Genomic DNA, 54,519 nt, shown 5'->3' on the forward strand with positions numbered 1-54,519 from the left:
TGCGAGAGCTCCGGCGGGACACCGACCCGGACCCGCCGCCGAGCAGCTGCGCGCCGACCTGGACCAAGCCCACGAGCACCGCCGGACCGGTCAGACGCTCAGCCTGGCCGCCGGCGCCCGACCTCGTACAGCACCAACAGGAAACGGCGCCCGAAACCACAAGAGGTGGCTCCGGGCGCCGCTTCGACTGCAGGCCCCGTGCTCACACGAGGAGGCTTGCGGTCGTCAAGCGGCCTGACCGAATCCGGCGGCGGTCAGCTCCTGTTCGCGCAGCAGTGTGAAGTCGACGTCGGGTTCCGGGTCGTACGCGTCGGGCCGGACGCCGAGTTCGCGGGTGCTGTACTCGCCGGACCGGTTGATGTGCTCGGTCAGGTACGGCGAGATGTGCGCCAGGTCTTCCGGGTCGGTCTCCCCTCCCTCCTCCAGCAGCTGCCGCACGATCTCCGCGACGTCCGGGGCATTGTGGAAGATCACCGCGTTCGTGAGCGGGGCGACGGCGGCGTACACCTGGGATCAGCGGTCCCCGGGCTCATCGAGGAGCCCGGCGTCATGGGCGAGCAGCGCGATCTGCACCCGGTTGTTGAGACCCAGTTTGGCCAGGATGCGGGAGACGTGGGTCTTGACGGTGGCCACGCTCATGTAGAGCTCGGCGGCGATGTCGGCGTTGGCCAGGCCCCGGCCGACCGCGACGGCGACCTCGCGTTCGCGGTCGTTGAGGTCCGCGACACGCTCACGTGCGCGCGTGCGCCGCGTGTCGGCGGCGGCACCGGCCGCGTGCGCCATCAACTGCCGCGTGACCGCGGGCGACAGCACGGGATCGCCGGCCGCGACCCGGCGCACCGCGGCGACGATCTCGGGGGGCGGGGTGTCCTTCAGGACGAAGCCGGCGGCGCCCGCACGGAGCGCGCGCAGCACCTGCTCGTCGGCGTGGAAGGTGGTGAGCACCACGACCTGCGGGGCCTCCTCGCGCCGGCGCAACGACTCGGTGGCGGTGAGACCGTCCACCACCGGCATGCGGATGTCCATGAGGACGACGTCCGGCCGGGTCCGGTCGACGAGCGCCTCGACCTCGCCGCCGTCGGCGGCCTCGCCGACGATCTCGATGTCGTCCGCGCCGCCCATCATGAAGGACAGCCCGGCCCGCACCAGCGGGTCGTCGTCGACGAGGAGCACTCTGATCGCAGTCATGGCGCGTACGTAACCACGGTCGCGCGGAGCGGGGAAACGCGGACCGGACGATTCCGGATCACCCCCACGGCAACCGTGCCCGCACCCCGAACCCTCCGTCGGACGTGGGCCCGTGCTCCAGGGTCCCGCCCGCCAGGACCGCCCGCTCGGCGAGGCCGATCAGCCCCTGACCGGCGCCGGGCACGTGCGGCACGTCCCCCTCCGGCGCGGGGTTGCGCACGGTCACGGTGAGGCCCTCCCCCGGGCCGCCGGCGACCGATACGGTGACCTCCGTGCCGGGGGCGTGCTTGCGGGCGTTGGTCAGGCCCTCCTGGACGATCCGGTAGGCGGTGCGGCCCACGGAGGCGGGGACCCCGGCCGGGTCGGCGACCCGCCGGTCCAGGACGACCTCCACACCGGCCTGCCGGGACTCGGCGACCAGGGTGCCGAGCGCCGCGAGCGTCGGCTGCGGCCGGCCCGCGTCGTCGGAGTCACCGGCCCGCAGCACGCCGATGATCTCCCGCAGGTCCTGCAGCGCCTCGTGCGCGCTCTCCCGGATGACGCCGGCCGCCCGCGCGACGTCCTCGCGCGGGGCGTCGGGCCGGAACTCCAGCGCGCCCGCGTGCACGCTCAGCAGCGTCAGCCGGTGCGCGAGCACGTCGTGCATCTCCCGCGCGATGGCCTCCCGCGCGAGCCGCTGCGCCTGCTCGGCCCGTAGCCGCGCCTCGGTCTCGGCCCGCCGCGCCCGGTCCCGCAGGCTCAGCACGAGCTGCCGCTTGGACCGTACGAACATGCCCCAGCCGACGATCGCGCCCACCAGCACCACGAGGAGGACCAGCGAGGCGAGGTACGGCAGGTCGGGATCGGGTCGCCACCAGAAGTACAGCGGGGTCAGGGCCACGTGGACGCCGCCCACCCACGCCACGTACCGGAAGGGGCGGTGCACGGCGAGCGCGAACAGGGCGATGAGCGCCGCGCCGCCGGAGGTCTCCGAGACGAAGCTGACCGGGACCGTCGCGACGGCCAGGGCGAACGGCCACCGCCTGCGCAGCCAGACGGCGGCGCAGGACAGCGCGCCGAGCACCTGGTCGGCGGTGACCAGCCCGGGAGGGAGGTCGTGGTTGTCGCTGAGCGCCTCGGCGCCCAGCAGGCTCACCCCGACGGCCAGCAGGAAGCAGGCGAAGTCGACGACCCAGTCCCGCACGGTGCGCCGGGGCCGCCGCCCGGAGCGGGCCGCGTCGGGGGCGAGTTCGTGGACGAGGGCGGACGGGAAGAACCACCGGCGCCCCGCGAACACCGGGGCGGTCTGCGCCGTCTTGTCACCAGTCACGGTCGACGAATCTATGCGGGGAACACCCCCGGCACGGCCCCGCGGGCGGATCTCCTACCGAAGTCGCGGCAGCGCGGACTTTCGGTGCTCCGGCCGGAGCGAAGCGCCGCCTTCCGTCGGGGAGGGACCGCCCCGCGGCCGATGCGGGCGGGGGCGGGGCGGGGCGAGGGTCGGCGGCATGAAGCAGTTGCTGAAGGTTCTGGGTTTCCTCGCCGTGGTGCAGGGGGTGGCCGGTCTGGTGACCCGGTTCACCGACTGGAACTGGGGACTGGTGCAGCGGATCGGATTCCTCGACGGCTACGAGATCTACGCGAGCATCGCCCTGCTGGTGCTGGGCGGCGCCCTGTTCGCCACCGCGGAGAGCCGGAAGCCCGGCTGAACCGCCGGCCGGGCGGCGGCGTCCACCGGCGCGGCCGCTGTCAGGCGTTCTCCGGGAACTCGTACGAGCCGTACTCGGGACGGCCGGAGAAGTCGTAGGTCTGGACGGACACGCCCGCGGCGGTGATCTCTCCGCCGGTGTGCCGGAAGGCGCTCGGCATCGAGCCCTCCGGGAACAGGCGGCGCCCGGCGCCGAGGACGACCGGGAACGTCAGCAGGTGCAGGGTGTCCACCAGGTCGAGCGCGAACAGGGACCGGGCGAGGGCTCCGCTGCCGTGCAGCTGGAGCTCGCCGTCGGTGTGCTCCTTGAGGGCGGTGACCTCCTCGGAGAGGTCCCCGCGGAGCACGGTGGTGCCGGCCCATCCGGGATCGGTGAGGGTGGCGGAGGCGACGTACTTCGGCAGCGCGTTCAGTTTGCCGGCGACCGGGTCGGCGGGGTCGGTCATCTTCGGCCAGTACGAGGCGAAGATGTCGTACGTACGACGGCCGAGGAGGAAGGCGCCCACGCGGGAGAAGACCCCGCTGACGAACCGGCCGAAGTCCTCGTCGCCGTAGGGGACGCTCCAGCCTCCCTGCTCGAAGCCGCCCCTGGTGTCCTCCTGGGGGCCGCCGGGGGCCTGGTGGACGCCGTCGAGGGTGACGAAGGCGGTCACTACGAGTTTGCCCATGACGGGTTCCTGCCTTCCGGTGCGGGGGGCGTGTCGTCATCAGCTCAGACCCCGGCGGGAGCCGCAACTCATCGACGGTGCGGCAGGTCGACGTCCGTTCGCCGCCAGCGTGCCGGGGGCGGGGGCGCTGGGATGGACGCATGACGACAGACACATCGGTGAAGAACCTCGAGAAGACCCTGCTCGGCAAGGTGGCGTTGGTGACCGGCGGCAGCCGCGGGATCGGCGCGGCGACGGCGCTGCGGCTGGCACGGGAGGGCGCGGACGTCGCGGTGACGTACGTGAACGGCCAGGAGGCGGCCGGGGACGTCGTACGGGCCGTGGAGGCGCTGGGGCGCCGCGCGGTGGCCCTGCGCGCGGACGCCGGCGACCCGCAGGAGGCGCCCGGGGCGGTGGACGCCGCCGCGCGGGAGCTGGGCCGGCTCGACGTCCTGGTGAACAACGCGGGGATCGGCGTGCTCGGGCCGGTGGAGACGCTGTCCCCCGCCGACGTCGACCGGGTGCTCGCGGTGAACGTGCGGGGCGTCTTCCTGACCTCCCGGGCGGCCGTCGCCCGTATGACGGACGGGGGCCGGATCATCACCGTCGGCACCTGCATGACCCAGCGCGTGCCCGGTCCCGGCGGCACGCTCTACACGATGAGCAAGTCGGCGCTGGTGGGTCTGACCAAGGCCCTGGCACGGGAGCTGGGCGGGCGCGGGATCACGGCGAACATCGTGCACCCGGGCCCGGTCGACACGGAGATGAACCCGGCGGACGGACCCCACGCGTCCGGCCAGGCGGCGATGACCGCACTGGGGCGCTTCGGCGCGGCGGAGGAGGTGGCCCACACGATCGCCCACCTGGCGGGGGCCGCGTACGTCACCGGTGCGGAGTTCTCGGTGGACGGCGGACACGCGGCCTGACTCCCGCCCGTGGGGCGGCGCGCCGGGCCAGTCTGTTCCGTAAAGTTCGTCTGTTCCGTAAAGTTCTCCGTCTCGGTGATCACGACGTCGTGACACCCGGGGCGCGGGGCACGCGGCGTGACATCCCCCGTGCGTCCCGCGCGGGGCGCACCGGCCGTCGACGGCGCCGGCGCGCCCCGCGCGCTCCCGGTGGGTCGGCCGCCCGGTTCCCGGTGGTGGGCCGCCAGGGCGGTCGCCCCGCACGGTCCGGGCCCGCGGACACCTCCGGACGATTCCATGAGGTGGAACTGAATTTCCACTCAGCAGAACGTGGCTGCGCGCCAGCGGAGGGGGGTCGACCGGCCGCCGGGTAGGCTTCTGCCCTTCCCGCCAGGCCTCGAAAGGAACGCGCCGTGCCGACGTCCAGCGCCAGCACCACCGGCTCCGCCCGGTCCGCCGCCAGTGGCGGTGTGCAGTCCCTCGAGCGCGCCTTCGACCTGCTCGAACGGATGGCGGACGCGGGCGGCGAGGTCGGTCTGAGCGAGCTGTCCGCGAGCAGTGGGCTGCCCCTGCCGACCATCCACCGCCTGATGCGCACGCTGGTCACCTGCGGCTACGTACGCCAGCAGTCCAACCGTCGCTACGCGCTGGGCCCGCGGCTGATCCGGCTCGGCGAGTCCGCCTCCCGGCTGCTGGGCTCCTGGGCGCGCCCGCACCTGGCCCGCCTGGTGGAGGAGACCGGCGAGACGGCGAACATGGCGCTGCTCGACGGGGACGAGGTCGTGTACGTGGCGCAGGTGCCGTCGAAGCACTCCGTGCGGATGTTCACCGAGGTCGGCCGGCGCGCCCTGCCGCACTCCACCGGCGTGGGCAAGGCCCTGCTGGCCGGCTTCCCGCCGGAGGAGGTACGGGCGCTGCTCGGCCGTACCGGCATGCCCGCCGCGACGGACAGGACCATCACCACGCCGGACGGCTTCCTCGCGGCCCTGGAGGACGTGCGGCGCCTCGGCTACGCGATGGACGACAACGAGCAGGAGATCGGCGTCCGCTGCCTCGCCGTACCGGTACCGGACTCCCCCACGGCGGCGGCGATCTCCATCTCGGGCCCGGCGGGGCGGGTCACGCAGACGGAGCGGATCGTACCGGTGCTCCAGCAGGTCGCGGCGGAGCTCTCCGAGGCGCTCACCACGCCGGGCGCCGCCCCCACCGCCTGAACGGGGCGCGCGTCAGACGCGTGGTGACGGGCCGAACAGGTCCACCGCCTCCCGCAGTTCGCGCACGCCCTGCCCCAGCGCGCTCACCGAGCCGATCGCACCCGCGACCAGCAGCAGGGAGCGGCGCAGCCGGGCAACCTCGGGGTCGTCGGCCGCGGCCAGGCCGGCCAGCGCGGCGAGTTCCTCCTCCGCGATGCTCCGTTCCCGGAAGTCCCCGGGGTGGGCTGCGAGTTGGCGGCGCAGCCGGGACACGGCGGAGCGCAGCCCCGCCACTCGTGGGTCCACCTGACTACCGGGCACACACCTCTGCTCCACGCTGTGCGACACGGTCCTCCCCTGGCACGTCGTCGTGCGCCTCCCCGGCCGGCCGCGGCGCCCCGCCGACCGGTCGCGCCAGTAAACGCCACCCCGGCCCCCTCGCGCCAGCCCGCTGCGTCATCGAATTGCTCCGCAGCGTGACGAAGCGGCTCCGGGCGCCCGTCCGGAGCCGTCCCGATACCCCGCGACGGGTTGCGGTATGCAGGAGGCATGACGGACAACGGAGACCGGACCGTGGGGTTGCTGCTGGCGGCGGGCGGCGGGCGGCGGCTCGGCGGGCGGCCCAAGGCGCTGCTCGGGCACCGGGGACGGCCGCTCGTGGAGCACGCGGCGGAGGCGCTGCGCGCGGGTGGCTGCGCGCGGGTGCACGTGGTGCTCGGCGCGCGGGCGGACGAGGTGCGCGCCCGCGCCCTCCTGCCGGACTGCGTCCTCGTCGACAACCCCGCGTGGGAGCAGGGCATGGGCGCCTCCCTGCGCGCCGGTCTCGCCTCGCTGTCCGGGACGGGCGCGCGGGCCGCGCTGGTCTCGCTGGTCGACCAGCCCGGGATCGGTCCGGAGGCGGTCGCCCGGGTGCTCGGCGCCGTCCGCTCCCCCGAGTCGCTCGCCGCGGCCGCCTACGACGGCGTGCGCGGCCACCCGGTGCTGCTCGGCGCCGCCCACTGGGCCCCGGTCGCCGCGGCCGCGACCGGCGACCGGGGCGCGCGCGCCTATCTGAGGGAGCACGCGGAAGTGCTCACGCTCGTCGAGTGCGGTGACGTGGCCGAGGCGTACGACATCGACACCGAGGCGGATCTGACGCACCTCGAATGAAGCGGGGTGCCGAGGGGCACCGGGCGCCGCCTCCACCGGTCCCGGGCCCCGGCGGCAGCAGAACAGTGAACCTCCGCCATGAGGAAACCACTGCCCCTCGACCGGAAGTGCCCGGCTTCCCTGCAGGTGCCGTCCTCGACAACGGCGAGCGGGTCGCCGCCGAGCCGGTCCGCGAGGCCGCGGCCGGGAAACCGGCGGCCGCCGCCGCGGAGGCCGACGAGGAGGCGTCCGCGAACGGCGACGGGCAGCAGGCGCACGACCTGCCGCTGGAGCTCTCCCCCGACGAGGGCTGCGCCGGCTTCCTCACCCTGTCGGCGTACGTGCGGATCGAGGGCTGCTCCCTACGTGTCCGAACCGCCCAGGTGCACCGACCAGTCCTGGGCCGCCGCCGGCCTGCCGTGCAGGTCGGGTACCCGCTTCAGCCAGTCGGGGCGTCCCCGCTGCGTCCTCGCCGCCCGCCGGGCGTTCTCCTCGGCGAGCTCGTCCGGGCCGGGGAAGTCGGTGGGCAGCCACGCCCCGGACGTCCGCACGCGCGCGTGCAGGTAGGTCACGTACGCCTCGCGGACCTCCTCGGGCGTGGCGAAGCGGGGGTCGCCGGCCAGCCAGTCGTCGGGGACCTCGGCGGTGACGGACCGCAGCAGCTCCTCGGTCACCTTCGGCGCGAGTTCGGCGTCGGCGGCACGCACGTCGGGTCCGTAGTGGCCGAGGGCGTGATGACGGAAGTCGTACGCCCTGCCCGGGTCCGAGCCCTCCCAGCGGTGGTGGAAGACGAGCGCGGCCCCGTGGTCGATGAGCCACAGCCTGGGCGGCGCGACCCCCCGTGTCGGCCACACCATCAGGTTGGAACTGTGGACGGTGCGGTCCACGTTCACGGTGAGGGCGTCGAGCCAGACGATCCGCCCGGCCTCCAGCGGGTCGACGGGGAAGACCTGGGCGACCTCGGGGGTGAAGTCCCGCGCGCCCGGCAGATAGTCCATGCCGAGATTGACTCCGGCGCTGGCGGCGTGCAGCTCCCGCACCTCCTGGTGCGGCTCGCCGTCCGCCACCGCCGGGTCGAAGTGCACCAGCACCAGCTCGGGGAACCGCAGCCCGAGGGCCCGGGCCAGCTCCCCCACGATCACCTCGGCGACCAGCGCCTTGCGCCCCTGGGCCGAGCCGGTGAACTTGACGACGTACGTGCCCAGGTCGTCGGCCTCGAAGACGCCGGGCACGGAGCCGCCCTGACGCAGCGGCGTGACGTAGCGGGTGGCGGTGACCTCGGTCAGCATGTCCCGAACCCTACCCGCGGCCTTCGGTCAGTCCGCGTGCTGCCGCAGGAGCACGAGTTCACGGTTCACCTCCCTGAGGAACCGCACGATCACCGTCAGCTCCTCGGGGGTGAAACGGCCGCGCGCCGCGTCGGTGCTGTGCGCCAGCGGCCGGAAGTACTCCCTGGCCAGGCCCCTGGCCTGCGCCGCGTACTCCAGGTGCACCACACGCCGGTCGCCGGACGCCCGGACGCGCCGGATGTGGCCCGCCCGCTCCAGGCGGTCCAGGCACGCGGTCACCGCTCCGGACGTGAGGTTGAGCTGTCTGCGCAGGCGGCCGGGTGTCATGGGCTCGTCCGGCGCGTCGGCGTCGGTGTCCGCGCCGGCGTCCAGGATCGCGATCAGGGCCTGCATGTCGGTGGGGTGCAGGCCCTGCGCGTGCGCGAACTCCTGGGCGATGCGGTTGAACTCGCCGTTCATCCGGCGAAGCTGGACGGCGAAGGACTGCAGCCCTGTCGGGTCGTCCGCCTGGGAAGGGGGCGAGGGGGTACCGGAACCGCTCATGTCGGCCAGTATAGAATCACTCGATGATTGAGATACTTAACCGTTGACTCATTCCTTCGGCTCCTGGGGATCCACATGAAGAACGCACCGAGCCGGGCCCGGTGGCTCGTCCCGCTCGCCCTGCTGATCGTCTGGCTGGGCGTCGGCGGGACGCTCGGGCCGTACGCGGGCAAGCTGGGCGAGGTGGCCACCAACGACCAGGCCGCCTTCCTCCCGCGGAGCGCCGAGTCCACCCGGGTGCTCGATGCCCAGAAGGCGTTCGACCGGTCCGAGACCATGCCGGCCGTCGTGGTCTGGACGACGGACGGCGGCCGGGTCACCGAGGCCCAGCAGGCCGCCGCCTCGGACGCGGTCGGCGCCCTCGCCGGCGGCGCCGGTGTCGTCGGCCGGCCCTCTCCGGCGCTGGTCTCCGAGGACCGGGAGGCCATGCAGGCCGTCGTACAGCTCGAGCCCGACCTGGGCGACGAACTGCCCGGGGTGCTGGAGGAGGTGCGCCGGGCGGCGGACGGCGTGTCCGGGACCACGGCGCGGATCGCCGGCCCGGCTGCGAGCCAGGCCGATCTGTCGGACGCGTTCGCGGGCATCGACGGACTGCTGCTGGGCGTGGCGCTCGGCGCCGTCCTGCTGATCCTGCTGCTGGTCTACCGGAGCGTCCTGCTGCCGTTCCTGATCATCCTCGGCTCCGTCTTCGCCCTGGGGCTCGCCTGTGCCGTCGTCTACGCGCTGGCGGACCGGGACGTGGTGCGGGTCGACGGCCAGGTGCAGGGCATCCTCTCGATCCTCGTGATCGGCGCTGCCACCGACTACGCCCTGCTCCTCTCGGCCCGTTTCCGCGAGGAGCTGGCCGAGCGCGACGACCGGTACGCGGCCGCGCTGACGGCCGTGCGCAGGTCCTTCGGCGCCATCACGGCGAGCGCCGCCACCGTGGCGCTCGCGCTGCTGGCCCTGCTCGCCAGCGACCTCACGAACAACCGCGCCCTGGGGCCGGTCGGCGCCATCGGCATCCTGTGCGCGGTGCTCTCCACCCTCACCTTCCTGCCGGCCGTGCTGGCCCTGCTGGGCCGGGCCGCGTACTGGCCCGCCCGGCCGAAGGCGTCGGACGCGTCCGTGGAGGGGCACGGCGTATGGCGCCGGGTCGCCGCGGTCGTGGACCGCCGGCCGCGCCGGGTGTGGCTGCTGACCGCGCTGGTCCTCGCCGTCCTCGCCGCCTTCTCCCCCTCCCTGTCCGCCAAGGGGGTGCCGCTCGACGAGATCTTCGTGAACGACGCGCCCTCGGTCACCGCCCAGAAAACGCTCGGCGAGCACTTCCCCGGCGGGTCCGGGAACCCGGCCGTCATCATCGCCGACGCCGACCGCGGCGCCGAGGTGACGGCCGCGGCGCGCGGGACCGAGGGCGTGGACTCGGCCGGTGCCGTCTCCGCCTCGGGGCGGCCGGGGGCCGGTGAGCCGCTGGTCGTCGACGGGCGCGTCCGCATCGACGCCACCCTCGAGGACGCGGCGGACAGCGACGCCGCGAAGGAGACCGTCGAGCGGCTGCGCGAGAACGTGCACGCGGTCTCCGGAGCCGACGCGCTGGTCGGCGGCTACACCGCCCAGCAGTACGACACCCAGCAGACCGCCGCCCACGACCGCGCCCTGATCGTCCCGGTCGTGCTCGTCATCATCCTGCTGATCCTCGTCCTGCTGCTGCGCTCCCTGCTCGTGCCCGTGCTGCTGGTCGCGACCGTCGCGCTCAACTTCCTGGCGACCCTCGGCGTCTCGACGCTCGTCTTCGAGCACCTGCTCGGTTTCAGCGGCACGGACGCGTCCGTCCCGCTGTACGGGTTCGTGTTCCTGGTGGCCCTCGGCGTCGACTACAACATCTTCCTGATGTCCCGGGTGCGGGAGGAGGCTCTCGTGCACGGCACCCGGCGGGGCGTGCTGCGCGGGCTGACCACGACCGGCGGGGTGATCACCTCGGCCGGTGTGGTGCTCGCTGCGACGTTCGCCGCGCTGATGGTCATCCCCCTGGCCTTCCTGGTGCAGATCGCCTTCATCGTGGCGTTCGGCGTGCTGCTCGACACGCTCGTGGTCCGCTCGCTGCTGGTCCCCGCGCTGGTGATCGACATCGGGCCCCGGGCGTGGTGGCCCGGGGCCCTGGCCCGCGACGGCGCGGGCCGTGCGCCGTCGCGGGCGGAGCGGAGCTGAGTCACCCGCCGGCCAGCGGATTGGGCAGCGGACGGTAGCGGGCGTCCGCGCCGTCCGCCGCGGTCCAGCGCAGCAGGAGGTTGGTCTTGGCCGGGAGGGTGGGGGCGGTGAGGAGGGCGGGGACCTCGGGGAGGTCGTGCCGGGCCAGCTCGCGGCGGAGAGCGGGCCAGGGGTCGAGGCCGGGGTGGTGGTCGGCGAGGGCGGCGGCGACCTCCATGAGGTGGTTGACGACCAGGCAGTAGACCAGGCGCTCCCAGCCCGCCTCCCGCGAGACCGCGGACAGCAGTTTCACACCCTCCGCGTCCCGGTACAGGGCCCGTACCGGGACGCCGTCGGGGTCCATGGCGACGAGCGTGTTCTGCAGGTGGGCCTCCAGGACGACGCCGTGCCCGCCGAAGGCCTCCAGGGCCGGGGGGACCACCCGCGACAGGTAGGCCTCCCACCAGGCCGCCGGCCGCGCGGTGGCGGCCAGCGGGTTGCCGTCGAAGCCCTCCACCAGGGCCGCGGCCAGGTACGGGGCCGCGCCGGGCGGGAGGTGACCGCGCAGGCCGTCGCGCACGACCACGGCCAGTTGTTCGTACGCGAAGTCGGCGGTGCGGTGCCCGCGGTCGCTCTGCCAGACCGCGTCCGACCCGGCGAGGGCGTCGCGCACGGCCGTGTCGGTCGCCCGGAGCTTCAGCAGGTCGTGGCGCCACAGCCGGCGGACGTCGTTGGTGATGCGCACGTCCAGGCTGAACTTCAGGAACAGGTCGCGCTCGGGCGCGTACACGGTGCGGACCGCCGCCGTGGGCCACACCGGGAAGGCGGTCGTGCCCAGCCGGACCAGGCGGCCGTCGGCGAAGGCGGGGGCGAGGTCCCGGGCCGCGAGGTCCAGCTGCCAGGGGTGTGCGGGCAGCAGGCGGTAGCCGGGCGGTGCGGTGCCCAGGCCGTCGAGGGCCGTGGTGTCGCCCTCCTCCACCACCGTGTCCTCGCGCAGTCCCAGCAGTGCCAGCGGGAAGCGGGCGTGCGCCTCGGGCGCGTACGGCAGCCAGGCCGGCGCCGGGCCGCCGCCCCGCGCCTTGGGGGCGGGGTGGTGGGTGTGGCCGGTGACGAGGGCCTGCTCGGAGCGCAGGTACGGGTCGTCGGGCGGCGTGGCCCGGGCGCGTGCGGCGAGCAGCGCGGCCACCGCCTCCCGGCTGTCGAGCATCTCGGCGGGCAGCTCGTGGTTGGGCGAACCGGTGTGCCGGCGCAGTTCCTCGGCGACGAGTTCCACCAGCTCCGTGTGGCCGAGACGGTGCCAGGCGCCCGCGACGTGGACCTCGGGGTCACGGGGACGCCTGGTGCCGCGCACCCGCAGCAGGCGGCCCGTGCCGGGCAGGCGGTACGTCGCGTGCGCCCCCGGTCCCGGTATGCACTGCGCCACTTCGCGCAGCAGGCAGTTCAGCAGCGGCACCGCCGCGTACGCGTCGGCGCGGCGGGCCGCGTCGTCCGCGGGCGGGGGGATGGGGTCCACGCGTTCCTCTGGTTCCTTACGGTCTGTCCAAACGGAGACGATCAGTATGTCTGTCGTCGTCCGCCTCCACGTCCCGTCCCGTGCGTCACCGAGGAGCCCGCCCGTGCACCGTCCCTCCACCGCCGAGGCCGAGATCGCCGACGAGCTGGCCGTCGTGCGGCCCGCTCTCGTGCCCCGGTACGCCGACGAACTGCCCGGCGCCCGCGCGGCCGTGCTGACCCGGCTGTGGCGCGGTCTCGCGCACGAGCCGCTGCCGTGGATCGTCCGCCGGGAAGCGGGCCGCGAGGGGCTCGTCCTGCGGCTGGCCGACGGCCGGCGGCTGTACGGCCCGCACGCGGATCCGTACGCGACCGGCGCGTACGTCACCGCCGTACGGCTGGACAAGGCGGCGTACGCCGATCCGGCGCGGCTGATGACGGAGCTGGCCGTACCTCACTCGGCGGCGTTCGCCGCCGAACTGGGGCCCAGCGCAGCGTCGTTGGCGTTGTCCCGGGCGGGTCGGCGAAACCACGCGGCGAAGTGGCCCGTCCAGGGCTGGCAGTGGGAGCAGCGAGTGGTCGCCGGGCATCCGTTCCACCCCAACTGCCGTTCCCGGCCGGGATTCTCGGTGGCCGAGCAGCTCGCCTACGGGCCCGAGCACGGGCCGGTCGTGGAGCTGGGGCTGGTGCCCGTGCCGGAGGCCGGGTGCGTGGTGTCGGGGATCTGGCCGCAGTGGCTGCGGGAGCCGGGGCGGCTGGTGGTCCCGGTGCATCCGTGGCAGGCCGCGCACGTGCTGAAGCGGACGGGCGGGGAGCGGCTCCCGGCGCATCCGCTGATGGCGCTGCGCACCCTCGCGCTGCCGGAGGGGCCGCACGTCAAGACGGCGCTGAGCGCCCGGCTGACGTCCTCGGTGCGGGACATCTCGCTCGGTTCGGTGGCCGCGTCTGCGGTGCTGTCGGACTTCGGGGAGGCGGTGGCGGCGCGCACGGGCGGGCTGCTGCACATCACCCGCACGCTGGGCGCGGTGGCGGCCGGATCCCCCGATCTGGCGGCGGTGCTGCGCGAGTCGCCGGAGGAGTACGCGGCGGCCGGGGAGCGCGTCGTCCCGGTGGCGGCGCTGGCGACCACGGAACTGCCCGGCTCCCCCGCCTGGTCGAGCCGGTTCGCACGGCTCGCGCTCACGGTCGGACTGCGGCTGCTGGAGCTGGGGGTGGCCCTGGAGGCGCACGGCCAGAACCTGCTGGTGGTGCTGTCGCCGGACGGGGACCCGGTGCGGCTGGTCTACCGCGACCTGGCCGATCTGCGGGTCAGCCCCGCCCGCCTCGCGCGGCACGGCGTCCCGCTTCCCGGGCGGTTGCCCGCGCGCATGGTCACGGACGACGAACGCACCCTGCGGCGCAAGCTGTTCGGCTCGCTGGTGGCCGGTGCTCTGGCGGGGACGGCGGGATCGGGACCGGCGCTGCGGGCGGCCCTGGAGAGCGCCGTACCGCATCTGCCGCGCACCCCGGACCTGACCGCCCTGCTCGACGGGCCGCTGCCGGCGAAGGCGCTGACGCTGATGCGGCTGTCACCGCGGGCGGCGGGGGACCAATGGGCGGAACTGCCCAATCCACTGCGGTACGAGTCCAGGTGACGTCCCGTTTTGGAGCATGACACCTCTGATCAATAGGATCCGCCGATGATCAGAAGAAAACGGCCGGTGGCAGGCGCCTGTGCCCTGCTCGCCGCACTGACGGCCGGGCTCGCCTTCCCGGCCGGGGCGGCCGCCGGTGAACCCACGGGCCAGGACGCTCCGAAGGTGAACCTCCTCCTCGATGTGAGCGGCTCGATGCGGGCCACGGACATCGACGGGCGGTCCCGGATGGCGGCGGCGAAGCAGGCGTTCAACGAGGTGCTGGACGCGACGCCGGAGGAGGTCGAGCTGGGCATCCGCACCCTGGGCGCGAACTACCCCGGCGACGACCGCAAGGAGGGCTGCAAGGACACCGCGCAGCTCTACCCGGTCGGCCCGCTGGACCGCACCGAGGCCAAGACGGCGGTGGCCACGCTCGCCCCGACCGGCTGGACCCCGATCGGCCCCGCCCTGCTGAAGGCGGCCGCCGACCTCGACGGCGGCGACGGCTCCAAGCGGATCGTGCTGATCAGCGACGGCGAGGACACCTGCGCCCCGCTCGACCCGTGCGAGGTGGCCCGGGAGATCGCGGCCAAGGGCATCGGCCTGACCATCGACACCCTGGGCCTGGTGCCGAGCGCGAAGCTGAGCCGGCAGCTCAGCTGCATCGCCGAGGCGACCGGCGGAACCTACACCTCGATCGAGCACCAGGACGAGCTCACCGACCGGGTGAACGAGCTGGTGGACCGCGCGGCCGAGCCCGTGGTGACGCCGGTGGCCACCCAGGGCGCCGGCTCGTGCGCCGAGGCGCCGGTGCTGGAGTCCGGTCTTTACACCGACCGTGAGGAGTTCGGCCAGCAGCGCTGGTACCGCGTGGAGCTGCTGTCGGGGCAGGAGCTGCGCGCCTCGGTGAGCGTGGCGGCGGACCGCGCCGTGCACCCGGACCACGGCGTGCTGTTGCGGGCCGTCACCGTGCACGACCGGGAGATCGTGCGCGGCGAGGCGGCCGGCAACGGCCGTACGGACGTGCTGTCCACCGGGCTGCGCTACCCGAAGCCCGAACGGGACGACGAGGGCGACAAGCCCGCGGCCGAGACCGTGTGCCTGGCGGTGACCAACTCCTTCTCGGCGGACTCCGGGGTGAAGACCACGCCCGGTCTTCCGCTGGAGCTGACGGTCGACGTCGTGGACGGCCCGGACGGCGCGGACGACGTGGCCTCCTTCGGTCTCGGCCGGGGCTGGTGGCTGCTCGGCGCGCTGGTCCTCACCGGCTTCCTCGCCGGTCTCGTCTGGGGCTGGCTGTCACGCTGGCGGTTCGCCGTCTGGAGGACCAACTGATGCGCACCCTACGGGTACTGAGTGCCGCACTGCTGACGCTCGGGCTGGCCGCCGCCCCCGCCGCGGCCGACTCCTCACCGTCCCCCGGCGCATCCGGCGACGACGGGGCGCCCACCCGCGCGGGCACCTCGTTCCGCACGGCGACGGAGGTCGAGCAGGGGCGGACCGCCACCGCGCGCGCCTCCACGGGCGACTACCTGTACTGGTCGTTCCCGGCGGACGCCGGGCAGCGCCCCACCGTCCACGCGACGGTGAGACTGCCGGAGAGCCACGCGGCCGAGACCTGGCAGATCGACGTGTACGACGGTCTGCGCCGCCGCCAGGCCTGCCAGTACGGCGCGCAGACCCGCACCGCCGGGGCGGACACGCCCTCGGTGGAGCTGGAGTGCGTGCTGCGCACGGTCCGCGCCTGGTCGGAGCCGTGGGCGAACGACCCGCTGCCGGGCACGTACTACGTCCGGCTCACGGCGCTGCGGCTGTCCACGGCCGACCTGGGCCAGCCGGTGGACACCGAACTGCGGGTGGAGTCCAAGGACATGGGCGGCGCGGCGGCGGTGGACGGCGTGCTGTCCGAGCCGCTGGTGCCGGGCATCGCGACGCGCACCGAGGCCGACGAGGACGACGACTCGCCGTCCGCCGTGCTGGCCGGTCTGGAGCCCGAGGACGGCTGGACCTCCGGCTGGTGGTCCGACCGCTGGGTGTGGACGGCGGCGGGCGGCGTCCTGGCCGCCCTGGCGGGCGTCGCCGGCTACCGGCTGACGCGGGGGTCCGGGCGTCCGCCCGGGGTGCCGCCGACCGCGTGACGTCCTTCCGGAAGGCCCGCCCCGTGCGGGCCTTCCGCCTTTCGTCTCAGGTGTCACGCAGGGCCTTGGCCAGCGTGCCGTCGCCCGTCACCCCGACCCGTCCCGCGCGGACCGCGTCGGCCAGGGTCAGTTCGCCGCGGCCGATCGCCGTGCAGGTGTCGGTGTCCAGCAAGAGCAGGGCGTCGGGCTCTCCGGGGGCGGGGCCGTCGCCGTACACGGGACCGTCCCCGGCGCCGACGTGCAGGTGGAACCTGCCCTCGTCCAGGCGGACTTCGACCAGGCCCTCACCTTCCAGGGCGCGCAGCAGGGGCAGTGCGAACCAGTGGGCCCGCACCGCGTCCGTGGGGCGCCGCTCGCCCAGTTCGGCCTCGCCCCAGGCGCCGAGGGACTGGAGAACGGGCAGCAACGCCCTCCCGCGCGGGGTGAGTTCGTAGACGTACGCCGCTCCGGGCGGGGACAGCCGGCGGCGGGTGGTGAGGCCGTCGCGCTCCATGTCCTTGAGCCGGGAGGCCAGTACGTCCGTGCTGACGCCGGGCAGGTCCGCGTGCAGGTCGGTGTAGCGGCGCGGCCCTGCGAGGAGTTCCCGGACGATCAGCAGGGTCCAGCGGTCGCCGACGACGTCGAGCGCGCGGGCCGCGGAACAGTACTGGTCGTAGCTTCGACGTGGTGACATGCGACGCAGTCTAGACATGTTGTTGGACTTTCCAAGCTCCCACTTGGTAAAACCAAGCAACACGAGAATCCGGAGGGACGCATGGAGTTCCGGCAGTCGAGCAAACTCAGCGAGGTCTGTTACGAGATCCGCGGTCCGGTGATAGAGCACGCCGACGCGCTGGAGGAGGCGGGGCACAGCGTGCTGCGCCTGAACACCGGCAACCCGGCCCTGTTCGGTTTCGAGGCGCCGGAGGAGATCGTCCAGGACATGATCCGGATGCTCCCGCAGGCACACGGCTACACCGACTCACGCGGCGTGCTCTCCGCCCGCCGCGCGGTCGCCCAGCGCTACCAGACCCTGGGTCTGGAGGTCGACGTGGACGACGTCTTCCTCGGCAACGGCGTCTCGGAGCTGGTGTCGATGGCCGTGCAGGCCCTGCTGGAGGACGGCGACGAGATCCTCGTCCCCGCACCCGACTTCCCCCTGTGGACCGCGGTCACGACCCTCGCGGGCGGCAAGGCGGTCCACTACCTGTGCGACGAGCGGGCCGACTGGTACCCGGACCTGGACGACATGGCCGCGAAGATCACGGACCGCACCAAGGCCGTGGTCGTCATCAACCCCAACAACCCCACCGGCGCGGTGTATCCCAAGGAGGTCGTCGAGGGCATCCTCGACCTCGCCCGCCGCCACGGCCTGATGGTGCTCGCCGACGAGATCTACGACCAGATCCTCTACGACGACGCCGTGCACCACTCGGCCGCCGCGCTCGCCCCCGACCTGGTCGTCCTCACCTTCTGCGGCCTGTCCAAGACCTACCGCGTGGCGGGCTTCCGCTCCGGCTGGCTGGTGGTCACCGGCCCGAAGCAGCACGCGAAGGACTACCTGGAGGGCCTGACCATGCTGGCCTCCATGCGGCTGTGCGCCAACGCGCCCGCCCAGTACGCCATCCAGGCCGCGCTCGGCGGGCGTCAGTCCATCCGCGAGCTCACCGCGCCCGGCGGGCGGCTGCGCGAACAGCGGGACGTGGCCTGGGAGAGGCTGAACGAGATCCCCGGCGTGAGCTGCGTGAAGCCGAAGGGCGCGCTGTACGCGTTCGCACGGCTGGACCCCAAGGTGCACAGGATCCACGACGACGAGAAGTTCGTCCTCGACCTGCTGCTGAGGGAGAAGATCCAGGTCGTCCAGGGCACCGGCTTCAACTGGCCGTCCCCCGACCACTTCCGCATCCTCACCCTCCCCCACGCGGACGTCCTGGAGACGGCGATCGGCCGGATCGGGCGGTTCCTGAGCGGATACCGGCAGTAGGCCTCGCGTCGTGGAGACGGGGGCGACGGTCCCCGTCAGCGGATGTCGTGGCCGGGGTGGGTCCGGTCGTAGGCACGTCGCGCCTCGGCGACGGCCCCGCGGTGGGCCAGGGACCAGTCGGCGAGTGCCTTGACCAGATGGGTCAGGCCGGCCCCCGTCCCGGTGAGGCGGTAGTCGACCTGGGCCGGGACCGTCGGGTACACGGTGCGCAGCACGAGGCCGTCACGTTCGAGCCTGCGCACCGTCAGGGTGAGCATGCGCTGGGAGATGCCCTCGACGGCACGCTGGAGTTCACGGAACCTGCGGGGTCCGCCCGCCAGTTCGACGATCACGAGCACCGACCACTTGTCCCCGATGCGGTCCAGGACGTCGCGGATGCCGCAGTCGGGGTGGTCCTCTCGTCCACAGGGGTCGAGTTCGGCGGGGGTGGTGGTTACCCCTGTGTGCGTGAGTGACATCGGAATGCCTTCTTGTGGCCGGTCTGCGTGCGGTCGAGGATCAAGCGTAGTTACCGATGAGAACCACGACGGAAGACTTCGACTGACATGATTCTGGTGACCGGAGCGAACGGGAACCTCGGCTCGGCCGTTCTCGCACGGCTGCGCGCCGACGGCGTCGCCGCCACGGGCGGCAGCCGCACGCCGGACGACGGAATGCGGCGGCTCGACTTCGACGACCACCCGAGCCTCGACCTGACCGGCGTGTCGGCCCTGGTGCTGGTCTCCGCCGGTTACGCCGAGGACGACCAGGTCGTGGCGCGGCACAGGGCGGTCCTGGACGCCGCTCTCCGCGACGGTGTCCGCCATGTCGTCTACACCAGCCTGACCGGTGCCGGCGACCATCTCGGTTTCGCACCGGCCCACCGTGCGACCGAACGGCTCGTACGCAGGAGCGGCTTGCCGTGGACGATCCTGCGCAACGGCCTCTACGCCGAACTGTTCGGCGCTCTCCTCACCTGGACGGACGACGCCCTGGAATCCGCGTTCGGCGACGGGGCCCTGGCCGCGGTCGCGCGAGCCGACCTGGCCGACGCGGCGGCGCTCGTCGCGGCCGATCCGGCGCGGCACTCCGGACACGTCCACGACCTCGTCGGCACGCCGGTCACGGCGGAGCAGGTGGCGACGCGGCTCGGGGTCCCGCACCGCTCCATCGGCCTGGGCGAATACCGGCGCAGGCTCCTCCACGAGACCCCGGGGCTGCTGCCGTTCCAGCCGCCCATGCTCGTCTCGATCGCCACCGGCGTCCGGCACGGCTTCCTGGACGGCACCACCCGCGACCTCGCGGACCTGCTGGGCCGCCCGATCCGCGATCCGCTGGCCGCGGCCGCCGCGGCCGCCGCACGGCCGAAGTGAGCGCCCGACGGCGGCCACCGCGCGCCCGGCGGAACGCCCCGGCGGCCCGGGTTCACCGGTCGGGCACGCCTGCCGAGGTCACGGGACGGCGCCGCACACCTGTCGCAGCGCCGTCAGGGCCGCGGCGGAGGGGGATCCGGGCTCTGCGGTGAGGGTGACCAAAAACTGGTGCGGTTCCTGCGCGACCTGGAACGCCTGCTGCGTGACGGTGAGGTCCCCGACGACCGGGTGGGCCAGGGTGTGGACGTCGCGGCCGCAGGGGTCGACGGGGTGTTCGTCCCACAGGGCGGCGAACTCGGTGCTGTGGTCGCCCAGTTCGCCGAGCAATGCGGCGAGGCAGGCGTCTTCCGGGTTGCGGGCCGTCAGGTTGCGCAGATGGCCGACCACGGCGCGGGCCTTGGCGGGCCAGTCACGGTAGAGAGCGCGGGTGGGGGCGTCCAGGAAGACCAGCCGGGACAGGTTGGGGCGGGCGCCGGGGTCGTCGGGCGATGCGGGGTCCAGGTGCCCGGCGAGCAGCGCGTGCCCGGCCCCGTTCCAGGCCAGCACGTCGTTGCGGCGGCCCACGACGAGGGCGGGTACGTGGTCCAGGGTGGTCAGCAGCATGCGCAGATCGCCGGAGGCATGCTCCGTGCAGGGCGTCTCCGGCCAGGTCCGGTGACCCGTCGTCGACAGGACGTGCAGGTGTTCCCGCTCGGCCCGGGTCAGTCGGAGGGCGGTCGCGATCGCGTCGAGGACTTCCGCCGAGGCGTTGACCGGCTGTCCCTGTTCGAGCCGCGTGTAGTAGCCGGCGCTGACCCCCGCGAGCAGCGCGACCTCCTCCCGGCGCAGCCCGGGCACCCTGCGCCGGTCCCCGTACCGGGGCAGGCCGAGGTCGTCCGGGCTCAACCGCGCCCGCCGCGCCCTCAGGAACTCGCCGAGTGGTGATCTGCGGTCCATGGGCCCAGTATGCGCGGCGGCGCCGTCCGCAGCCTGCACCTGTCAGGGGTAGGCAGGAGCGGGACTGGTCGCCCCGGCCGGGGGGCCGCAGAGTCGATCACACGGCCCCCTGCGGAAGCCGTTCCACGGCCCCGCTCCGAACGAGGGAGACACATGCCCACCACCCGGACAGCGCCCCAGGTCACGACGGTGAAACTGGGAGACGTCGAGATCACCCGCGTCATCGAGTTCTCCGACGTCTCACCGATGACGACGGACGTGTTCTTCCCCGGCAGCAAACCGGAGGAATGGCAGCGGCACGCCGCCCTGCTGGACCCGGACCACTGGGACGCCCGCACCGACCTGACGCGCGTCGCCACCCAGTCCTGGGTGCTGCGCAGCGAGGGCAGGGTCATCGTGATCGACACCGGCGCGGGCAACGGCAAGTACCGCCCGCTGCAGCCGATCTGGTCGTACCTGGACACCGACTACCTGGGCAACCTCGCCGCGGCCGGCGTCCAGCCGGAGGACGTCGGCCTCGTCGTCAACACCCATCTGCACGACGACCACGTCGGCTGGAACACCCGGCTCGACGGACGCGACTGGGTGCCCACCTTCCCCAACGCGACCTACCTCATGCCGCGGCCCGACGTCGAGTACTGGCGTCCGGAGAACCTGCACCGCACCAGGTTCGGCCGGGGGAACCAGAACGTCTACGAGGACAGCGTCGACCCGGTGATCGACGCCGGGCTCGTCAGGACCTGGGACGACTCCCACGTCATCGACGCCAACCTCCGGCTCGAACCGGCGCCCGGGCACACTCCGGGTTCCTCGGTCGTCCACCTCGAGTCCGGGGGCGACCGCGCGGTCTTCACCGGCGACCTGCTGCACGGCGCGATCCAGGTCCACGAGCCCCACCTCAACAGCTGCTTCGAGGAGGACGAGGACGCCGCCCGCGCCAGCCGGGCGCGGATGTTCGCCTACGCCGCCGACCGCAACGCCCTCGTGCTGCCCGCCCACCTGCCCGGCCACGGGGCCTTCGAGATCCGGCGCGAGGGCTCCGGGTTCGGGATCTCCGGCTGGGCGCCCTTCTCCCGCACCTGACCACCGGCTCGAAGGGATCCCGTGTCCGGCCCGGCTCCCGGAATCCGGGGCCGCTCGGCCGGTGCACGCCCTACGGGCGGTCGGAGCCGTACGCGGTGGAGTCGTCCACGGGACACCGGCCGGACACGGGAGCGGGTCACTGGCTCGCGGTCCTCTCCGGCCGGCGACGACTCACAGGTAGCGGACGCCCGTCAGCTCTTCGGCCACCGCCCAGAGCCGCCCGCCCACGGCCGGATCGGCCGCCTCCCGGCCGATCCGGGCCTCGGTGAACCGGCCGCGTGTCTCCCCGAACCCGGACGGCCCGAAGAACTGACCGCCCCGCACACCGGGATCGGTCGCGGCGCGCAGTTGCGGCAGCGCGCCCTGTTCCACCGGCTGCGTGACCAGCAGGCCGAGCCGCGCGATCACCTGTCCGAGCCGGCCGCGGTGTTCCCAGGCGCGCGGAGTCAGGTTGGTGCGGGTGAGACCAGGGTGGGCCAGTGTGCTGATGACCGGTGATCCGGCGGCGCGCAGGCGCCGGTCCAGCTCGACGCCGAAGACCGTGGTGGCGAGCTTGGACCGGCCGTAGGCGGAAGCGGCCCCGTAGTCACGCTCCGACATCAGGTCGTCGAAGTCGAGGTGCGCGTTCTTGTGGGTGATCGAGCTGAGACTCACCACCCGGGCCTCCCTCGCCGCCTCCAGCCCGTCGAGCAGCAGGCCGGTCAGCGCGAAGTGCCCCAGCATGTTGGTGCCGATGTGCAGTTCGAAGCCGTCGGCGGTGGTGCGGCGCGGACCGAGCAGCACCAGGCCGGCGTTGTTGACCAGCAGGTCGACCGCCGGACGGTCGGCGGCCAGCTTCGCGGCGAACGCGCGGACGGAGTCGAGCGAGGCCAGGTCCAGCTCGCGCACCTCCGTGTCACCGCCGATCCGGCGGGCGGCCTCCGCACCGGCGGCGGTGTCGCGGACCGCGAGCACGACGTGGGCGCCCCGGCGGGCCAGCTCCGTGGCCGTGATCAGGCCGAGGCCCGAGTTCGCGCCGGTCACGACGGCAATCCTGCCCTGCTGGCCGGGGATGCGGTCGGCGGTCCATCCGGCCATCTGCTGCTCCTGGGGTGTCGGTGGGTGGACCTACGACGCTAGGAGAGGTACGGGCCGGTTCGGTCGTCCCCGTTTCCCTAGGTCTGCGGGACCTACCTCGGGCGCTCACCGGGAGGGCACACTTGCGGCATGACCCATCCGTACGCCCGTGAACTCGGTGACTTCCTGCGCGCCCGGCGCGACCGGCTGCGCCCGCGGGACGTCGGCCTGGAGCCGGGCGGCCGACGCAAGGTCACCGGGCTGCGGCGCGAGGAGCTGGCCCTGCTGGCCGGGCTGAGCACCGACTACTACCAGCGGATGGAGCAGGGCCGGGAGGTACGCCCGTCCGACGACGTCCTGGACGCGCTGGCCGGCGCGCTCGGCCTCGACGAAGCGGAACGCAGACACCTGTTCGGCCTGGCCCGTGCCGCCCGCCGGCCGGTGCCCGCCCGGCCGGACCGCGGTCCGGAGAGGGTCCCGGACAGCACCCGGCGGCTGCTGCGGGTCATGGACACCCCGGCGGTCGTGCTCGGCCGCCACCTCGACCTGCTCGCCTGGAACCCGATGGCAAAGGCGCTGCTCGGCAGCCCGGACGGCTACCCGCCCGACCGGCTCAACATGCTCCTGCTGCTGTTCGACGACACGCTGACCGGCGAGCGGAGCTGCCCGGACTGGGAGCGCCAGGCCCTGGAGTACATCGGCATGATGCGCGCCGCCGTCGCCACCGACCCCGCCCACCCGCGCGCCACCGCGATCATCGGCGAACTGAGCATCCGCAGCGCCGAGTTCCGGCGGCTGTGGGCCCGGCACGACGTACGGGCCGCGGTCAGCGGCACCAAGACCTTCCGTGTCCCCGAGGTCGGCGACGTCGTCCTGGACTGGGACACCTATCCGCTGCCCGGCCGGCCCGGTCCGTTCATGCTGGTCTTCACCGCCGAGCCGGGCAGCGCCGACGCGGACCGGCTGCACCTCCTCGTGTCGTTGCGCGCGACCCGCTCGCACGGGAAGGCGACCCCACCGGCCGCCTCGCACTGAGCCCGATGCCGACGTTCATGTCACTCGGCGTGTCCGTTCGCCCCTGACCCGCACGGAGACGGCGCCGGTACGCGGGGTCTCCGTACGCCTGCTGTCCGGGCCTGTCCGGACCGTGCCGCGTGACGTTCCGCACCGACGTCGGGTTGAGCACGGACGGGACCCGAAGGTGTGGGGACATGAGCGTGGAACCTTACGACGCGGACGAGGAGTCGGCGGCCGTCCTGCGGACCGTGGGGCGGGTCATCAAGATGTGCCAGGAGCGGGAGGGGATGACCCAGGCCGGTCTCGCCACTGCCATCAGGTACAGCGAGGAGCAGGTGTCGTCCGTCGAGCGCGGGCGCAGGGCTCCGATGGAGGAGTTCCTCGACGCGGCGGACCGGGTGCTCGAAGCGGGCGGACTGATCTCGGGGCTGAAGAACGACGTGGCGAAGGCCCGGTTCCCGAAGAAGGTACGGGACTTGGCCAAGCTGGAGGAGGAGGCGGTCGAGCTGTGCGCCTACCCCAACCACGTCGTGCACGGCCTACTGCAGACACCGGAGTACACGCGGGCCATCTACGGCATGCGGCGGCCTCCGTACACCGAGGAGCAGGTGGACGAACTCGTCGAGGCGCGCTTGGCGCGTCAGAGGATCTTCGATCAACAGCCTGCTCCCGTCTTCGGTTTCGTCCAGGAAGAGGTGACGCTGCGCCGTCCGCTCGGGGGCAGAATGGTAATGCGGAAGCAGCTCGAACTCCTGTTGGAAGTTGGTCAGCGGCGGAACGTGGAAATCCGGGTGCTGCCCACCGACCGTGAGGACCACGCGGGGCTCGCGGGGGCACTTCAACTGCTGCGGCTGAAGGAGGGGGCAACCGTGGGTCACATCGAAGTGCAGCTGATCAGTCGGCTGCTCTCCGACCCCGAGGGAGATCCAGATCCTTGAGATCCGCTATGGCATCATCCGGGCCCAGGCCCTCACGCCCCGTGAGTCGCCGGCCTTCATCGAGAAACTGCTGGGAGAGACATGATGACCAACCGCCCGACCGGGAACGGTCCCGCGCTGGAGTGGTTCAAGAGCAGCTACAGCACGAACGACGGCCCAGAGTGCGTCGAGGTCGCCTTCACTCCCGCAACCATCCACGTACGCGACTCGAAGCACATACACGGCCCCCGCCTCACCTTCGCCCCCCACCAGTGGACCGCCTTCCTCCCCTACGCCTCCGGACGCCGATGACCCGGCCGCTCACCGCCGCGCAGCGCCGCCTCGTCGACGACGCCGATCCCGGCACCGGGCGGCTGAAGGGCACGCCGGCACAGCTCGCCGCGCTGGTGAAGCGCGGGCTCGCCTTCCGGCATCCGAGGCCGCCGCACGATCACTTCCTGACCCCGGCGGGACACCGGGCGCGCGAGGCGGAGGCGGAGACGGCGCCCGAACCGGTGGAGGCACCGGCCGCGACCGGGGTGTTCGCCGCGCGCACCGGCGGTGAGCACCCCGCGCCGGAGTCGGGCCCCGCCCGGCTCCGGGGAGTCCGCAGCGCCTGGCAGGGCATGCTGGAGCTGCGCCGGATGACCAATCCCGACGGCGCGACCGACCGGCCGTGCGGCTGGGAACGCTCGCACCTGGTGCAGGCCGCCGCGCTCGCCCTGGAGGCCGCCGGACACCGCCCGGCCGGTGCGGACGCCGGGGGCGGCGGTTACCGGGTGCGGGAGACCCCGCAGCCCGAGGCGGTCGCCGTGCACGAGCCGGACGGCGAGGCGCTGCGGGCCTGTGCGGCCACGCTGGAGGGGGCCGGCTGGCAGGTCGGGGAGTACACGGAGCCGAGGACGCGGGCCCGCTACCTGCTGGCCTCCCCGCGCCGAGTGTGAGGCGCGTGCCGGGATCGGCGGGGCGGACGGTTAACCGGTCAAACGTGAGAGGGCCGGACGCGATGAGCGAGCCGTTCCCCGTCCGGGTGACCGTGCGCGGGTACGGGACCGACGGGCAGGGCCACCTCGGCCAGGCCGTGTACCCCGACCACGCGGAGCGCGCGCCGGCCGCTGCTCCAGGAGGCCGGGATCACCCTGTCCCGGACTCGTCTCCCGGGGCGTGGGACCGGTCGCCCTGGAGGTGACCACCCGTTACAGGCGGGAGCTCCTGGCCGGCGACGAGGCCGACGTGCGTTGCGTCCTTACCCGGGGCGGCGGCAAGGTCTTCAGCATCGGGCAGACGATCACCAAGACGGACGGCACCGTGGCGGCCGGGACCACGGCGGTCGGCGGCCTGCTGGACCTCGAGCGGCGCAAGCCCGTGCCGAACCCCCGGGACGTCTTCCGGGGCCTCACAAAGGACCCGGGGCTGTTCGGACTGCAGCCGGGGTTTCACACGCTGAAAGTTCCCGCCTCCCAGATCCCGAGTTTCCTGGCCATCCGCTCCTACAGTGGACCAGACCGCCAGAGAGGAGCGAAGGCTCTTTACACGCTTGGGACCCACGTGCGTAACTAATGACGCGCGCACGTCAATTCGTATGGATCTGCCCAGGTGGCAGCGGCCGACGTCACCTCCTTCGCTCATCCCCACATGTGTCAGGAGGCAGCCCCATGTTCTCTCTCCCCCACCCCCGCAGACGGATCGCCACGGCGCTCGGCGTCCTCGGCACCGCACTCACTCTGACGGCCACCACCGCGGCCGGCGCGTCCGCCGCGCCGGGGCCCGACCGGGACCGTGCCCACGTGGAACCCGGCGAGGCGTACATGGGCGTCGGCACCCGCGTCCACGAGGGCGACCCGGCAGGGGTCCCGCCGCAGGGCACCCTGGCCCCCACCGACGGCGTCCAGGGCATCGACGTCTCGCACTGGCAGGGCGCCGTCGACTGGACCTCGGTGCGCGGCGCCGGCATCCAGTTCGCCTGGATGAAGGCGACCGAGGGCACCACCTACGAGGACCCGAGCTTCGACACCGGCTACCCCGCCGCCCACCGCGCCGGCGTGATCCGAGGCGCGTACCACTTCGCGCTCCCCAACGCCTCCGGCGGCGCCACCCAGGCGAACCACTTCGTCGACAACGGTGGCGGCTGGTCGCGCGACAACCTCACCCTGCCGGGCGTCCTGGACATCGAGCACAACCCGTACGGGGCGATGTGCTACGGCCTGTCCACCACGCAGATGCGCAGCTGGATCAACGACTTCTACACCGCCTACAAGTCGCGCACGAGCCGTGACGTCGTCATCTACACGACGGCGAGCTGGTGGAACACCTGCACCGGCAACTGGACCGGCATGTCCGCCAAGAGCCCGCTGTGGGTGGCGCACTGGACCTCCGCGTCGTCGCCGACCGTCCCGAGCGGTTTCCCCACCTGGACGGTGTGGCAGTACACCAGCACCGGTTCGGTCCCCGGCGTCTCCGGCAACGTGGACCGCAACCGGTTCAACGGCTCACGCGACCGGCTGCTGGCGCTCGCCAACAACACGTGACGGCGTAGGCCCCGGCGCACACGCGCTCGCACGGTGGGGCCGGCGACCGTCCGTGGCCGGCCCCACCACTCCCCCACCCCGCCCCCCTCCCCCCCACGAGGAGTGACGTGCATCCTCACAGCGCCCTCCGGCGCCGCCTCCTGCTCTCCGGTGCGGCCACTCTGGCCGCCGCCACCGCCCTGCCCGGCACCGCGCACGCGCGCGGCGCCGACCCCGTGGAGCCGGACATCGACTCCACCGCGGTCTGGAACGCCCGTTCCCCGCGGGGGACGATCGGCCTCCTGCGGTACCGGCCGAGCAGGATCGTCATCCACCACACGGTGAGCGCAAACAGCCCCGACTTCTCCCGCGCCCAGGCGCACGCCCACGCCCACTGGGTGCAGGACCTGCACCTGGACAGGAACAACTGGGTCGACACCGGCTACCACTTCCTGGTCAGCCGGGGCGGCTGGATCACCGAGGGCCGGCACGGCAGCCTCCGGGCGCTCATCGAGGGCCGGAGCTTCGTGCTCGGCTCCCACACCTCCGGGCAGAACGAGCAGGCCGTCGGCATCGCGTGCGAGGGCGCGTACCACGCGGGCGCGGTGCCGCCCGCCGCCCAGTGGGACGTCCTGGTGACGCTGTGCGCGTACATGTGCGCGCGGTACGGCATCCCCTCCGCCCGGCTCTACGGCCACAAGGACTACGGCGGGACGCTGTGCCCGGGCGTGTACCACGACATGCTGCCCCGGCTGCGGGAGGAGGTGGCGGCGGCCCGGGCGGCCTGACCGGCGGCGGATTCCGGATGCGGCGACACGCCCCGGCCTGCGATCCTTGCGCCCCATGGCACCACGACGCGTCAAACCCAGTCTGTACGTCTCCGTCGACATCGAGGCCGACGGACCCATTCCCGGGCCGTACTCCATGTTGAGCCTGGGCGCGTCCGTCGCCGGGGTCCAGGACGCCGACGGGTTCCGGGCGGCCGATCCCGAGGAGCGGACGTTCTACCGGGAACTGCGGCCCATCAGCGACGAGTTCATGCCCGAGGCACTGGCGGTGAGCGGCCTCGACCGGGACCGGCTCGGTACCGAGGGTGCCGAACCGGCGGCGACGATGCGGGAGTTCACCGACTGGGTGCGGGGGGCCGCGGTGGGCTCCCAGCCGGTGATGTGCGGTTACCCGGCGTCGTACGACTGGACGTTCCTGTACTGGTACCTGATCCGTTTCACCGGTTCCAGTCCCTTCGGGCACTCGGGCTGTCTGGACATGAAGACCCTGTACGCCGTCAAGGCGGGGCTGCCGCTGCGGGCCGTGGCGAAGGGCGCCATGCCCGGCGAGCTGTTGCCCCGGCGCCGGCACACCCACCACGCGCTGGACGACGCGATCGAACAGGCCGAGCTGTTCGCCCACCTCATGGCGTGGCCGGGGTCTTGACGATGCGCCGGTCCGCTGCCATGGCCCGTCCTTTTCGAGCACGCCGAAGTGCCGTGCGGTCAGGGTCGGGTGGGGTCCGCCGGTATCCGCGCCTCGCAGCCGCCGCGCAGGACGGTGGCCTCGATCAGGCCGTAGGGGCGGTCGCGGAGCCGCCGAGCGCCCGCCGGTCCGCGTCCCGGTCCGAGCGGGCGGCGAGGTGGACGGCGACGCCCCCCGGCGGGGCGTCCGGCGCTGGTGTCCAGAACGTGCGTGGACACGGCGGCGGTGGTGTCGGTACTCATGTGCGTCAGTCCTCTTCGACGGCGGCGAGGCGGGCCGGCCGGATGCGGTTGGTCTCCCCCGGTTCGTCGCGGACGATCCCGCGCTCCTGCTCCGGCGTGTCGCCGAGGCGTTCCCTGGGGGCGTCGCGCATCCGTTCGCCGGTCCGGCCGGCGGCGCAGACGAGGAACACACGGCCGAACCCCTCCTGGTAGGCCAGGTTCGGTGCGAGCATCTCGGCCTCCGGCCCTTCCGGGACGCCGGCCATGCCGCTCCGTTCGCGGGCGGAGGCCGCGTCCCCGGCTCGGGCCGGCCGATCGGCGGGTGCCCGGCCCTCGCCTCGTCCAGGTCGGCCGCGGCGTACAGGTCGTCGGCGGTGGGGGGCACGCCGGGCCCGGAGGGCGGCGGCCCTCTTGCAGGACCGCGAGGGAAGCGAACGGGGGATCGTCACCAACCGTGACCCCGCTTTCACTCGCCGGGGAGTAGTCTGGGGAGACCGAGGACGCCAAACACGCCGACGACGGACCGGCTCCGCTCCCGGCGTCCGCCGACGGTTCATCGTCCGGAGCCGTTCCGGCATCCCGCCCCCTCCCCCCAGTCCGCCCTGCTGGTTCGGACGAGCCCTCCGGGGGAACCGCCGCCCCTCTCATCGCTGCCGCACCGGACGGCTTCCCGTCCGGTGCGGGGGAGACGACACAGGACAGCACCCCGCACCCCGCCGCGGACAAAAAGAGGACCGGTCACGGGGACACCGGCCACGACCGAGTGATGTCCGCCCGGCGGGGAACCCGGCTCGTTCCGGGTGACCGGGTCGCGCCTGGCCGACACCTCGGACGCCGCCGTTCCGGGCAGTCTCCGCCACCGGCCGCAAAGGCCCACAGCACGGCTTCGAGCCACCTGCCCACCTCGCAGAGAGTCTCACCATCATGACAAGTGTCACAGCCCGCGCTCCGCGTCCCGAGGGTTCCGGCAGCGACTTCGCCCGGCTGTCGAGGAAGATCGCGGACGCCGGACTGCTGGGGCGCCGCCCCGGCTACTACACGCTCCGGATCACCGCGGTGGCCGGGCTCTACGTCACCGGATGGAGCGCCTTCGCACTCGTCGGCCGCTCATGGTGGACATTGGCGGTCGCCGCCTTCCTGGCCGTCGTCTTCGGTCAGGTGGCCCTGGTCGCTCATGACATGGCCCACCGCCAGGTGTTCCGCCGGCGCCGGGCCAGCGAGGTGTCCGGGCGGATCGCCGGAGCGAGCATCGGGATGGGGTACGGCTGGTGGCAGGACAAGCACACCCGTCACCACGCCAACCCCAACAACGAGGACCTCGACCCCGACGTCGCCCCCGACCTGCTGGTCTGGTCCCAGGACCAGGCCCGCGCCGCCACCGGGCTCCCCCGCCTGCTCGGCCGCTGGCAGGCGTTCCTGTTCTTTCCGCTCCTCACGCTGGAGGGCCTCAACCTGCACGTGTCGAGCGGAAGGGCGGTCGCCAACCGCTCGCTCAAACACCGGTTCCTCGACGGCGTCCTGTTGTCCGCGCACTGCGTGGCGTACCTGACCGCCCTGTTCTGGGTCCTGCCGCCCGGTATGGCGATCGCCTTCCTCGCCGTCCACCAGGGCCTGTTCGGTCTCTACCTCGGTTCCCTCTTCGCCCCCAACCACAAGGGCATGCCGATCCTGAAGGGCGACGACCGCCCGGACTTCCTCCGCCGCCAGGTGCTCACCTCACGCAACGTGCGCGGCGGCTGGTTCACCGACATCGCCCTCGGCGGGCTGAACCACCAGATCGAGCACCATCTCTTCCCCAGCATGCCCAGCCCCAACCTGCGCAAGGCCCGCGCCCTCGTCCGGCGCTACTGCGAGGAAGTGGGCGTGGACTACCTGGAGACCGGGCTGATCGCCTCCTACCGGCAGGTCCTCACCAGCCTCCACCAGGCAGGGGCGCCCCTGCGGCACGGCCGCGTCCCCGCCTAGGAAGTCCGGGGACGGCGCCGGCGCGGCAGGAGCGGGCCGGCACGGCGGCCCGCCTCCCCGCTCCGCGGGTCCCACGACGACGCCCATGATTTTCTTACGCCCTGTCCGGCTGGTTCGCCGTCACAGCGGCGGGAGTCCGGTCCCGAGCGGACGCGGCCGGAACACCGGCCTCCCGTCCCCCCTCGGACTCCGGACCGCTTCCACGATCCGGTCTCACCCGGCGGCCGGCCTCGGATGCGAGGCGTCCGCCACCAGCCGGCTCGCGGTCCCGGTCCGCCGCGGGTCGCTCGCGGCGGTCATCAGCCGGGCGGCCGGGTCAGGGTCCGTCTCCGGAGGGACGACCAGCAGGTTCCAGCGCCCCCGTGGTACGAGAACAGCAGCAGCCCGTGCGGGTCCTGCTCGGCCCGGAACCAGCCCACCTTCACCACGTGCCCGGCGACGGGCACCCTGCGCGGTACGACCGGCCACCGGGCGGGGTTCACCGTGATCCGGGTGATCCGTCCCCACAACGGATCGAGCACCGCCGCCAGTGCGGGCAGTTCGGCGTGGAGGTCACGCGAGCGCGGCCACCAGGCGCCGTCCAGCAGGGCCGGCGCGGAGCCTGCGGGGGCGAGGGAGAGGCGTGGAGGGGGCGGGGAAACCGGTCCTCGGATGTCTTCGGGCGGAAAACGGTCGCAGTCACGACGCGGACCCTGCCTCGAACCGGTCACGACCGACCCGGCGTATTGGATCGCCGAAAACGACACAGGCGTGGAAACCGGTGCTCGGGAAATCCTCGGTACTCCTCGGGCGGGCCGTACGGGGAGCGCCGTCCGCCATGGCCGAGGGCCGGGAGGCGGCACGACGAAGTAGAGTGATCGGCACCCTGGTCCAGCCGCATCCAGCCAGCCGCACAGTGAGGTCCACATGGAGCCCCAGGAAGCACCCCCGGCCGGGCACGCCGAAGTTCACATCGTCGCGGCGTCGCCCGAGGACGCCCGGCGGGTGGCGGAGGTTCTCCGGCGTTGCTTCGCCGCCACCGAGCAGCGCAGCTATCCGGCGAGCGGCGAGGGCGGCGGGACCCGTCTCGAACTCACCGTGGACACCACCCGCGCGGCGGAACCGGCACGCTCGTGGCTGGAGTCCAGCCGGTGGACCGGACACGCCGGCCAGGAGCAGAGGCGGAACTGATCCCCCTCCGATCCCGCCTCGGCGGCCGCCCGGCTGGTGGCCGCTGTGAACGCGACACCCGGAGACACCGCCGGCCGGGCCGCGGCGGCCGTCCCGGCGGGGGCGCGGAGACCGGGTTCCGCCCGTCCGGACGAGGCCTCCGGGCGGGATCGACGCTCGCCTGCGTTCGTCCGCGCTGACCGCACGGCACCGGCCCGCTCCCGCCCCGGTCCAGGCGCCGGGTTCTTGCGAGCCGCTCCTCGGAAACGAGGAGCCGGCACGCCGCTTCGACGCGGCTCCCCGGTCGACGGGTGCACGTGCGCGGGTGGGAACACTCGTCGGGGTCCCCGGCGCCCCGGCCGTCCCCGTCCACGGCACCCGTCCGCGTCGGCCTGCGACCGGAGGTGTCACCCCGGCCGCTTCGGGCACCCTGAGAGTGCCCTCTTCGGGCACACCACCGCGCGAGGGGAGACCGAAGGATGATCCGGAGTGCGGATATTCGTGAGTGGCGCGCCCACGACATCGTCGACGCGGGTGGCCACAAGATCGGCACGCTGGAGGCCGTCTACGTGGACACCAGCACCGACGAACCCGCCATGGCCACCGTTCAGGTGGGGCTGCCCACCCGCCGCCACCTGGTCTTCGTCCCGTTGGACGACGCGGTCGTGGGACCGGGCTACGTCAGGGTCGGCTACGACCGGTCGCTGGTGAAGAAGAGCCCGGCGATCGGCACCGACGACGTGCTGCCCGTCGAGGACGAGGCAGCGGTGTTCGCGCACTACGGCCTGCCCTATCGGCCCGGTGCGAACGGTGAACGGCAGCTCGCCCGCCGCTGAACGCCCCTGCCGAACCGGAGAGGTGCCTCACGTCATGACGCTCTTCCTGCTCCTGGTCATCGCGGCGATCGTGCTGGGCATCATCGGCGTCGTCGCCAAAGGACTGTTCTACCTGCTCGTCATCGGGATCGTGGTGTTCGTCGCGGCCCTGGTGCACCTGGGCCTGCACATCCGGCGCTCCGGCCGGCGCCGACGCGTGCGCTGAGACGCGCCGTGCTGCACCTGCGCCGGCCCGGTCACGGGGACGTCCGCCGCGCCGGCCGCTCCCGTCCGGGATCGGTCCGGCGGGCCGTGGAGTACTCGCCCAGGTGGACCCGTCGGCCCCTCCGGTGCCCCCTCGGGACGTGGAGTGCCTCTGGCTGACGGCGATGACGGAATCCGCGGCGTTCCTGTGCTTGTCCACCGCCGGACACTCCGAGGAGGCCCGGATCCGCGCCGACGCCCTGGACGTCCCGCTGTTCCTGCTCGACCCCACCGGCGTCCCGCGGCCGGTGAACGGCCCGGCGGACGCACCGGACGCCGACGGGGCCTGAAAACCCGGCGACGGGCCCGCCCCGAGCGGCCGATACTCGGCGGATGCACATCCGTCCCGCCGCATCCGGTGAACTGCCCGCCCTCCAGGACATCGAGCGGGCGGCCGGCGAGCCGTTCCGCGACCTCGGCATGCCGGACGTCGCCGACGACGAACCGCCCGCCCTGGACGTGCTGGAGCGCCACCGGCGGGCGGGCCGCTGCTGGGTCGCGGCCGAAACCCCCGGCGACCTGCCCGTCGCCTATCTGATCGCCGAACCGGTCGACGGCGCGCTCCATGTGGAGCAGGTCTCCGTCCACCCGCGCGCCGCCCGCTGCGGCGTGGGCCGCGCCCTGCTCGCCCACGCCGCCGAGCACGCCCGCGCGCAGGGCCTGACGGCGCTGACGCTGACCACGTTCGCCGACGTGCCGTGGAACGCCCCGTACTACGCGCGGCTCGGCTTCCGTCCCCTGGCCGGGCCCGAACTCACGCCCGGGCTGCGCCGGATCCGCGCCGAGGAGGCCGGGCACGGGCTCGACCGGTGGCCGCGCGTGTGCATGCGCGCGGACGTTCCGCGCACCGCCGGAACGTCCGGCACACTGCCCGGATGACGATCGGACCGGCGGGCGAGCAGGACTTCCCCGGGTTCCCCGGTCCGGCGGCCCGGGTCGAGCAGTGGTTCGGTCCGATGGTGGAGGAGCCAGGCTTCCACGGCGCCGTGCGCGAACGCATCGCCGGCTCCCCGGCGCCGGCCGCCCCGTCCTGGGGAGCCGGCCAGGGCCTCGCGGCCGGGCCACGCGGCGATCGCCGGGCCGGGGCCGACAGTGCCGCCGAGCAACGGGGCAGGCTGGTCCCGTGCGCGGGGGAGGGACCGGTCACCGGAGGTCCTCCTCGCGGTACTCGTCCGTGGAGCCGGCGGCCGTGGCCTCACGCAGTTCGATGCGGCGGATCTTGCCGGAGACGGTCTTGGGCAGCTCGCCGAACTCCAGGCGGCGGACGCGCTTGTACGGGGCGAGCGCCTCGCGGGAGTGCTCGAAGAGCACCTTCGCGGTGTCCGGGCCGGGCCGCCAGCCCTCCGCGAGCACGATGTACGCCTTGGGGACGGCCAGCCGCAGCTCGTCCGGAGCGGGCACGACGGCCGCCTCGGCGACCGCCTCGTGCTCCAGCAGGACGCTCTCCAGCTCGAAGGGGCTGATCTTGTAGTCGCTCGCCTTGAAGACGTCGTCCGCGCGTCCGACGTAGGTGATGTACCCGTCCTCGTCGCGGGAGCCGATGTCGCCCGTCCGGTAGTAGCCGCCGGCCATCGCCTCCGCCGTGCGGTCGGGGTCGCCGTGGTAGCCGGCCATCAGGCCCACCGGGCGGTCGGAGAGGTCGAGCGCGATCTCGCCCTCGGCCGCGCCGGGGGCGCCGGAGACCGGGTCGAGGAGTTCCACCCGGTAGCCGGGGCTGGGGCGGCCCATGGAGCCGGTCCTGAGGACCTGACCGGGGCTGTTGGAGACCTGGACGGCGGTCTCGGTCTGGCCGAATCCGTCCCGGACGGTGACGCCCCAGGCACGCCGGACCTGCTCGATGACCTCGGGGTTGAGGGGTTCGCCGGCGGCGACGACCTCGCGGGGCGGGGTGCGCAGTTGCGCCAGATCGGCCTGGATGAGCATGCGCCACACGGTCGGCGGGGCACAGAAGGTGGTGACGCCGGCCTTGTCCATCTCGGCCATCAGGCGGGACGCGTCGAAGCGGGTGTAGTTGTGCAGGAAGACGGTCGCCTCGGCGTTCCACGGGGCGAACAGGTTGGACCAGGCGTGCTTGGCCCAGCCGGGCGAGGAGATGTTGAGGTGCACGTCGCCGGGTTTCAGGCCGATCCAGTACATGGTCGCCAGATGGCCGATCGGGTACGAGGTGTGGGTGTGCTCGACCAGCTTGGGGCGGGCGGTGGTGCCGGAGGTGAAGTACAGCATCAGGGGGTCGTCGGAGAGGGTGGGCCCGTCGGGCGCGAAGTGCTCGGCGGCGCCGTGGGCGTCCGCGTACGGCTGCCAGCCCGCACCGGCCCCCTCCCCCACCGCGATCCGGGTGTAGTCGCCGGGCACCCCGTCGAACTTCGCGGTGTCCGCGGCGCGTGCGATCACGTGGCGGACGCGGCCCCTCCCGACGCGGTCGCGCAGGTCGGCGGAGCCGAGCAGCGGGGTGGCCGGGACGACCACGGCGCGCAGCTTCATCGCGGCCAGGGCGGTCTCCCACAGTTCGGCCTGGTTGCCGAGCATCACCAGCACCCGGTCCTCTGCGGCCACACCCCGCTGCCGGAGCCAGTTCGCGACCCGGTCGGAGCGGCGGGCGAGGTCGGCGAAGGACAGCCGGGTCGCGGCGCCGTCCTCCTCGACGAGGTGCAGCGCGGTGCGGTCGTTGCCGTCCGCGATCACGTCGAACCAGTCGAGGGCCCAGTTGAACCGCTCGGGCCGGGGCCAGGCGAAGTCCCGGTAGGCGGTGGCGTAGTCCTCGCGGTGTTCCAGCAGGAAGTCCCGGGCTCTGCGGAACTCCTCCGTCGCCGTCGTCATGTCTCCTCCTCGTGCCGGACCATTGCCGGGCGGCTCCCCGCCGTCGTGCAATCCGTGATGCGGGTCCCACTATCCCGAACGGGGGTGTGCGTCCGCACGGGAACCGCGGCGAGGGGGCGAGCAGGTGACGGCTGACCCGGTGGGGGCGGGCGACGCGGTGGAGAGCCGCGGGGCGCCGGCAGTACGGCCGCGGCACGCGACCGGACTGCCGGTCGCCTTCGGCGGGCTGGTGGAGCCCGGCCGACGGCAGGTGCGCGCAGTGAGCCGAGCGGCACCGCGACGCCCGCGCTGAGCGCGCTCGCGGTGGTCCCGGGAAGCGGTCCGGGCGGCAAGGCGGTGGCGCCGGCCCGGCCGTGCGCGGTGACGGGCTGCTCCGCCTCGCGGCGGATCAGCCACGGGTACGACGCTCCGGTGGCCGCCAAGCGCCTGCGCGCCGTCGTCGCCGTACCGGTGGTCGTACGGCGACGGGCGCGGGCCGTGGTCGCGGGCCGCCGGGCGGGGTGGTTGCCACGGGTTTGCGGTGTTCTCCCATGACGGGTATTACCAGCGGTACAGCCTTGGATTTCACCGCCGTCCGGCCCGCTGTAATTTGCCTCACTACACGGTCCGCCCGGAATTAAGGAACCTGTTGCCTAATATTGGCCAGGACACGCCACACGGAGGGAGCGGTGACCGTGCGACGGGACTTCAAGGAGTCTGCCAGGTACCGCCCCGACCTGGTCATAGGCCGTGAGGAGCTGTACTCCGAGGCCCGGGAACAGCTGGCCCGCGGGGGCAGCGTGCTGCTGCACGGCCCCACGGGAATAGGAAAGTCGACCGTGCTGCGGGCACTTGCGGCGGAAAACGCCGGTGCGACGGGGACGGTGCTGCGCTGCTCGGCCACGGAGTCCGAATCCCATCTTCCGTTCCTGGCACTGGCCGATCTGTTCGGCCTGGTCCTCGACAGGGTCTCCGCCCGGCTGCCCGCCGCCCAGCGCACCGCCCTGGAGTCGGCGCTCACCGGGCGCGGCGAGTCCACCCTCCAGCGGGACGGCCTCGCGCTGCGCCTCGCGGTGCTGTCGACGCTGCGGGCGCTGGCCGCCGAGGGTCCGGTCCTCGTCGTCGCCGACGACCTCCAGTGGCTGGACTCCGCCAGCGCCGAACTCCTCGGCTTCGCCGCCCGGCGGCTCGGCGACAGCCCCGTGCGGATGGTGTGCGCGGTGCGCACGGACGGCGAGGAGTACGACCGTCATCTGCTCGCCTGCCCGCCGGACACGCTCGCGGTGCGGCTGGGCCCGTTCTCCTGGACCCAGGTGTCCGCGCTGCTCGACCACCGCGGCTACACCGGTCTGTCCCGCTCCACGACCCGTGACATCCACCGCACCAGCGGCGGCAACCCGCTGTTCGCCCTCGAACTGGGCCGCGCCCTCGCCGAGAGCCCCACCCGGCCCAGACCGGGCGAGCCGCTGCCGGTGCCGACCTCGCTGCGGGCCCTGGTGCTGAGCCGCCTGGAGATGCTGTCGGACGAGGCGCGCCGCACCCTGCTGGTGGCCAGCGCGGGAGCCCGTCCCACCCTGGCGCTGCTGCACGCGGCCGGCCGGGGGAACGCCGAGACGGAGACGGCGCAGGCCGTCGCGCTGGGGCTGCTGGCGACGGACCCGGAGGAGCCGGCGCTGCGGTTCGCGCATCCGCTGATCTCGGCCGCCCTGTACGCGGAGGCCCCTGCGGGGGAGCGACGGGCGGTGCACACGGCGCTGTCCACGGCGGCCTCCGACCCCATCGAGCGGGCCCGGCACCTGGCGCTGGCCGCCACCGGCCCCGATCCTGAGGTGGCGGCCCGGCTCGCCGAGGCCGCCACGCTGGCCCGGGACCGCGGGGCGCCCTCGGTCGCCGCCTCGCTCGGGCTGCTCGCCGCCCGGCACACCCCGGCCGACGGCGGGCCGGGCCCCGACGAGCGTCGGCTCCGGGCAGCCGAGGACGCGATCACCGCCGGTGAGGCCGACCTGGCCCGGGACATAGCGCGCGAGGTGCTGACCCGGGCGACGGCGCCGGCGGAGCGGGTGCGGGCGTGGATGGTGGTCATCGAGGCGGCCGGACAGGCGCTCGGCGAGGTCGACGCCGTGTTCCCGCAGGTGCTGGCCGACGCCGGTGACGACCCCCGGCTGCTGGCGCTGGTCCACTACCAGCTGGCCTGGCGGGAGGTGGTGGTGGGCGGCGACTTCGCCAAGTCCCGCCAGGAGGCCGCGCACGCCGCGGAGCTGGCCGCGCGGGGCGGCGACCGGCGCACCGAGCTGATGGCGCTCGCCTTCCAGTCGTCCACCGAGACCCTGATGGGCCACCCCGACGCCCCGGCCACCATCCGGCGGGCGCTCCAGGAGCCCCAGGACCCCGACGTGGCCTGCCACCACAACGGCGCCGCCATGGCGAGGTTCCGCTGGCTGCTCATGAGCGACCGGCTGCCCGAGGCCCGTACGGCCGTCACCGCGCTGCTGCGGGAGGCGCGGCGGCGCGGCATGGTGGAGAGCGAGGTGCACTTCTCGCGGCTGCTCGCCGACACCGAACTGCGCTTCGGGCACTGCGGCCGGGCCCTGGACCTGGCCCGCGAGAGCCTGCGGCTGGCCCGGGACTCGGGGATCGGCGAGAGCGCCTCGGCCATGCTCGCCTCGCTCGCGGAGGCGTCGGGCGGGGACGTGGACCGGGCGCTGACGCTGGCCCGCGAGGCGGCGGACCACGCCGAGGTGGACGGCGACCAGCTCTACCTCTCCCTCGCCCTGGCCGCCCTCGGTTACGCCCAGTCGGCGGCGGGGGACGCGCAGGCCGCGGTCCGTTCGCTGCGCCGGGTGCGGGAGCTGGAGCACGGCATGGGCATCAGCGACCCGGCGCGGGGCCGCTGGCAGGGCGACCTCGCCGAGGCGCTGGTGCGGGTCGGCGAGGTCGGCGAGGCGCAGGAGCTCATCGACGTCACACGGGTGCACGCGCTGCGTCTGAACCGTGCGAGCGTTCTCGCGGTGCTCGACCGCGCCGAGGCGCTGGTGCGCGCGGCACGCGGTGAACACCAGGCGGCACACGCGCAGTTGGCGTCGGCGCAGGAGCGGCTCGCCAAGCTGGGGTACGGCCTGGAGGAGGCGCGGGCCGCCTTCGTGCTGGCCCGGCTGCGCGGACGGGCGCCGGGGGCGTACGACGAGGCCGCCCGGCTCTTCCGGCGCTGCCGCGCGCTGCCGTGGCTGCGTCAGGTGGAGCGGGCCGTGGCCGCCGGTCCCACGCAACCGGAGACCGTGCCCGCCGCCGCACCGAGCGCCCTGGACGAACTGGCCGCAATGGAACGGCAGGTCGCCGCGCTGGTGATGGAGGGCGCCACCAACCGGGAGATCGCCGGCCGGCTGTTCATCAGTGTGAAGACCGTCGAGGCGACCCTCACCCGGGTCTACCGCAAGCTGGGCATCCGCTCCCGGGTCGACATCGTCCGCCTCGCGGCGGGCCGCCGCACCCCGTAGCCCGCGGGACGCCACCGGGGCGACCGAGGGTTTTCCCTGCCCCAACTCCCCTAGGGAGTTCCCTCATTGGGGCGATCGCGCTCCGGGCCGTAGCGTAACGGCGTGCCGCTCGCCGGGCACACGGGGGCCGGCCCCGAGCCCTCGTGCTCGACCCCCACCCGCGCGATCCCCCACCGGCAACCCGTGAGGAGACCCATGTCCGGGCTCACCCGTGCCAAGAAGGCCGCCGCCGCCGCAGCGACCGCCGCCGCCGCCGCGACGGCGCTGATCGCCGCTCCCTCCTCCGCCGTCGCCGCCCCGCAGCCGATCGTCGGCGGTACGACGACCACGACGTCCGCGTACCCGTTCATGATGCAGATCACCGACGCCTCGCAGGACCAGTTCTGCGGCGGCACCCTCGTCTCCCCCACCAAGGTGGTCACGGCCGCGCACTGCATGGTCGGCGAGAGCACGAGCAGCGTGCGCGTGGTCGGCGGGCGCACCTACCTCAACGGCACCAACGGCACGGTCGCCAGGGTCAGCAGGATATGGATCCACCCTGCCTACAGATCCGTCACCCGGGGCGACGACGTGGCCGTGCTGACCCTGTCGACGTCGATGCCGTACACCACGGCGCCCTACGTCTCCTCCTCCGACACCTCGGTGTACGCGGCCGGCACGACCGCCCGCATCATCGGCTGGGGCACCACCTCCTCGGGCGGCAGCTCCTCCGACCAGCTGCGCACCGCGACCGTGCCGACCGTCTCCGACACCGGCTGCCGCGGCTCCTACGGCAGCCGGTACGTACAGAGCGACATGGTGTGCGCCGGTTACTCCTCCGGCGGTGTGGACACCTGCCAGGGCGACAGCGGCGGACCGCTGCTGATCGGCGGCCGGCTGGCGGGGATCACCTCCTGGGGCAACGGCTGCGCGGCGGCCGGCTACCCGGGCGTCTACACCCGGCTGACCACGTTCTCCGCGGACGTGACGGCACAGGTCAACGGGTGACGCGCACCCCCGTGGATTCCTGAGTACCCCTCAGGCGGCGAACCAGGGGGCGTCGCGGGCTTCCACGAGCAGCCCGCAACGCCCCCTCTCCATGACCGCGTCCACTCCCGCACGGTCCCGAGGCGGATGTCGTACGCCGCCCCCCGGGGGGCGCCGCGTGGAGCGTCCGCTCCCCCTCGGCGACGACCCGCGCCCGCTGTCGCCCGTCGAGCCGGGCGGACGGCCCGACGGACCAGGGCGTGTTCGCCCAGCCGCCACGGACCCGCCGGGAAGCCGTCGACGAGGAGGGCGCGGCGGGCGGTGTCGCCCCGCCGGTGGCGGCCCCGGGCCCGGGCGGTACGACGCGGGTGCGGCCGGCGCGGGAGGGGAACAGGCCGTCGGACCCGGGCAGGAACCGCGGCGGGGCCGGGGCCTCCGGGCGGAGCGGGTGCCTCCGAGAGGTCGGACTTCGTCGTCGTCATGCCCGCGCACCGCCGGAGCGGGCACCCGGTGCGCGCTGTGGACGGCCGGGAACGGCCGGGGCCGCGCAGGGTCCTGCTGACCGGATGGTTCGGCTTCCGTGCCGGCCCGCCTCGACCCGGTCGTCACCGACCGGCCGCACGGGCTGGTACTGGTGCTGCGGGTCGGCACGCCGGTGCTGGCGATCGACCCGGTGGCCGTCGGCGCCAAGGTGACCGCGCAGGCCCACGCCTGCGGCTGGTCCGCGCTGCTGACCGCCGAGCGGCTGGACGCACGCGGCTGGAACGGTGGTGGGACTGGTGTCCGACCTCGGGCCGGGGGCCGGCCGGCAGGTGCGCGACGCATTCCGTGAGGGGCGGGCGCCGGGCGGGGCGGACCGGCTGGTGGAGGTGCCGGCCCCGCGCGCCGGCGCCGGTTAGACGGGGCGGGCGGCGGGCACCCGGACGACCGTGTCCCAGCGGTCGTCGGAGGAGAGACGGTGTCCATCGGTCGGCTTCCCGAACACGAGCAGCACATCCTCGACGAGATAGAACGGACGCTCCGGCGCGACCGCCGCCTGGACCGGCGGCTGCGCACCCTCCGGCTCCGCCGGGGGCCCGACCTGACGCGCCCGCTGGTGCGGATCGCCTCCTGCCGGCCGCACGGCCGGACCGTGGCGGTCCTGCTCGCGGTGTCCGTCGCACTGATGGTGACCGGCATCGTCACCTCGGCCCCGGGGGCGATCTGGGCCTTCGCGGCGGTGTGGCCGCCCACGCTCTTCGCGGCGTTCCGGCTGCTGTGCCGGTGGTCCGGCGGCTGAGCGTTGCCCCGCGGGCTACAGGACCCGGCGCGACAGGAGGTGAGCGCCGTGCCCGGCCCCGGAAGCAAGGAGTACGACGCCCGCCGGGCCCGGCTCCACGACAAGGCTCAGGGGGCTCCTACCAGGACGCCGGCACGGCCGCCGACGAGAATCTGCGGGAGGGCGAAGGCCTGCGCGGCCACGGCCCGCGCACGGAACGCGGCCGCGAGGGCGAACGCCCGGGAAGCGGGGTCCGAACCCGCACGCCGGGCCGTGTCGGAGGGCGAGGTGGCGGGCGGCCGGGGGCGGCGCGGGGTACGGCGGTGTCGTCGACGCCGCAGGGTGCGGCGAGGGGGCTCGCGTGCCCGGACACCGTGGCGGGCCTCATCGGGTCACCTCCTTGAGCAGCCGTTCCCAGTCGTCCAGGAAGCGGGACAGCCCGTAGCGGGCGAGCGCCGCCGCGCGGGCGCGCTCACCGGTGCGCCGGGCGAGCGCCGGGTCGGCGACGAAGTCCCGTACGGCGTCGGTCAGTACGTCGACGCGGTTGGACACCGCACCGGCGCCGGGCGGTACCGCCTCGGTGACCTCGGTGGTGGCGAGGGCGACGACGGGCATGCCGAGGTGCATCGCCTCCAGCAGGGACAGGCCGAGGGAGGTCCAGCGCACGGGGTGGACGTAGACGCGGCGGCGGGCCAGCGCTTCGTGCAGTTCCGCCTGCGTCAGTTCGTACGAGCGGCAGCGGTCGGGGGGCAGGCCGAGGTGGTCGGCGAGGCCTTCGGTCCGCATGCCGAAGACGTCGAGGGGCGCGGCGTCGGCGAAGGCCGGCAGCAGGTCGGTGCCGGTGGTACGGCCACGCCGCACCGGCTCGTTGACCACGACGGCGGCGTGCGGTAGTTCACCGGTCCACAAGGGCCCGGGGTCGACGATGCCGTGCTCGACGACGACGGTCTCGGTGCTCCCGGCGTCCCACATCAGGCGGTTGAAGTGGGTGACGTGGACGAGGGGGGCGCCGGGGATGTCCGCGGCGGGGTGCCGGGTGTCGGGCACCCCCGGAGGACCGCCGTGCGGGGCGTTGTGCTCCAGGTAGACCAGGGGCGGGCGGCGTCCCAACCACCGGTCGACCAGGGCGAGTTCGTGTGGGCGTTGCAGGACGACGACGTCGACGTCCTGGTCTCGGAGGCGCTCCGGGGGCACCTCGATCACGGAGTCGGGCCAGTCGAAGGTGCGGGCGCGGCCGAGTCCGTCGGGTCCGCGGTCCGGGGTGACGGGGACGATGTAGGTGTGCGGGCCCCGCACGAAGGCCGTGGTCCACGACCCGTGCACGTGCCACAGCAGAATCCTCATGTCGCCTCCACGAGCTTGTCGACCGCCGCGACGACGTCGAGCGCGGTCACGGTGTCCAGGCACGGGTGCCCGGGTACGGGGCAGCTCCGGGCACGTGTCCCGGCGCAGGGTGCGCCCTGGTCGCCGAGCAGCATGTGCGGCACCCCGTACGGCCGCCAGCGCTCGGCGGGGACGACCGGCGCAAACAGGGACACCACCGGGGTGTCGACGGCGGCGGCGAGGTGGGCGGGACCGGTGTTGCCGGTGACCACGCAGGCGGCCCCGGCGAGCACGCCGGCGAGTTCGGCGGCCCCGGTGCGGCCACCGAGGTCGACGGCGCGGTCTCCGGCGACGTACGCGGTCAGGTCCCGCTCCCCCGCACCGCCGGTGACGGCCACCCGGCGTCCGGCGGCGGTGAGTTCGCGCACCGCCTGCGCGCACCGGTCGGGGCTCCAGGCGCGGGCGGGCACGCTGGCGCCCGGGTGGACGACGACGTACTCCCCTTCCCCGAAGCCGGTGAGCGCTCCGGTCGCGGGCGGCGGGAGCACCCTCAGCCGTCCGTCGTCGACCCGGGGGAAGCCGGCGGCCTCGGCGAGGTCGAGCGCGGCCTCCGCCTCGTGGGCGTGGGGGGCTCGGTGGTGGCGCACGTCGAGGAGGGAGCCGGGGTGGTCCTCGCTGTCGGCGGCGATGAAGCGGACCCCGGCCAGGCGCAGGAGGAGGGCGGTGGGCAGCGGGGACTGGTGGAAGGAGGTGAGGATCAGCGCGGTGTCGGCGTCGACGGCGTCGACGAGTGCGTCGACCTCCTCCCGGCTGGCCTGGGGCGGCTGGAACCCGGTCCACGGCGAGTCCCAGACGAGCACCTCGTCCACCCCGGGCAGCAGCCTCGCGGCGGGCGCCCCGTGCGGCCCGCACAGCAGGGTCACGGTGCCGGCCCGGGCGGCGACGGCCCGCACGGCGGGCCCGGCGAGCAGCACGTCGCCGAAGCTGTCGAGCCGGGTGACGAGGGCTTTCACACGGGCCTCCCCCATGGCGGGCGCTCCGCGCCGGGGACGGGGCCGGTCGGGCGGCCTTCCGCGTCCGCCCCGGCGGCGGCCGTGGCGCCGGTCCGCGGTGACCGGCGCCGGACGCGCCCCGCTTCGTCCGGCGGGGCGTCCGGCCCCGGGCCGTGGCCGGGGCGCCGCACACCGTGCGGGCAGGCGCCCGGCGTGCCGTCGCGTGGCGGTGCGTCCGCGGGGACGGGCGCGGCCGGACCCGCGCTCCCCGGCGGCGCTTCCTCCCCCGGGCCGGTGGGCGGCCGGGGGGCCGCGGGCCCGTCCCACGGCGGGGTGCCCAGGATCAGGCGCACCGCGGCCGGGAGGTCCGGGGCCACGTGGGGCGCGGCGGAGGTCTCCTCGGGGCGGGTCTCCGGCGTGGGGACGAGGACGGCGCGGGCGCCGGCGCGTCGCGCGGCCTCCACGTCGGTGCCGATGTCGCCGACGACGACGCAGTCGGCCGGGTCCACCCGGATGCGGCCGGCTGCCCGGAGGATCATGCCCGGCCGGGGTTTGCGGCAGGGACAGCCGTCGTCGGGGCCGTGCGGGCAGACGGCCCAGACGTCGAAGGGGCCGAGGAGTTCGTCGACGCGCCGGTTGACCCGGCGGGCATCGGCCTCGGTGAGCAGTCCGCGTGCGATGCCGGACTGGTTGGTGACGACGCCGGTGCGGATGCCGCGGGCCCGGAGCGCGTCGAGCGCCTCACGGGCGCCGTCGACGGGCCGTACCAGGTCGGGGTCGGCGTTGTAGGGGACGTCGTGGACCAGTGTGCCGTCGCGGTCGAACAGCACCGCCCGCACCGGGCTCACCGGACCGCCTCCCGCCGGGCGGGGGCGTCGCGGTGGCGCCAGGCCCCGGCCGGCCGGTGCCAGGTCGCGGCGGGCGGGATGACGACGCCGGCGGCCGGCACGGTGGTCACCTCGCGGCGGGTGCGCGGTCCGTGCCCGGCGGCCGGCGCGGCGAGGCGGTCGGCGAGGTTCTCCCGCAGCGGGGTGGGGATCACGACGGCGTACGACGTCATCCGAACGCTCTCCCCCGGGAGGGGGCTCTGGTACGAAGGATGCACATCGGGGCTGTGCTCCGTCCCTGGGGGTGGGTTTCCACCGGCACGCGGGTGCCGCGTTCGCGGCCGTCTCAAACACTTGATGACAGCTTGTGCGCATCAAGGCGGTTCCGGTGCCTTTTGGGCGTCCCTTCAGGTCACGGCCGCCCGGCCGGGTGACGCTCTTCGCACGCCTCGGCCCGTCGGTACGGGAGCACGCGAAGAGGCTCTCCACACTACGGATGGACGCCCTGCACGGTCCGGTCGCACCTTCTGCGACCAAGAAGACGAAAAGACCGGGGACCGCGTTCCGGGCGGCGGCGACCACGGCCGCGGCGCCGGCCCCGGCCCTGAGCGGCTGCACCCGGCATCCTGCTCCACGACTTCTGCGACGGCACGGTGCCGGCCGTCCCCGGCACCATCGCCGGGCTGAGGAAGGGGGGCCACGGGTTCGTGACGGTTCCCCGACTGCTCGTCCCGGGGAAGGCGGAGCCCGCAGAGGCGTACCGGTGGTGCCGGTACCGGCCGGGGCCGGGCCGGTCGGGTGAGCGGTACCCGGGCGTGCCGACGGGCCGGGCGGATTTCCTAGGATTCCCCCGTGGCCACCTTCCAGCTCCAGCGCACGGCGCCCCTCTCCCCCGACGAGGCCTGGCGCCGGATCACGGCGTGGCCCCGCCACGGGGAGGCGGTCCCGCTGACCCGGATGACGGTGCGCACTCCCCCGCCCACCGGCGCGGGCACGAGGATCGTCGCCCGCACGGGCCTGGGCCCGCTCTCCTTCGACGACCCGATGGACGTGACGGTGTGGCAGCCCCCGCAGGACGGCTCCCCGGGGTACTGCCGACTGGAGAAGCGCGGCCGGACCGTCACCGGCTGGGCGGAGATCGAGGTACGGCCGGGGCCGGGCGGCCGGGCGCGGGTGGTGTGGCGGGAGGACATCGGCGTCCGCTTCCTGCCCTCCTTCTGCGACGCGGTCCTGGCGCGGGCGGGCCGGCTGGTGTTCGGACGGGCGGTGAACCGCCTGCTGCGGCAGGCGTGACGGCTCCGGGGCGTTCAGACCACCGGACCGGCGGGCCGGCCCGCCGGTCCGTCCCCGTCGTCGTGGTGGATCGGGGTGTGGGCCCCGGTGAGGGGCGCGCCGCTGCCGCCGCGCCGGTTCGCGACGATCTCGGCCGCGATGGACAGAGCGGTCTCCTGCGGTGTGCGGGCGCCCAGGTCGAGGCCGATCGGCGATCTGAGGCGGGCCAGCTCCAGGTCGGTCACGCCGGCCTCGCGCAGTCGGGCGTCGCGGTCCAGGCGGGTGCGGCGGGAGCCCATCGCGCCGACGTACGCCACCGGCAGGCGCAGGGCCAGTTCCAGCAGGGGCACGTCGAACCTGGTGTCGTGGGTGAGGACGCACAGGACCGTGCGCGCGTCGACGGGTGTGCGTTCCAGGTAGGTGTGCGGCCACTCGACGACGATCTCGTCGGCCTCCGGGAAGCGGGCGCGCGTGGCGAACACGGGGCGGGCGTCGCACACCGTGACGTGGTGGCCGAGGAACTTGCCGATCCGGACCAGTGCCGCCGCGAAGTCGACCGCCCCGAAGACGATCATCCGGGGCGGGGGGACGAAGGACTCGACCAGGAGCGTGAGCGGTGCTCCGCAACGCGAGCCCTGTTCGCCGATCTCCAGGGTCCCGGTGCGGCCGGCGTCCAGGAAGGCACCCGCCTCGACGGCGACCGTGCGGTCCAGCTCCGGACGGTCGCCGAAGCCGCCGCGGTACGAACCGTCCGGGCGGACCGTCAGCGCGCGGCCCCTCAGCTCCGCCGGACCGCTCACGATCCGCGCCAGCGCGGCCGCCTCGCCGCGTGCGGCGGCGGCGAGCGCGGCGGCGAGCACCGGGCGGGCGGGGTCCGCCGTCCGTACCGGTGTGACCAGGACGTCGATGACCCCGCCGCAGGTCAGCCCGGCGGCGAAGGCGTCCTCGTCGCTGTGGCCGAGGCGTTCCAGGACGGTGTCGCCGTCCCTCAGCGCCTGCTCGCACAGCTCGTACACCGCGCCCTCCACGCACCCCCGGAGACCGAGCCGACGGCCGTCCCCGCGGTGTCGACCGCGAGCGCGGCGCCGGGCCCGCGGGGCGCGCTGCCGCCGACCGCCACCACGGTGGCGACCGCGAAGTCACGGCCCTGTTCGACCCACCGGTCCAGCTCCTCGGCGATGTCCAGCATGTCCCGCTCCCCTCGGCTGCGGTCGTGCGGGCGGTGGAGACACGACTGCCCGCAGCGGCGGCGGGGTCACACGGTCCCGGTGGTGAGACGTCCCGGGCGGAGGACGGACTCGCCGATGCCGCCCCTGGTCCCCGAGCCCTGCGGCGCGCAGGTGCTCCACGGTCTGCGCGTACGGGACGGAGGCGCCGAGCCGTACGACGTCCTCGCCGGCCTCCCCCTCGTACAGGTCGCCGACGCGGTTCGGGTCCATGAGGTACCCGGGCCGGCGGTGATCGAAGTCGATCTCGACCATCACGTCGGTGCCACCCGCGACCGGCACAGCGGCGGGGTGCCCGGCCTTCGCGGCGAGCGCCTCCTCCCGGCCGGCGGGGCGAAGGAGGTCCACGACCGGCTCTCCTCCTCGTCTCGTGGGCGTACGGATCAAGCCAGTCCGGGTGCGGCGGGCCCGGCTCGTCCTCGTCGGGTTCACTCGGGGTTCGGCCGGTACACCGTCGTGCGCCCCGCGGGGTCGGTCACGGAAGCCATGAAGGAGTTGGCTGGCCAGCGAGGTCATCTTGTAGATTCATATGAACGGAGGTCGTCTGTAGCCTCCCCACCTTCCTCCGGAAACAGGGGACACGGTCCAGGACACGGCCGACACCGTTGACCAGCCACCCGACGGGCCCTCTCCGGGAGATCCCTCCACGGTCCATCGCAGGTATCGAGACAAGAAACGACGGAGACGAGAATGCGGCTGCGCGCTCTGCTGGACACCGACGCGCTGGGCCTGAGGCTGCTCGGCGGCGAGGACGAGCTGGAACGCGGTGTGCGCGGGGTGATGACCACCGACCTGAGGGACCCCAGCCGCTATCTCTCCGGCGGGGAACTGGTGCTCACGGGTCTGGCCTGGCGCCGGGACGCGGCGGACTCCGAGTCGTTCGTGCGGATCCTGGCGCAGGCCGGGGTGGCCGCCGTCGCGGCCGGCACGGCGGAGCTGGGCGACGTGCCGGACGACCTGGTCGTGGCCTGCGCGCGGCACCGGCTGCCGTTGTTCGCGGTGCACGAGTCGGTGGCCTTCGCGACCATCACCGAGCACGTCGTACGGCAGGTGTCGGGCGAGCGCGCCGGTGACCTGGCGGCCGTGGTGGACCGGCACCGGCGGATGATGAGCTCCGGACCGGCGGGCGGCGGCCCGGAGGTCGTGCTCGACCTGCTGGGCTCGGACCTGGACCTACGGGCGTGGGTGCTCTCGCCCACCGGCCGGCTGATCGCCGGGGCGGGGTCGGCGGGCCCGCCGCTGCCCGCCGACGTGTGCGCGGGGCTCGCCGCGGAGCATCTGTCGGCCGCCCGCACCGGCCGGCACGGCCCGCACCGGGTCACGCGGGACCGGACGACGTACAGCCTCTTCCCGGTGCGCGGCAGCGGACGTTCCGCGTCGGCACCGCACGACGTGCGCGAGACGGCGCTGTCGGACTGGGTGCTGGTGGTCGAGGCGGACGCCGGGGAGTGGGCCGAGGAGCGGCTGGACCTGCTGCACGGCGTCACCCAGCTGATCGCCGTCGAGCGGGACCGCAGGGACGCCGCGCGCACGGTGCGGCGCCGGCTCGCGCAGGAGGTGCTGGAGCTGGTGCGGACGGGCGCCGCGCCCGCGGAGATCGCGGCGCGGCTGCGGGTGGCCGCGCCGGTGCTGCTGCCCGGGCTCGGGACCGCGCCGCACTGGCAGGTCGTGGTGGCACGCGTCGACTGGGACGGCGGGGAGCTCGACGGCGGGCCGGTGGCCCGGGCCCTGCTGGAGGAGATCATGGCCGGCCCGGCGTCGGCGGGGCCCGAGCACTCCGACCGCATCGCGGTGGCCCACACCGACGACGAGGCCATCGCCCTCGTACCGCTGCCCTCGGTGACCGGCGAGCACGACGACTCCGGCACCGGTGTCCTCGCCGAGGCGCTCCTCGCATCCGTGCGCGACCCGCTCGCGGCCGGGCTCGACGGCGACGGCCGGCTCACCCTCGGCGTCTCCGCCACCGTGCACTCGGCCGAGGGGCTGCGCGGGGCGCTGGAGGAGGCGCGGCACGCCCGGCGTGTGGCCGCGGCCCGCCAGGGCCGGGTCTGCGCGGCCGGTCACCAGGAGCTCGCCTCGCACGTCCTGCTGCTCCCCTTCGTCCCGGACGACGTGCGGCGCGCCTTCACCGCCCGCCTCCTCGGCCCGCTGCGGGACTACGACCGCCGGCACCGCGCCGAGCTGATCACCACCCTGGAGGCGTTCCTCGACTGCGACGGCTCCTGGACCCGCTGCGCGTCCCGCCTCCACCTGCACGTCAACACGCTGCGCTACCGCGTGGGCCGCATCGAACAGCTGACGGGCCGTGACCTGTCCCGACTGGAGGACAAGCTGGACTTCTTCCTCGCGCTGCGGATGAGCTGAACCCGTCCGGAGGCGGGCGCGCGATCCGGCCCGCGATCCGGGACTTTGTGAAATCCTTCACCCGCCCTCTTGGCCGGGCCCGGTGGTTCGTGCTGAGATGCGGCCACCACTCAACAGCTCGATGGCGTGCTCGGGGAGGGCAACGTGGCGCACACCGCCATGTCCGGTGACGGAACGACCGCCGATGACGATCCCCTCCAGACGGCGGTGTGGCGGCTGCGCTCCCGTGCCTGCTGGGCCGACGCCGCCGCCCTGCTCGAACCGGCCGGCCCCGACGCGGCGCTGCAGCGGGCGTCGCTGCTGGTGGAGCGGTGCCTGTACACCGCGGCGGGGTGGGAGGAGGCCGAGGACGCGCTGCGCACGGCCGAGGCGCTGGCGCACAGCGACGACGAACGGGGGGCCGCCGCCTGTGAACGCGGGTACCTGGCCTACGCCGCCACGCTGTTCCAGGTCCGTGACCGGGCCGACGAGGCGCGGGCCGCGCTCGGCCGGGCGGCGGCGCTGATCGCGCCGGGCGCGGCGGGGCGGGCGCTGCTGGACTTCCGGCGCGGGCTGATCGCCGAGAACCTCACCCGGTCGCCACAGGCGGCGCGGGCCGCGTACCGGCGCGCCCACGCGGGCGCCACCGCGCACTCCGACCCGCTGCTGCTTTCGGCCACCTGGCGCCACCTGGCCGGACTCGCGCTGCGCGAGGGCGAGTTGGCGGAGGCCCGGCACGGTTTCGCCGAATCCCTGCGGATCCGCGAGGAGTTGGGCTACCTCGTCGGCACGGCCCCGGCCCTGGTCTCCCTGGCCGACACGGAGACCGAGCCGGAGGCCTCCCGCCTCCGCGAGGAGGCCCGCCGCCTCTTCCGCCTCCTGGGCGGCGTCCCCACCTGGCTGACCCGACACCTCACCCCACCGACCCAGGACACGGCGCCGGCGTGACCGACCCGGCCCGCACCTCCAGCCCGTCCGGCACTTGAGGAGGGGGCCGTGTCCCCAGCCCGTCCGGCACTTGGGCGGGGCGGCCCGCAGGGCCGAAGGAACCCGGGCACGCAGCCCCCCGGACAGGACGGGAAGGGGTGGCGGGGCGAGGAAACCCGGCAGCGGCCGCACGGGCCGTCCCTTCTCAGACCGCCCCGTCGAAGTGCTCCTCCACCAGCGACCGCACCACGTCCGGATCACCCGCGATCAGCGCGTCCAACAGCGCCGTGTGCTCGTGGGCGTCGGCCACCAGCTCCACCCGCCCGCGCGCCCCCGGACCGGACCCGACCGGGGGCCACTGCGCACGCCGGTGCAGGTCCTCGGCGATCCGGACCAGCTGCTCGTTGCCGGCGAGCTCGAGCACCGCCCGGTGAAAGGCACGATCCGCCTCCGCGTACGTCGCCCGGCACCCGGAGGACGCCGCCCGGACCGTCGCCTCGGCGAGCGGCCGCAGCTCTGCCCAGCGCTCGACGGACACCGTCCGCGCCAGCCGCATCATCACCGGCGCCTCGATCAGCGCCCGGATCTCGGCGAGTTCGGCCAGTTCCCGCGCGCTCCGCTCGACGACCCGGAACCCGCGGTTGGGCACGACCTCCACCGCGCCCTCCAGCGTGAGCTGCTGCATGGCCTCCCGCACCGGCGTGGCGGAGACACCGAACCGCTCCGCCAGCACGGGCGCGGAGTACACCTCGCCGGGCCGCAGGTCGCCCGTCACCAGCGCGGTGCGCAGGGCGCCGAGGACCTGTCCGCGCACGGAGGACCGCTGGACGACGGGCCGGGGCCGGGGAAGGGCGGGTTCGCCGTGTGTGTGCTCGCCGCGCACGGCATCGCCCCCGGCACGCTCCGGCCGGTCGCGCCGGTCGCGCTCCCGGCAGGCGTCCGACCCCGCCGGCTGCGCGGGCACCCGGAACCGGCCCGCCGCGGCCGGGCCGGTCACCGCGTCCCCCGTCGCTGCGGAGCCCTGCGTGCCCTGCTTCACAAGGTCCTCCTGCGGACGTTTCGGTACTTGAGGTCATTACGGCGGGTTGTCGCCTGTCCGTCAAGCACCATAAACGCACCGGGGTACCCGTTCATATCGCCGCGATGTTGGGTAAGGTGAGCCTTACCTTTATTGCCGTGCTTTTCGAGACGTGAAGGGGTGGTCCCATGCCCGCGCCCGGTTCGGCCGTCGCGGACGCGTACGCCCGCCTGGCGGAGGCGTTCCCCGCCCTGGGCATCACCGAGCTCGGCGCCGGCGAGACGGCCCCCACGGGCGGTGGCTGGGTCGCCGCGTCGGGGCTCGCCGAGGGCGGGGCCGAGCTGGAGCGGTTCCTCGCCTGGGACGACACCCAGGTGCTGCGGGACTACGGACAGCAGGGCCGTCCGGACGTGATCGCCAGCTTCGGCCTGCACCGCTACGCCTGGCCCGCCTGCCTGCTGATCACCGTGCCGTGGTTCCTGCACCGCCGCGTGCCGCGCTACCCCGCGACGCACGTCTCGTTCGACCGCACCGCCGCCGGTCTCGCCGTGGGCCGCATGGCGGTGCGGCCCGACGGTTTCGCCTGTCTGCCCGGCGACCCCGCCGCCGCGCTGCCCGGCGCCCGCGTGGTGCCCGACGAGGAGGCGCTGCGGGCGGAGGTGCGCGCGGCGGTCGCCCAGCACCTCGAACCCGTACTGGCCGGTTTCGGCCCCCGGATGCGACGCCGCGGCCGGGCCCTGTGGGGCACGGCGACCGACGAGATCGTCGAAAGCCTGCGGTACGTCTCCCAGTTGCTCGGCGAGGAGGAGCGGGGGCTGCGGGAGCTGGAGCTGCTGCTGCCGGGCGCGACCAAGCCGTACGTCGGCGCGGCGGCCTTCCGCCGGCCGACCGGGCCCGACGGGGAGCCTGCGCCCGCCACCCGGGACCGGGTCAGCTGCTGCATGTTCTACACCCTGCGCCCCGCGGACATCTGCGCCACCTGTCCGCGCGCCTGCGCCACCGGGCGGACGGCCGAGCGGGCCACCGTCATGGTCGCGCAGGCCGGTTGACACCACGTCGGTCGACGCCGCCCCGCCGGGCGCGTAAGATCATCCGCTGAGTACGCCGCAGAGGTCACAGAGGCTCCACGATTCCCTCACCCATCGCGGGAACTTTCCGTGGAACCACCCGTGCGGGTAGTCTTATTCAAACTCAACTCCCGCCCCTCACGCGGCAGTTCGAGCAAAATGCCGCCCTGGGCGCCCCCTCGCACTCCCTTGGCTGCCTCTTGCCCCGAAACCCCCTGAGGGCTGCTGGGATTGGGCCACTATGGCGGGCATTACGCCCTATCCCAATGCAAGGGACCCCTAGATGAGACTGACCGACATATCGCTGAACTGGCTGCTTCCGGGCGCCGTGCTGCTCCTGGGCATGCTGGCGGCGGTGGCGGTGCTGGCGCGCGGGAAGCGCTCCTCGGTCAAGAGCACGAGCGCGGACGACTCGTGGGAGCGCAGCGAGGAGCGCCGCAGGCGCAAGGAGGCCGTCTACGGCACCGTCTCCTACGTCCTGCTGTTCTGCTGTGCGGCGGTGGCCGCCGCACTCTCCTTCCACGGCCTGGTCGGCTTCGGCGAACAGAACCTCGGCCTGTCCGACGGCTGGCAGTACCTCGTCCCCTTCGGCCTGGACGGTGCGGCGATGTTCTGCTCGGTGCTCGCCGTGCGCGAGGCCAGCCACGGCGACGCGGCCCTCGGCTCGCGGATACTCGTGTGGACGTTCGCCTTCGCCGCGGCCTGGTTCAACTGGGTGCACGCGCCCCGGGGCATCGGACACGCGGGCGCCCCTCACTTCTTCGCGGGCATGTCCCTGTCGGCGGCGGTCCTGTTCGACCGCGCGCTGAAGCAGACCCGCCGGGCCGCCCTGCGCGAACAGGGCCTGGTGCCGCGGCCGTTGCCGCAGATCCGTATCGTCCGCTGGCTGCGCGCTCCTCGGGAGACCTACCGCGCCTGGTCGCTGATGCTGCTGGAGGGCGTGCGCAGCCTCGAGGAGGCGGTCGAGGAAGTGCGCGAGGACAAGATCCGCAAGGACGAGGCGAAGCGGCGCAGGCGGGACCAGCAGCGCATGGAGCGGGCCCGGCTGAAGGCGATCAGCCGGGGCCACCGCGGCTTCACGGGCCGGGGCGGTGGGCGCGAGCTGGAGGCGCCCTCGATGGAGCACGACTCCGACGTGGTCTCCGCGGAGCCTGCCATACCGGCGACGGAGGCCCTGCCCGTCCGCGCGCGTCCCTCCCTGCAGCCGGTGCGTACCGGCGCTGACCCGAAGACCGTCGACCTCACCGCCGAGGACGACACCCAGGCCCTGCCGCGCCTGGACTCCCTGGAGCGCAAGCTCAAGGACCTGGAGCAGCAGTTCGGCTGACGCCCCGCCGCGGCCTGAGGGGGTGCGGTCCGCGCCCCTCAGGCCGCGTCCGCGCCGAGTTCGAACCAGACGGACTTGCCCACCCGGTGCTTCCTGACGCCCCATCCGTCGGCGAGGGACTCGACCAGTACCAGGCCCCTGCCGTGCGTGCCGTCGTCGACGCTCGGTGATCGCGGACGGGGCTCCCGGTCCACGAAGTCACGCACCTCGACCCGTAGTCCACGGGGTCCGAGGGTGGCCGTCAGGACCGCCTCGTGGCCGGTGTGGACGAGGGCGTTGGTGACGAGTTCGCTGGTGAGCAGTTCCGCGACCTCGGAGCGCTCCGGCGCCCCCCAGTTCCTGAGCAGTTCCCGCAGCGCCCTGCGGGACTCGGGCACCGCCCGCAGATCCGCCCGCCCCGGCGTGCGCCTCAGCGTGCACCTCAGCCGGCCCGCCGACGCCTGACTCCTCGTGCCCCCCGCCCGCATGCCGATGTCGATCCCCCCTGTACTCGAACACCTTCACGCAGATGCTTGCCCGGTCGCCCACGCGCCAGTCGTGCCGGACGGTCACGAACCGTGGTTGGCCGAAGTGCAACGGCCAACCAACCGCACGGGGCCGGCGTCGGGTGGGTCCGTCACGACCGGGGCACGTCGCACAGGTGGGAGCGGGCCGTCCGGAGCATCCGGACGGCGCCTCCGTCCAGCACGGTCCTGGAGGCGGACAGGGCGAAACCGGTCACCCTCCCTTGCCGATCTTCGGCGGGACGGACAGCGCGCCCGGGTCGGTGACGATGCCGACGAGGGCCGGCCCCCTGTGTCCGAACGCGGACTTCAGCGCCCCTGCGAGCTCCTTCGGCTGCTCCACCCGCGCCCCGTGGGCTCCGCACGCGCGGGTCCGGCCCTCGGCTGTCGAAGGCGCCTGACGGGTTCCGTGAATGCGCACCGGGTGCGCTCACGCCTCCCAGACGGCGACGGCCGTGCGGTCGTCCGCGT

53 protein-coding genes and 8 pseudogenes (1 of these 61 only partly in view) are annotated in these 54,519 nt (G+C 74.2%); 35 read left to right on the forward strand and 26 right to left on the reverse strand.

The window, feature by feature from the left end; translation table 11 throughout:
• Window positions 1-225: 225 nt before the first annotated feature.
• From KYY02_RS10205 to KYY02_RS10215, 3 genes are read right to left on the reverse strand one after another with little or no spacing between them, the layout of a single operon-like run.
• On the reverse strand, window positions 226-507 hold the full coding sequence (locus KYY02_RS10205; RefSeq protein WP_371237429.1) for a Tn3 family transposase: 282 nt from the start codon (window positions 505-507) through the stop codon (window positions 226-228).
• A 6-nt stretch (window positions 508-513) separates the two neighbouring features.
• Window positions 514-1,188, reverse strand: coding sequence for a response regulator transcription factor (locus tag KYY02_RS10210; RefSeq protein WP_371237431.1), 675 nt, complete (start codon window positions 1,186-1,188; stop codon window positions 514-516).
• Window positions 1,189-1,246: 58 nt separating this feature from the next.
• Entirely contained in the window at window positions 1,247-2,497 is a 1,251-nt protein-coding gene (locus KYY02_RS10215) for a sensor histidine kinase (RefSeq protein WP_371237432.1), read from the reverse strand.
• Window positions 2,498-2,675: 178 nt separating this feature from the next.
• On the opposite strand from KYY02_RS10215, the gene KYY02_RS10220 reads away from it, so the two are divergent.
• Window positions 2,676-2,876, forward strand: coding sequence for a hypothetical protein (locus KYY02_RS10220; protein WP_371237434.1), 201 nt, complete (start codon window positions 2,676-2,678; stop codon window positions 2,874-2,876).
• A 40-nt stretch (window positions 2,877-2,916) separates the two neighbouring features.
• On the opposite strand, the gene KYY02_RS10225 is transcribed toward KYY02_RS10220, so the two are convergent.
• Entirely contained in the window at window positions 2,917-3,543 is a 627-nt protein-coding gene (locus KYY02_RS10225; protein WP_371237436.1) for a dihydrofolate reductase family protein, read from the reverse strand.
• Window positions 3,544-3,683: 140 nt separating this feature from the next.
• Between KYY02_RS10225 and KYY02_RS10230 the strand changes: the two genes are divergently transcribed.
• Together KYY02_RS10230 and KYY02_RS10235 are read left to right on the forward strand one after the other, a co-directional pair.
• Window positions 3,684-4,448: an SDR family NAD(P)-dependent oxidoreductase gene (locus KYY02_RS10230; protein ID WP_371237438.1), complete on the forward strand. Its 765-nt coding sequence runs from the start codon at window positions 3,684-3,686 to the stop codon at window positions 4,446-4,448.
• A gap of 392 nt (window positions 4,449-4,840) precedes the next feature.
• Window positions 4,841-5,641: an IclR family transcriptional regulator gene (locus KYY02_RS10235; protein ID WP_371237439.1), complete on the forward strand. Its 801-nt coding sequence runs from the start codon at window positions 4,841-4,843 to the stop codon at window positions 5,639-5,641.
• Window positions 5,642-5,653: 12 nt separating this feature from the next.
• On the opposite strand, the gene KYY02_RS10240 is transcribed toward KYY02_RS10235, so the two are convergent.
• Window positions 5,654-5,941, reverse strand: coding sequence for a DUF5955 family protein (locus tag KYY02_RS10240; protein WP_371237440.1), 288 nt, complete (start codon window positions 5,939-5,941; stop codon window positions 5,654-5,656).
• Between the two features lie 228 nt (window positions 5,942-6,169).
• On the opposite strand from KYY02_RS10240, the gene KYY02_RS10245 reads away from it, so the two are divergent.
• The gene (locus tag KYY02_RS10245) at window positions 6,170-6,769 is read left to right on the forward strand and encodes a nucleotidyltransferase family protein (protein ID WP_371237441.1); all 600 of its coding nucleotides are present in this window, start codon (window positions 6,170-6,172) and stop codon (window positions 6,767-6,769) included.
• Window positions 6,770-7,110: 341 nt separating this feature from the next.
• Here the strand turns inward: KYY02_RS10245 and KYY02_RS10250 are convergent, their stop codons facing one another.
• Both KYY02_RS10250 and KYY02_RS10255 read right to left on the reverse strand, forming a co-directional pair.
• On the reverse strand, window positions 7,111-8,037 hold the full coding sequence (locus KYY02_RS10250; RefSeq protein WP_371237443.1) for a HipA family kinase: 927 nt from the start codon (window positions 8,035-8,037) through the stop codon (window positions 7,111-7,113).
• Window positions 8,038-8,064: 27 nt separating this feature from the next.
• Window positions 8,065-8,580 (reverse strand): MarR family winged helix-turn-helix transcriptional regulator, encoded by a 516-nt coding sequence (locus KYY02_RS10255; RefSeq protein ID WP_371237445.1) that lies wholly within the window; start codon window positions 8,578-8,580, stop codon window positions 8,065-8,067.
• 75 nt (window positions 8,581-8,655) lie between these two features.
• Between KYY02_RS10255 and KYY02_RS10260 the strand changes: the two genes are divergently transcribed.
• On the forward strand, window positions 8,656-10,767 hold the full coding sequence (locus KYY02_RS10260; RefSeq protein ID WP_371237446.1) for an MMPL family transporter: 2,112 nt from the start codon (window positions 8,656-8,658) through the stop codon (window positions 10,765-10,767).
• A 1-nt stretch (window position 10,768) separates the two neighbouring features.
• Here the strand turns inward: KYY02_RS10260 and KYY02_RS10265 are convergent, their stop codons facing one another.
• Window positions 10,769-12,259, reverse strand: a complete 1,491-nt coding sequence (locus tag KYY02_RS10265; RefSeq protein WP_371237448.1) for an IucA/IucC family protein — start codon at window positions 12,257-12,259, stop codon at window positions 10,769-10,771.
• Between the two features lie 103 nt (window positions 12,260-12,362).
• Between KYY02_RS10265 and KYY02_RS10270 the strand changes: the two genes are divergently transcribed.
• Genes KYY02_RS10270 through KYY02_RS10280 form a run of 3 tightly spaced genes read left to right on the forward strand, consistent with a single transcriptional unit; the run spans window position 12,363 to window position 15,991 of the window.
• A complete protein-coding gene (locus KYY02_RS10270; protein ID WP_371237449.1) occupies window positions 12,363-13,871 on the forward strand; it encodes an IucA/IucC family protein in 1,509 nt (502 codons plus the stop codon).
• Between the two features lie 45 nt (window positions 13,872-13,916).
• Window positions 13,917-15,188, forward strand: a complete 1,272-nt coding sequence (locus KYY02_RS10275) for a VWA domain-containing protein (RefSeq protein WP_371237451.1) — start codon at window positions 13,917-13,919, stop codon at window positions 15,186-15,188.
• Window positions 15,188-15,991: a hypothetical protein gene (locus KYY02_RS10280; RefSeq protein ID WP_371237453.1), complete on the forward strand. Its 804-nt coding sequence runs from the start codon at window positions 15,188-15,190 to the stop codon at window positions 15,989-15,991. The genes KYY02_RS10275 and KYY02_RS10280 overlap by 1 nt, the downstream gene beginning before the upstream one ends.
• A gap of 46 nt (window positions 15,992-16,037) precedes the next feature.
• On the opposite strand, the gene KYY02_RS10285 is transcribed toward KYY02_RS10280, so the two are convergent.
• On the reverse strand, window positions 16,038-16,664 hold the full coding sequence (locus KYY02_RS10285; protein ID WP_371237454.1) for a winged helix-turn-helix transcriptional regulator: 627 nt from the start codon (window positions 16,662-16,664) through the stop codon (window positions 16,038-16,040).
• A gap of 81 nt (window positions 16,665-16,745) precedes the next feature.
• Between KYY02_RS10285 and KYY02_RS10290 the strand changes: the two genes are divergently transcribed.
• Window positions 16,746-17,954, forward strand: a complete 1,209-nt coding sequence (locus KYY02_RS10290; RefSeq protein WP_371237455.1) for a pyridoxal phosphate-dependent aminotransferase — start codon at window positions 16,746-16,748, stop codon at window positions 17,952-17,954.
• 35 nt (window positions 17,955-17,989) lie between these two features.
• Here the strand turns inward: KYY02_RS10290 and KYY02_RS10295 are convergent, their stop codons facing one another.
• Window positions 17,990-18,412, reverse strand: a complete 423-nt coding sequence (locus KYY02_RS10295) for a winged helix-turn-helix transcriptional regulator (RefSeq protein ID WP_371237457.1) — start codon at window positions 18,410-18,412, stop codon at window positions 17,990-17,992.
• Window positions 18,413-18,499: 87 nt separating this feature from the next.
• Between KYY02_RS10295 and KYY02_RS10300 the strand changes: the two genes are divergently transcribed.
• Entirely contained in the window at window positions 18,500-19,306 is an 807-nt protein-coding gene (locus KYY02_RS10300) for an NAD(P)H-binding protein (protein WP_371237459.1), read from the forward strand.
• Between the two features lie 78 nt (window positions 19,307-19,384).
• Here KYY02_RS10300 and KYY02_RS10305 read toward each other — a convergent pair whose 3' ends face one another.
• Window positions 19,385-20,242, reverse strand: coding sequence for a helix-turn-helix transcriptional regulator (locus KYY02_RS10305; protein ID WP_371237460.1), 858 nt, complete (start codon window positions 20,240-20,242; stop codon window positions 19,385-19,387).
• Between the two features lie 153 nt (window positions 20,243-20,395).
• Between KYY02_RS10305 and KYY02_RS10310 the strand changes: the two genes are divergently transcribed.
• Window positions 20,396-21,325 (forward strand): MBL fold metallo-hydrolase, encoded by a 930-nt coding sequence (locus KYY02_RS10310; protein ID WP_371237461.1) that lies wholly within the window; start codon window positions 20,396-20,398, stop codon window positions 21,323-21,325.
• Window positions 21,326-21,496: 171 nt separating this feature from the next.
• Here the strand turns inward: KYY02_RS10310 and KYY02_RS10315 are convergent, their stop codons facing one another.
• Window positions 21,497-22,402 (reverse strand): oxidoreductase, encoded by a 906-nt coding sequence (locus tag KYY02_RS10315; RefSeq protein WP_371237462.1) that lies wholly within the window; start codon window positions 22,400-22,402, stop codon window positions 21,497-21,499.
• Window positions 22,403-22,531: 129 nt separating this feature from the next.
• Between KYY02_RS10315 and KYY02_RS10320 the strand changes: the two genes are divergently transcribed.
• The 8 genes and pseudogenes from KYY02_RS10320 (at window position 22,532) to KYY02_RS10355 (ending at window position 28,256) form a co-directional block, all read left to right on the forward strand.
• Window positions 22,532-23,416, forward strand: a complete 885-nt coding sequence (locus KYY02_RS10320) for a helix-turn-helix transcriptional regulator (protein WP_371237463.1) — start codon at window positions 22,532-22,534, stop codon at window positions 23,414-23,416.
• 176 nt (window positions 23,417-23,592) lie between these two features.
• Window positions 23,593-24,421: pseudogene (locus KYY02_RS10325) on the forward strand (helix-turn-helix domain-containing protein).
• Window positions 24,421-24,627 (forward strand): DUF397 domain-containing protein, encoded by a 207-nt coding sequence (locus KYY02_RS10330; RefSeq protein ID WP_371237714.1) that lies wholly within the window; start codon window positions 24,421-24,423, stop codon window positions 24,625-24,627. Before KYY02_RS10325 ends, KYY02_RS10330 begins: the two are co-directional and overlap by 1 nt.
• A complete protein-coding gene (locus KYY02_RS10335; protein ID WP_371237466.1) occupies window positions 24,624-25,259 on the forward strand; it encodes a hypothetical protein in 636 nt (211 codons plus the stop codon). The genes KYY02_RS10330 and KYY02_RS10335 overlap by 4 nt, the downstream gene beginning before the upstream one ends.
• A gap of 62 nt (window positions 25,260-25,321) precedes the next feature.
• A pseudogene (locus tag KYY02_RS10340) lies at window positions 25,322-25,740 on the forward strand (acyl-CoA thioesterase); the annotation flags it as partial.
• 230 nt (window positions 25,741-25,970) lie between these two features.
• The gene (locus KYY02_RS10345; RefSeq protein ID WP_371237467.1) at window positions 25,971-26,843 is read left to right on the forward strand and encodes a lysozyme; all 873 of its coding nucleotides are present in this window, start codon (window positions 25,971-25,973) and stop codon (window positions 26,841-26,843) included.
• A gap of 107 nt (window positions 26,844-26,950) precedes the next feature.
• Window positions 26,951-27,610: a peptidoglycan recognition protein family protein gene (locus tag KYY02_RS10350; protein ID WP_371237469.1), complete on the forward strand. Its 660-nt coding sequence runs from the start codon at window positions 26,951-26,953 to the stop codon at window positions 27,608-27,610.
• Window positions 27,611-27,665: 55 nt separating this feature from the next.
• Entirely contained in the window at window positions 27,666-28,256 is a 591-nt protein-coding gene (locus tag KYY02_RS10355) for a 3'-5' exonuclease (protein WP_371237470.1), read from the forward strand.
• Between the two features lie 139 nt (window positions 28,257-28,395).
• Here KYY02_RS10355 and KYY02_RS10360 read toward each other — a convergent pair.
• A pseudogene (locus KYY02_RS10360) lies at window positions 28,396-28,537 on the reverse strand (hydroxyisourate hydrolase); the annotation flags it as partial.
• A 5-nt stretch (window positions 28,538-28,542) separates the two neighbouring features.
• Window positions 28,543-28,892, reverse strand: a pseudogene (locus KYY02_RS10365) (2-oxo-4-hydroxy-4-carboxy-5-ureidoimidazoline decarboxylase); the annotation flags it as partial.
• A gap of 548 nt (window positions 28,893-29,440) precedes the next feature.
• Here KYY02_RS10365 and KYY02_RS10370 point away from each other — a divergent pair.
• Window positions 29,441-30,481: a fatty acid desaturase family protein gene (locus KYY02_RS10370; RefSeq protein WP_371237472.1), complete on the forward strand. Its 1,041-nt coding sequence runs from the start codon at window positions 29,441-29,443 to the stop codon at window positions 30,479-30,481.
• A gap of 299 nt (window positions 30,482-30,780) precedes the next feature.
• On the opposite strand, the gene KYY02_RS10375 is transcribed toward KYY02_RS10370, so the two are convergent.
• Window positions 30,781-31,191, reverse strand: coding sequence for a DUF5994 family protein (locus tag KYY02_RS10375; RefSeq protein ID WP_371237473.1), 411 nt, complete (start codon window positions 31,189-31,191; stop codon window positions 30,781-30,783).
• Window positions 31,192-31,387: 196 nt separating this feature from the next.
• Here KYY02_RS10375 and KYY02_RS10380 point away from each other — a divergent pair, with 196 nt between their 5' ends.
• From KYY02_RS10380 to KYY02_RS10400, 5 genes are all read left to right on the forward strand, one after another.
• On the forward strand, window positions 31,388-31,651 hold the full coding sequence (locus KYY02_RS10380; protein ID WP_371237474.1) for a PH domain-containing protein: 264 nt from the start codon (window positions 31,388-31,390) through the stop codon (window positions 31,649-31,651).
• Between the two features lie 458 nt (window positions 31,652-32,109).
• A complete protein-coding gene (locus KYY02_RS10385; protein WP_371237475.1) occupies window positions 32,110-32,466 on the forward strand; it encodes a PRC-barrel domain-containing protein in 357 nt (118 codons plus the stop codon).
• 34 nt (window positions 32,467-32,500) lie between these two features.
• On the forward strand, window positions 32,501-32,671 hold the full coding sequence (locus tag KYY02_RS10390) for a hypothetical protein (RefSeq protein ID WP_371237476.1): 171 nt from the start codon (window positions 32,501-32,503) through the stop codon (window positions 32,669-32,671).
• A gap of 163 nt (window positions 32,672-32,834) precedes the next feature.
• Window positions 32,835-32,999: a hypothetical protein gene (locus tag KYY02_RS10395; RefSeq protein ID WP_371237477.1), complete on the forward strand. Its 165-nt coding sequence runs from the start codon at window positions 32,835-32,837 to the stop codon at window positions 32,997-32,999.
• Window positions 33,000-33,042: 43 nt separating this feature from the next.
• A complete protein-coding gene (locus tag KYY02_RS10400) occupies window positions 33,043-33,588 on the forward strand; it encodes a GNAT family N-acetyltransferase (protein WP_371237479.1) in 546 nt (181 codons plus the stop codon).
• Between the two features lie 264 nt (window positions 33,589-33,852).
• Here the strand turns inward: KYY02_RS10400 and KYY02_RS10405 are convergent, their stop codons facing one another.
• Entirely contained in the window at window positions 33,853-35,526 is a 1,674-nt protein-coding gene (locus KYY02_RS10405; RefSeq protein WP_371237480.1) for an AMP-binding protein, read from the reverse strand.
• Between the two features lie 124 nt (window positions 35,527-35,650).
• Between KYY02_RS10405 and KYY02_RS10410 the strand changes: the two are divergent.
• From KYY02_RS10410 to KYY02_RS10430, 5 genes and pseudogenes are all read left to right on the forward strand, one after another.
• Window positions 35,651-36,015: pseudogene (locus KYY02_RS10410) on the forward strand (helix-turn-helix transcriptional regulator); the annotation flags it as partial.
• Between the two features lie 179 nt (window positions 36,016-36,194).
• A complete protein-coding gene (locus KYY02_RS10415; RefSeq protein WP_371237482.1) occupies window positions 36,195-38,999 on the forward strand; it encodes an AAA family ATPase in 2,805 nt (934 codons plus the stop codon).
• Window positions 39,000-39,194: 195 nt separating this feature from the next.
• On the forward strand, window positions 39,195-39,986 hold the full coding sequence (locus tag KYY02_RS10420) for a S1 family peptidase (protein ID WP_371237483.1): 792 nt from the start codon (window positions 39,195-39,197) through the stop codon (window positions 39,984-39,986).
• A 559-nt stretch (window positions 39,987-40,545) separates the two neighbouring features.
• Complete coding sequence (locus KYY02_RS10425) at window positions 40,546-40,797, forward strand: hypothetical protein (RefSeq protein WP_371237484.1); 252 nt, start codon at window positions 40,546-40,548, stop codon at window positions 40,795-40,797.
• Window positions 40,798-40,923: 126 nt separating this feature from the next.
• A complete protein-coding gene (locus tag KYY02_RS10430; RefSeq protein ID WP_371237485.1) occupies window positions 40,924-41,244 on the forward strand; it encodes a hypothetical protein in 321 nt (106 codons plus the stop codon).
• 363 nt (window positions 41,245-41,607) lie between these two features.
• On the opposite strand, the gene KYY02_RS10435 is transcribed toward KYY02_RS10430, so the two are convergent.
• Genes KYY02_RS10435 through KYY02_RS10450 form a run of 4 tightly spaced genes read right to left on the reverse strand, consistent with a single transcriptional unit; the run spans window position 41,608 to window position 44,598 of the window.
• Entirely contained in the window at window positions 41,608-42,567 is a 960-nt protein-coding gene (locus KYY02_RS10435; protein ID WP_371237487.1) for a glycosyltransferase, read from the reverse strand.
• A complete protein-coding gene (locus KYY02_RS10440; RefSeq protein ID WP_371237488.1) occupies window positions 42,564-43,559 on the reverse strand; it encodes a glycosyltransferase family 9 protein in 996 nt (331 codons plus the stop codon). The genes KYY02_RS10435 and KYY02_RS10440 overlap by 4 nt, the downstream gene beginning before the upstream one ends.
• Window positions 43,556-44,386, reverse strand: a complete 831-nt coding sequence (locus KYY02_RS10445) for a D-glycero-alpha-D-manno-heptose-1,7-bisphosphate 7-phosphatase (RefSeq protein ID WP_371237489.1) — start codon at window positions 44,384-44,386, stop codon at window positions 43,556-43,558. Before KYY02_RS10445 ends, KYY02_RS10440 begins: the two co-directional genes overlap by 4 nt.
• Window positions 44,383-44,598 (reverse strand): hypothetical protein, encoded by a 216-nt coding sequence (locus KYY02_RS10450; RefSeq protein WP_371237490.1) that lies wholly within the window; start codon window positions 44,596-44,598, stop codon window positions 44,383-44,385. The genes KYY02_RS10445 and KYY02_RS10450 overlap by 4 nt, the downstream gene beginning before the upstream one ends.
• A gap of 619 nt (window positions 44,599-45,217) precedes the next feature.
• On the opposite strand from KYY02_RS10450, the gene KYY02_RS10455 reads away from it, so the two are divergent.
• The gene (locus KYY02_RS10455) at window positions 45,218-45,658 is read left to right on the forward strand and encodes an SRPBCC family protein (RefSeq protein ID WP_371237491.1); all 441 of its coding nucleotides are present in this window, start codon (window positions 45,218-45,220) and stop codon (window positions 45,656-45,658) included.
• 14 nt (window positions 45,659-45,672) lie between these two features.
• On the opposite strand, the pseudogene KYY02_RS10460 reads toward KYY02_RS10455, so the two are convergent.
• Window positions 45,673-46,826, reverse strand: a pseudogene (locus KYY02_RS10460) (XdhC family protein).
• 142 nt (window positions 46,827-46,968) lie between these two features.
• Window positions 46,969-47,211, reverse strand: a pseudogene (locus KYY02_RS10465) (FAD binding domain-containing protein); the annotation flags it as partial.
• Between the two features lie 342 nt (window positions 47,212-47,553).
• Between KYY02_RS10465 and KYY02_RS10470 the strand changes: the two are divergent.
• The gene (locus tag KYY02_RS10470) at window positions 47,554-49,227 is read left to right on the forward strand and encodes a PucR family transcriptional regulator (protein ID WP_371237492.1); all 1,674 of its coding nucleotides are present in this window, start codon (window positions 47,554-47,556) and stop codon (window positions 49,225-49,227) included.
• A gap of 159 nt (window positions 49,228-49,386) precedes the next feature.
• On the forward strand, window positions 49,387-50,154 hold the full coding sequence (locus tag KYY02_RS10475) for a hypothetical protein (RefSeq protein ID WP_371237717.1): 768 nt from the start codon (window positions 49,387-49,389) through the stop codon (window positions 50,152-50,154).
• A gap of 184 nt (window positions 50,155-50,338) precedes the next feature.
• On the opposite strand, the gene KYY02_RS10480 is transcribed toward KYY02_RS10475, so the two are convergent.
• Window positions 50,339-51,172 (reverse strand): GntR family transcriptional regulator, encoded by an 834-nt coding sequence (locus KYY02_RS10480; RefSeq protein WP_371237493.1) that lies wholly within the window; start codon window positions 51,170-51,172, stop codon window positions 50,339-50,341.
• Window positions 51,173-51,339: 167 nt separating this feature from the next.
• On the opposite strand from KYY02_RS10480, the gene KYY02_RS10485 reads away from it, so the two are divergent.
• A complete protein-coding gene (locus tag KYY02_RS10485) occupies window positions 51,340-52,200 on the forward strand; it encodes a (2Fe-2S)-binding protein (protein WP_371237494.1) in 861 nt (286 codons plus the stop codon).
• 301 nt (window positions 52,201-52,501) lie between these two features.
• A complete protein-coding gene (locus tag KYY02_RS10490; RefSeq protein WP_371237495.1) occupies window positions 52,502-53,545 on the forward strand; it encodes a DUF2637 domain-containing protein in 1,044 nt (347 codons plus the stop codon).
• Window positions 53,546-53,583: 38 nt separating this feature from the next.
• On the opposite strand, the gene KYY02_RS10495 is transcribed toward KYY02_RS10490, so the two are convergent.
• The 3 genes and pseudogenes from KYY02_RS10495 to KYY02_RS10505 form a co-directional block, all read right to left on the reverse strand.
• Window positions 53,584-54,012: an ATP-binding protein gene (locus KYY02_RS10495; RefSeq protein WP_371237497.1), complete on the reverse strand. Its 429-nt coding sequence runs from the start codon at window positions 54,010-54,012 to the stop codon at window positions 53,584-53,586.
• 149 nt (window positions 54,013-54,161) lie between these two features.
• Window positions 54,162-54,418: pseudogene (locus KYY02_RS10500) on the reverse strand (thiamine pyrophosphate-dependent enzyme); the annotation flags it as partial.
• Window positions 54,419-54,478: 60 nt separating this feature from the next.
• Window positions 54,479-54,519 carry the final stretch of a protein phosphatase 2C domain-containing protein gene (locus KYY02_RS10505; protein ID WP_371237499.1) on the reverse strand. 1,426 nt of this gene lie beyond the right edge of the window, so the window shows 41 of its 1,467 coding nt (coding positions 1,427-1,467); its start codon lies beyond the right edge, outside the window; it ends in the stop codon at window positions 54,479-54,481.

The organism is Streptomyces pimonensis, from assembly GCF_041380215.1.
Lineage (GTDB): Bacteria > Actinomycetota > Actinomycetes > Streptomycetales > Streptomycetaceae > Streptomyces > Streptomyces pimonensis.

Bases quoted from the DNA above. Each gene is read 5' to 3' on its own strand.
- KYY02_RS10210 (WP_371237431.1), bottom strand. From the start codon at position 1,188: ATGACTGCGATCAGAGTGCTCCTCGTCGACGACGACCCGCTGGTGCGG.
- KYY02_RS10220 (WP_371237434.1), top strand. From the start codon at position 2,676: ATGAAGCAGTTGCTGAAGGTTCTGGGTTTCCTCGCCGTGGTGCAGGGG.
- KYY02_RS10225 (WP_371237436.1), bottom strand. From the start codon at position 3,543: ATGGGCAAACTCGTAGTGACCGCCTTCGTCACCCTCGACGGCGTCCAC.
- KYY02_RS10230 (WP_371237438.1), top strand. From the start codon at position 3,684: ATGACGACAGACACATCGGTGAAGAACCTCGAGAAGACCCTGCTCGGC.
- KYY02_RS10245 (WP_371237441.1), top strand. From the start codon at position 6,170: ATGACGGACAACGGAGACCGGACCGTGGGGTTGCTGCTGGCGGCGGGC.
- KYY02_RS10250 (WP_371237443.1), bottom strand. From the start codon at position 8,037: ATGCTGACCGAGGTCACCGCCACCCGCTACGTCACGCCGCTGCGTCAG.
- KYY02_RS10255 (WP_371237445.1), bottom strand. From the start codon at position 8,580: ATGAGCGGTTCCGGTACCCCCTCGCCCCCTTCCCAGGCGGACGACCCG.
- KYY02_RS10260 (WP_371237446.1), top strand. From the start codon at position 8,656: ATGAAGAACGCACCGAGCCGGGCCCGGTGGCTCGTCCCGCTCGCCCTG.
- KYY02_RS10275 (WP_371237451.1), top strand. From the start codon at position 13,917: ATGATCAGAAGAAAACGGCCGGTGGCAGGCGCCTGTGCCCTGCTCGCC.
- KYY02_RS10280 (WP_371237453.1), top strand. From the start codon at position 15,188: ATGCGCACCCTACGGGTACTGAGTGCCGCACTGCTGACGCTCGGGCTG.
- KYY02_RS10285 (WP_371237454.1), bottom strand. From the start codon at position 16,664: ATGTCACCACGTCGAAGCTACGACCAGTACTGTTCCGCGGCCCGCGCG.
- KYY02_RS10290 (WP_371237455.1), top strand. From the start codon at position 16,746: ATGGAGTTCCGGCAGTCGAGCAAACTCAGCGAGGTCTGTTACGAGATC.
- KYY02_RS10295 (WP_371237457.1), bottom strand. From the start codon at position 18,412: ATGTCACTCACGCACACAGGGGTAACCACCACCCCCGCCGAACTCGAC.
- KYY02_RS10300 (WP_371237459.1), top strand. From the start codon at position 18,500: ATGATTCTGGTGACCGGAGCGAACGGGAACCTCGGCTCGGCCGTTCTC.
- KYY02_RS10305 (WP_371237460.1), bottom strand. From the start codon at position 20,242: ATGGACCGCAGATCACCACTCGGCGAGTTCCTGAGGGCGCGGCGGGCG.
- KYY02_RS10310 (WP_371237461.1), top strand. From the start codon at position 20,396: ATGCCCACCACCCGGACAGCGCCCCAGGTCACGACGGTGAAACTGGGA.
- KYY02_RS10315 (WP_371237462.1), bottom strand. From the start codon at position 22,402: ATGGCCGGATGGACCGCCGACCGCATCCCCGGCCAGCAGGGCAGGATT.
- KYY02_RS10320 (WP_371237463.1), top strand. From the start codon at position 22,532: ATGACCCATCCGTACGCCCGTGAACTCGGTGACTTCCTGCGCGCCCGG.
- KYY02_RS10330 (WP_371237714.1), top strand. From the start codon at position 24,421: ATGACCAACCGCCCGACCGGGAACGGTCCCGCGCTGGAGTGGTTCAAG.
- KYY02_RS10335 (WP_371237466.1), top strand. From the start codon at position 24,624: ATGACCCGGCCGCTCACCGCCGCGCAGCGCCGCCTCGTCGACGACGCC.
- KYY02_RS10345 (WP_371237467.1), top strand. From the start codon at position 25,971: ATGTTCTCTCTCCCCCACCCCCGCAGACGGATCGCCACGGCGCTCGGC.
- KYY02_RS10355 (WP_371237470.1), top strand. From the start codon at position 27,666: ATGGCACCACGACGCGTCAAACCCAGTCTGTACGTCTCCGTCGACATC.
- KYY02_RS10370 (WP_371237472.1), top strand. From the start codon at position 29,441: ATGACAAGTGTCACAGCCCGCGCTCCGCGTCCCGAGGGTTCCGGCAGC.
- KYY02_RS10380 (WP_371237474.1), top strand. From the start codon at position 31,388: ATGGAGCCCCAGGAAGCACCCCCGGCCGGGCACGCCGAAGTTCACATC.
- KYY02_RS10385 (WP_371237475.1), top strand. From the start codon at position 32,110: ATGATCCGGAGTGCGGATATTCGTGAGTGGCGCGCCCACGACATCGTC.
- KYY02_RS10390 (WP_371237476.1), top strand. From the start codon at position 32,501: ATGACGCTCTTCCTGCTCCTGGTCATCGCGGCGATCGTGCTGGGCATC.
- KYY02_RS10395 (WP_371237477.1), top strand. From the start codon at position 32,835: ATGACGGAATCCGCGGCGTTCCTGTGCTTGTCCACCGCCGGACACTCC.
- KYY02_RS10400 (WP_371237479.1), top strand. From the start codon at position 33,043: ATGCACATCCGTCCCGCCGCATCCGGTGAACTGCCCGCCCTCCAGGAC.
- KYY02_RS10405 (WP_371237480.1), bottom strand. From the start codon at position 35,526: ATGACGACGGCGACGGAGGAGTTCCGCAGAGCCCGGGACTTCCTGCTG.
- KYY02_RS10420 (WP_371237483.1), top strand. From the start codon at position 39,195: ATGTCCGGGCTCACCCGTGCCAAGAAGGCCGCCGCCGCCGCAGCGACC.
- KYY02_RS10435 (WP_371237487.1), bottom strand. From the start codon at position 42,567: ATGAGGATTCTGCTGTGGCACGTGCACGGGTCGTGGACCACGGCCTTC.
- KYY02_RS10450 (WP_371237490.1), bottom strand. From the start codon at position 44,598: ATGACGTCGTACGCCGTCGTGATCCCCACCCCGCTGCGGGAGAACCTC.
- KYY02_RS10470 (WP_371237492.1), top strand. From the start codon at position 47,554: ATGCGGCTGCGCGCTCTGCTGGACACCGACGCGCTGGGCCTGAGGCTG.
- KYY02_RS10475 (WP_371237717.1), top strand. From the start codon at position 49,387: ATGTCCGGTGACGGAACGACCGCCGATGACGATCCCCTCCAGACGGCG.
- KYY02_RS10485 (WP_371237494.1), top strand. From the start codon at position 51,340: ATGCCCGCGCCCGGTTCGGCCGTCGCGGACGCGTACGCCCGCCTGGCG.
- KYY02_RS10490 (WP_371237495.1), top strand. From the start codon at position 52,502: ATGAGACTGACCGACATATCGCTGAACTGGCTGCTTCCGGGCGCCGTG.
- KYY02_RS10495 (WP_371237497.1), bottom strand. From the start codon at position 54,012: ATGCGGGCGGGGGGCACGAGGAGTCAGGCGTCGGCGGGCCGGCTGAGG.